This window comes from Mycobacterium pinniadriaticum, from assembly GCF_026242045.1.
GTDB lineage: Bacteria > Actinomycetota > Actinomycetes > Mycobacteriales > Mycobacteriaceae > Mycobacterium > Mycobacterium pinniadriaticum.
On the sequence record NZ_JAPJDO010000017.1, the window covers coordinates 1 to 57,505 of the forward strand.

At 64.8% G+C, this 57,505-nt stretch carries 52 protein-coding genes and 1 pseudogene (1 of these 53 cut by a window edge); 27 read left to right on the top strand and 26 right to left on the bottom strand.

Going from position 1 to position 57,505, the window contains the following annotated elements; all coding sequences use genetic code 11:
* Positions 1-483, bottom strand: a pseudogene (locus tag ORI27_RS18655) (VOC family protein); the annotation flags it as partial.
* 156 nt (positions 484-639) lie between these two features.
* Between ORI27_RS18655 and ORI27_RS18660 the strand changes: the two are divergent.
* From ORI27_RS18660 to ORI27_RS18680, 5 genes are all read left to right on the top strand, one after another.
* Positions 640-1,896 carry a phytanoyl-CoA dioxygenase family protein gene (locus ORI27_RS18660; protein WP_266074010.1) on the top strand — a complete coding sequence of 419 codons (1,257 nt, stop codon included), beginning with the start codon at positions 640-642 and terminating at the stop codon, positions 1,894-1,896.
* Positions 1,897-1,997: 101 nt separating this feature from the next.
* Positions 1,998-3,167, top strand: coding sequence for an FAD-dependent oxidoreductase (locus ORI27_RS18665; RefSeq protein WP_265998589.1), 1,170 nt, complete (start codon positions 1,998-2,000; stop codon positions 3,165-3,167).
* Between the two features lie 113 nt (positions 3,168-3,280).
* Positions 3,281-4,252: a dihydrodipicolinate synthase family protein gene (locus ORI27_RS18670; protein ID WP_265998588.1), complete on the top strand. Its 972-nt coding sequence runs from the start codon at positions 3,281-3,283 to the stop codon at positions 4,250-4,252.
* Positions 4,253-4,282: 30 nt separating this feature from the next.
* Positions 4,283-4,726 carry a cupin domain-containing protein gene (locus tag ORI27_RS18675; protein ID WP_265998587.1) on the top strand — a complete coding sequence of 148 codons (444 nt, stop codon included), beginning with the start codon at positions 4,283-4,285 and terminating at the stop codon, positions 4,724-4,726.
* Positions 4,727-4,855: 129 nt separating this feature from the next.
* Positions 4,856-5,635 carry a maleate cis-trans isomerase family protein gene (locus tag ORI27_RS18680; RefSeq protein ID WP_456085462.1) on the top strand — a complete coding sequence of 260 codons (780 nt, stop codon included), beginning with the start codon at positions 4,856-4,858 and terminating at the stop codon, positions 5,633-5,635.
* On the opposite strand, the gene ORI27_RS18685 is transcribed toward ORI27_RS18680, so the two are convergent.
* On the bottom strand, positions 5,584-7,416 hold the full coding sequence (locus ORI27_RS18685) for an FAD-binding protein (RefSeq protein ID WP_265998585.1): 1,833 nt from the start codon (positions 7,414-7,416) through the stop codon (positions 5,584-5,586). The two genes, ORI27_RS18680 and ORI27_RS18685, sit on opposite strands and share 52 nt — an antisense overlap.
* Positions 7,417-7,722: 306 nt before the next feature.
* On the opposite strand from ORI27_RS18685, the gene ORI27_RS18690 reads away from it, so the two are divergent.
* Genes ORI27_RS18690 through ORI27_RS18725 form a run of 8 tightly spaced genes read left to right on the top strand, consistent with a single transcriptional unit; the run spans position 7,723 to position 16,980 of the window.
* Positions 7,723-8,490: an MlaE family ABC transporter permease gene (locus ORI27_RS18690; RefSeq protein WP_265998584.1), complete on the top strand. Its 768-nt coding sequence runs from the start codon at positions 7,723-7,725 to the stop codon at positions 8,488-8,490.
* A complete protein-coding gene (locus tag ORI27_RS18695; RefSeq protein ID WP_265998583.1) occupies positions 8,487-9,344 on the top strand; it encodes an ABC transporter permease in 858 nt (285 codons plus the stop codon). Before ORI27_RS18690 ends, ORI27_RS18695 begins: the two co-directional genes overlap by 4 nt.
* 5 nt (positions 9,345-9,349) lie before the next feature.
* Positions 9,350-10,702, top strand: coding sequence for an MCE family protein (locus ORI27_RS18700; RefSeq protein WP_265998582.1), 1,353 nt, complete (start codon positions 9,350-9,352; stop codon positions 10,700-10,702).
* A gap of 25 nt (positions 10,703-10,727) precedes the next feature.
* Positions 10,728-11,756, top strand: coding sequence for an MCE family protein (locus ORI27_RS18705; RefSeq protein ID WP_265998581.1), 1,029 nt, complete (start codon positions 10,728-10,730; stop codon positions 11,754-11,756).
* Positions 11,753-13,126: an MCE family protein gene (locus ORI27_RS18710; RefSeq protein WP_265998580.1), complete on the top strand. Its 1,374-nt coding sequence runs from the start codon at positions 11,753-11,755 to the stop codon at positions 13,124-13,126. Before ORI27_RS18705 ends, ORI27_RS18710 begins: the two co-directional genes overlap by 4 nt.
* A complete protein-coding gene (locus ORI27_RS18715; RefSeq protein ID WP_265998579.1) occupies positions 13,123-14,430 on the top strand; it encodes an MCE family protein in 1,308 nt (435 codons plus the stop codon). Before ORI27_RS18710 ends, ORI27_RS18715 begins: the two co-directional genes overlap by 4 nt.
* Before the next feature lie 5 nt (positions 14,431-14,435).
* The gene (locus tag ORI27_RS18720; RefSeq protein ID WP_265998578.1) at positions 14,436-15,569 is read left to right on the top strand and encodes a virulence factor Mce family protein; all 1,134 of its coding nucleotides are present in this window, start codon (positions 14,436-14,438) and stop codon (positions 15,567-15,569) included.
* Position 15,570: 1 nt separating this feature from the next.
* Entirely contained in the window at positions 15,571-16,980 is a 1,410-nt protein-coding gene (locus ORI27_RS18725; protein WP_265998577.1) for an MCE family protein, read from the top strand.
* Positions 16,981-17,130: 150 nt separating this feature from the next.
* On the opposite strand, the gene ORI27_RS18730 is transcribed toward ORI27_RS18725, so the two are convergent.
* The gene (locus ORI27_RS18730) at positions 17,131-17,973 is read right to left on the bottom strand and encodes an SMP-30/gluconolactonase/LRE family protein (RefSeq protein ID WP_265998576.1); all 843 of its coding nucleotides are present in this window, start codon (positions 17,971-17,973) and stop codon (positions 17,131-17,133) included.
* Positions 17,974-18,249: 276 nt separating this feature from the next.
* Here ORI27_RS18730 and ORI27_RS18735 point away from each other — a divergent pair, with 276 nt between their 5' ends.
* On the top strand, positions 18,250-19,407 hold the full coding sequence (locus tag ORI27_RS18735) for an acyl-CoA dehydrogenase family protein (protein WP_265998597.1): 1,158 nt from the start codon (positions 18,250-18,252) through the stop codon (positions 19,405-19,407).
* Positions 19,408-19,514: 107 nt separating this feature from the next.
* Here ORI27_RS18735 and ORI27_RS18740 read toward each other — a convergent pair whose 3' ends face one another.
* Both ORI27_RS18740 and ORI27_RS18745 read right to left on the bottom strand, forming a co-directional pair.
* Positions 19,515-20,342, bottom strand: coding sequence for an ANTAR domain-containing response regulator (locus ORI27_RS18740; RefSeq protein ID WP_265998575.1), 828 nt, complete (start codon positions 20,340-20,342; stop codon positions 19,515-19,517).
* 27 nt (positions 20,343-20,369) lie between these two features.
* Positions 20,370-21,761, bottom strand: a complete 1,392-nt coding sequence (locus ORI27_RS18745) for a DUF4185 domain-containing protein (protein WP_265998574.1) — start codon at positions 21,759-21,761, stop codon at positions 20,370-20,372.
* 190 nt (positions 21,762-21,951) lie between these two features.
* Here ORI27_RS18745 and ORI27_RS18750 point away from each other — a divergent pair, with 190 nt between their 5' ends.
* Positions 21,952-22,428, top strand: a complete 477-nt coding sequence (locus ORI27_RS18750) for a hypothetical protein (RefSeq protein ID WP_265998573.1) — start codon at positions 21,952-21,954, stop codon at positions 22,426-22,428.
* A gap of 173 nt (positions 22,429-22,601) precedes the next feature.
* Here ORI27_RS18750 and ORI27_RS18755 read toward each other — a convergent pair whose 3' ends face one another.
* Together ORI27_RS18755 and ORI27_RS18760 are read right to left on the bottom strand one after the other, a co-directional pair.
* The gene (locus ORI27_RS18755) at positions 22,602-23,936 is read right to left on the bottom strand and encodes a reverse transcriptase family protein (RefSeq protein WP_265998572.1); all 1,335 of its coding nucleotides are present in this window, start codon (positions 23,934-23,936) and stop codon (positions 22,602-22,604) included.
* Positions 23,929-26,025, bottom strand: a complete 2,097-nt coding sequence (locus tag ORI27_RS18760) for a hypothetical protein (protein WP_265998571.1) — start codon at positions 26,023-26,025, stop codon at positions 23,929-23,931. Before ORI27_RS18760 ends, ORI27_RS18755 begins: the two co-directional genes overlap by 8 nt.
* 54 nt (positions 26,026-26,079) lie before the next feature.
* On the opposite strand from ORI27_RS18760, the gene ORI27_RS18765 reads away from it, so the two are divergent.
* Together ORI27_RS18765 and ORI27_RS18770 are read left to right on the top strand one after the other, a co-directional pair.
* Positions 26,080-26,844 (top strand): ribonuclease T2 family protein, encoded by a 765-nt coding sequence (locus ORI27_RS18765; protein WP_265998570.1) that lies wholly within the window; start codon positions 26,080-26,082, stop codon positions 26,842-26,844.
* Between the two features lie 68 nt (positions 26,845-26,912).
* The gene (locus ORI27_RS18770) at positions 26,913-27,776 is read left to right on the top strand and encodes an extracellular catalytic domain type 1 short-chain-length polyhydroxyalkanoate depolymerase (RefSeq protein ID WP_407666363.1); all 864 of its coding nucleotides are present in this window, start codon (positions 26,913-26,915) and stop codon (positions 27,774-27,776) included.
* Between the two features lies 1 nt (position 27,777).
* Here the strand turns inward: ORI27_RS18770 and ORI27_RS18775 are convergent, their stop codons facing one another.
* The 7 genes from ORI27_RS18775 to ORI27_RS18805 all read right to left on the bottom strand — a co-directional run bounded on the left by ORI27_RS18775 (position 27,778) and on the right by ORI27_RS18805 (position 37,211).
* Entirely contained in the window at positions 27,778-28,818 is a 1,041-nt protein-coding gene (locus ORI27_RS18775) for an LLM class F420-dependent oxidoreductase (protein WP_265998568.1), read from the bottom strand.
* A gap of 7 nt (positions 28,819-28,825) precedes the next feature.
* Positions 28,826-29,962 carry an acyl-CoA dehydrogenase family protein gene (locus ORI27_RS18780; protein ID WP_265998567.1) on the bottom strand — a complete coding sequence of 379 codons (1,137 nt, stop codon included), beginning with the start codon at positions 29,960-29,962 and terminating at the stop codon, positions 28,826-28,828.
* A complete protein-coding gene (locus ORI27_RS18785) occupies positions 29,962-31,725 on the bottom strand; it encodes an acyclic terpene utilization AtuA family protein (protein WP_265998566.1) in 1,764 nt (587 codons plus the stop codon). The genes ORI27_RS18780 and ORI27_RS18785 overlap by 1 nt, the downstream gene beginning before the upstream one ends.
* Positions 31,722-32,507, bottom strand: coding sequence for a TIGR03084 family metal-binding protein (locus tag ORI27_RS18790; protein WP_265998565.1), 786 nt, complete (start codon positions 32,505-32,507; stop codon positions 31,722-31,724). The genes ORI27_RS18785 and ORI27_RS18790 overlap by 4 nt, the downstream gene beginning before the upstream one ends.
* Positions 32,508-32,526: 19 nt before the next feature.
* Positions 32,527-34,515, bottom strand: coding sequence for an ATP-binding protein (locus tag ORI27_RS18795; RefSeq protein WP_265998564.1), 1,989 nt, complete (start codon positions 34,513-34,515; stop codon positions 32,527-32,529).
* Positions 34,516-34,520: 5 nt separating this feature from the next.
* Complete coding sequence (locus tag ORI27_RS18800) at positions 34,521-36,122, bottom strand: acyl-CoA carboxylase subunit beta (RefSeq protein WP_407666362.1); 1,602 nt, start codon at positions 36,120-36,122, stop codon at positions 34,521-34,523.
* Between the two features lie 165 nt (positions 36,123-36,287).
* Complete coding sequence (locus ORI27_RS18805) at positions 36,288-37,211, bottom strand: NAD(P)H-dependent flavin oxidoreductase (RefSeq protein WP_265998562.1); 924 nt, start codon at positions 37,209-37,211, stop codon at positions 36,288-36,290.
* Positions 37,212-37,486: 275 nt separating this feature from the next.
* Here ORI27_RS18805 and ORI27_RS18810 point away from each other — a divergent pair, with 275 nt between their 5' ends.
* Positions 37,487-38,440, top strand: coding sequence for a helix-turn-helix transcriptional regulator (locus tag ORI27_RS18810; RefSeq protein ID WP_265998561.1), 954 nt, complete (start codon positions 37,487-37,489; stop codon positions 38,438-38,440).
* Positions 38,437-39,606: a helix-turn-helix transcriptional regulator gene (locus tag ORI27_RS18815; protein WP_265998560.1), complete on the top strand. Its 1,170-nt coding sequence runs from the start codon at positions 38,437-38,439 to the stop codon at positions 39,604-39,606. The genes ORI27_RS18810 and ORI27_RS18815 overlap by 4 nt, the downstream gene beginning before the upstream one ends.
* Before the next feature lie 2 nt (positions 39,607-39,608).
* Here ORI27_RS18815 and ORI27_RS18820 read toward each other — a convergent pair whose 3' ends face one another.
* From ORI27_RS18820 to ORI27_RS18845, 6 genes are read right to left on the bottom strand one after another with little or no spacing between them, the layout of a single operon-like run.
* A complete protein-coding gene (locus tag ORI27_RS18820) occupies positions 39,609-40,106 on the bottom strand; it encodes a flavin reductase family protein (protein ID WP_265998559.1) in 498 nt (165 codons plus the stop codon).
* Positions 40,103-40,558: a hypothetical protein gene (locus ORI27_RS18825; protein ID WP_265998558.1), complete on the bottom strand. Its 456-nt coding sequence runs from the start codon at positions 40,556-40,558 to the stop codon at positions 40,103-40,105. The genes ORI27_RS18820 and ORI27_RS18825 overlap by 4 nt, the downstream gene beginning before the upstream one ends.
* A 10-nt stretch (positions 40,559-40,568) precedes the next feature.
* A complete protein-coding gene (locus ORI27_RS18830) occupies positions 40,569-42,071 on the bottom strand; it encodes an aldehyde dehydrogenase family protein (protein ID WP_265998557.1) in 1,503 nt (500 codons plus the stop codon).
* Between the two features lie 15 nt (positions 42,072-42,086).
* Positions 42,087-43,658: an acyl-CoA synthetase gene (locus ORI27_RS18835; protein WP_265998596.1), complete on the bottom strand. Its 1,572-nt coding sequence runs from the start codon at positions 43,656-43,658 to the stop codon at positions 42,087-42,089.
* Positions 43,659-43,675: 17 nt separating this feature from the next.
* Entirely contained in the window at positions 43,676-44,179 is a 504-nt protein-coding gene (locus tag ORI27_RS18840; RefSeq protein ID WP_265998556.1) for a ketosteroid isomerase-related protein, read from the bottom strand.
* Positions 44,180-44,191: 12 nt separating this feature from the next.
* On the bottom strand, positions 44,192-44,644 hold the full coding sequence (locus ORI27_RS18845) for a nuclear transport factor 2 family protein (protein ID WP_265998555.1): 453 nt from the start codon (positions 44,642-44,644) through the stop codon (positions 44,192-44,194).
* Positions 44,645-44,852: 208 nt separating this feature from the next.
* On the opposite strand from ORI27_RS18845, the gene ORI27_RS18850 reads away from it, so the two are divergent.
* Positions 44,853-46,103 carry an acyl-CoA dehydrogenase family protein gene (locus tag ORI27_RS18850; protein ID WP_265998554.1) on the top strand — a complete coding sequence of 417 codons (1,251 nt, stop codon included), beginning with the start codon at positions 44,853-44,855 and terminating at the stop codon, positions 46,101-46,103.
* On the opposite strand, the gene ORI27_RS18855 is transcribed toward ORI27_RS18850, so the two are convergent.
* Positions 46,100-47,137 carry an LLM class F420-dependent oxidoreductase gene (locus tag ORI27_RS18855; protein WP_265998553.1) on the bottom strand — a complete coding sequence of 346 codons (1,038 nt, stop codon included), beginning with the start codon at positions 47,135-47,137 and terminating at the stop codon, positions 46,100-46,102. The two genes, ORI27_RS18850 and ORI27_RS18855, sit on opposite strands and share 4 nt — an antisense overlap.
* Before the next feature lie 113 nt (positions 47,138-47,250).
* Here ORI27_RS18855 and ORI27_RS18860 point away from each other — a divergent pair, with 113 nt between their 5' ends.
* Positions 47,251-48,105, top strand: a complete 855-nt coding sequence (locus tag ORI27_RS18860) for a hypothetical protein (RefSeq protein ID WP_265998552.1) — start codon at positions 47,251-47,253, stop codon at positions 48,103-48,105.
* 10 nt (positions 48,106-48,115) lie between these two features.
* On the opposite strand, the gene ORI27_RS18865 is transcribed toward ORI27_RS18860, so the two are convergent.
* Complete coding sequence (locus tag ORI27_RS18865) at positions 48,116-48,649, bottom strand: TetR/AcrR family transcriptional regulator (RefSeq protein WP_265998595.1); 534 nt, start codon at positions 48,647-48,649, stop codon at positions 48,116-48,118.
* Between the two features lie 188 nt (positions 48,650-48,837).
* Entirely contained in the window at positions 48,838-50,088 is a 1,251-nt protein-coding gene (locus tag ORI27_RS18870) for a cytochrome P450 (protein WP_265998551.1), read from the bottom strand.
* 148 nt (positions 50,089-50,236) lie between these two features.
* On the opposite strand from ORI27_RS18870, the gene ORI27_RS18875 reads away from it, so the two are divergent.
* From ORI27_RS18875 to ORI27_RS18890, 4 genes are all read left to right on the top strand, one after another.
* Positions 50,237-51,349: a LuxR C-terminal-related transcriptional regulator gene (locus ORI27_RS18875; protein WP_265998550.1), complete on the top strand. Its 1,113-nt coding sequence runs from the start codon at positions 50,237-50,239 to the stop codon at positions 51,347-51,349.
* A gap of 102 nt (positions 51,350-51,451) precedes the next feature.
* On the top strand, positions 51,452-52,045 hold the full coding sequence (locus ORI27_RS18880; protein WP_265998549.1) for a cytochrome c oxidase subunit 3 family protein: 594 nt from the start codon (positions 51,452-51,454) through the stop codon (positions 52,043-52,045).
* The gene (locus tag ORI27_RS18885; protein WP_265998594.1) at positions 52,045-52,311 is read left to right on the top strand and encodes a cytochrome C oxidase subunit IV family protein; all 267 of its coding nucleotides are present in this window, start codon (positions 52,045-52,047) and stop codon (positions 52,309-52,311) included. The genes ORI27_RS18880 and ORI27_RS18885 overlap by 1 nt, the downstream gene beginning before the upstream one ends.
* Positions 52,312-52,344: 33 nt before the next feature.
* A complete protein-coding gene (locus tag ORI27_RS18890) occupies positions 52,345-53,073 on the top strand; it encodes a hypothetical protein (protein WP_265998548.1) in 729 nt (242 codons plus the stop codon).
* Between the two features lie 15 nt (positions 53,074-53,088).
* Here ORI27_RS18890 and ORI27_RS18895 read toward each other — a convergent pair whose 3' ends face one another.
* The 3 genes from ORI27_RS18895 to ORI27_RS18905 form a co-directional block, all read right to left on the bottom strand.
* Entirely contained in the window at positions 53,089-54,360 is a 1,272-nt protein-coding gene (locus tag ORI27_RS18895) for a cytochrome P450 (RefSeq protein WP_265998547.1), read from the bottom strand.
* A 98-nt stretch (positions 54,361-54,458) separates the two neighbouring features.
* Positions 54,459-55,283, bottom strand: coding sequence for a response regulator transcription factor (locus tag ORI27_RS18900; protein ID WP_265998546.1), 825 nt, complete (start codon positions 55,281-55,283; stop codon positions 54,459-54,461).
* 193 nt (positions 55,284-55,476) lie between these two features.
* Positions 55,477-55,689: a ferredoxin gene (locus ORI27_RS18905; RefSeq protein ID WP_265998545.1), complete on the bottom strand. Its 213-nt coding sequence runs from the start codon at positions 55,687-55,689 to the stop codon at positions 55,477-55,479.
* A 131-nt stretch (positions 55,690-55,820) separates the two neighbouring features.
* Between ORI27_RS18905 and ORI27_RS18910 the strand changes: the two genes are divergently transcribed.
* Positions 55,821-56,735, top strand: coding sequence for a 1,4-dihydroxy-2-naphthoyl-CoA synthase (locus ORI27_RS18910; RefSeq protein ID WP_265998544.1), 915 nt, complete (start codon positions 55,821-55,823; stop codon positions 56,733-56,735).
* Between the two features lie 97 nt (positions 56,736-56,832).
* Positions 56,833-57,505 carry the 5' portion of an NDMA-dependent alcohol dehydrogenase gene (locus ORI27_RS18915; RefSeq protein ID WP_265998543.1) on the top strand. It continues 434 nt past the right edge of the window, so 673 of the gene's 1,107 nt are visible here — the first part of the coding sequence; it begins with the start codon at positions 56,833-56,835; its stop codon lies beyond the right edge, outside the window.

Sequence of the window (57,505 nt, forward strand, 5' to 3'; positions counted from 1 at the left end):
GGCCTGCACATCGGGCACATAGGTGACGAAATGACCCAGCCCCTGCTCACCGGTGACGAACCCCGAGATCGGCCGCCCCGGCCGGTAGGCCGGCGCATAGGTCAGCTGTGGACCGTAGGACACCTCCATGCGCACCCGCGAATGCGGATCGGTGAAGTGCACGAACCCCAGCACCCGGCGCACCGCGGCCTCCTCGGGCGTGCCCGCGATAACCGCGACCCCCGCGGCATCGAGCTGACCGGCAATCACATCCATCGCCGCGGCATCACGCACCTGCCACCCCACAAATGACACATCCTCGGGCTCACCGCCCGCCGGATGCACGATGAACCGATGATGCCGCTCATCCATCCGCAGATACAGATGGTGACCATCACTATCGGCAGCCACCTCAAGGCCCAACACCTGCTCGGCATACCCCGACCACGCATCGAGATCCTTCGCACCAACCCCGATATACGACAACTCATCAACCTTCTGCACAGGTGGCCCTTCCTATGGACGCGTGTGGGTGCTGGTGCTGGCAATTCGGAGTGCTGTAGCCGACCGCTTGTTTAGTATATAGAATATAGTAGGTGAAGCTAGCGGGTTGCCTGCGAAAGAATGCGGACGACCGATGGGGTCGAGAGGATGTTGACGTTGAGGTCTGGAGCCGTGGACGCGGGCGGGGCGTGGGCAGCGAAGATCGCCGGATCGTTCGAGCCGTACTCGTTTGTGGAATTTCACCGACAGCTGCTCCCTGCGCTCGTCGAGCAGCGTGGTCATCTGGTCGCCGGCGATCTTGTCGGCGCTCCGCCTCTTGGTTTTCGTTGCGGAGAAACGACATTCACGTGGATCGGCTCCGAGCAAGGCGTCGTGGTTCGTGAAGGTGATGTAGATGCGGTGACACTGATCGAACTGTCAGAGCAGGCGTTCTCGGACTTTCTCCACGAGCTGCTGACTGTCCGAGGGGCCGACAGCACTGGGCGGGCGCGCGTGGTCCGAGGTGACCTGGCTGGTTGGCAGCGTTGGGAACCGGCGATCCAGTCGTTGTGCTCGGGTCGCGAAATCTATGGCCCCGGGGTGCGGCAGACACTCGTGGACAGCACTGGCGCGCCGTTGGATCTGCACCGCGGGTTCTTGCTCGATGACGATCTCGACGAGATGCGCCACTTCTTCGACCGCGCCGGCTACCTGCACCTGAAGGGTGTATTCAGCCCGCAGGAGGTCGCGCAGTACGGGGCCGCGATCGAGTCTGCGCGGCAACGCACGACGCGGGACGACCCAACGACATGGTGGTCGGTCACTGCCGACGGCGAGGACGTCGTGACCAGAATGAACTACCTTGGTCGGCACTCGTCGTTGCTCGCCGCCCTTGCTCACGACCCGAGGCTGGAACGCTGCGCTCAGATAGCGGGACGGGAACTGCGGGTCTGTGACGATCGCCTTGACGGACCCATGGTCTTCATCAAGAACTCGAATGTGGTCAAAGGCAATGGAAACCTCGGCTGGCATATCGATCCTGCGCTGGGTGGGGGACCGGTCATCTGTCCGTTCATCCAGGTCGGGATCCAGCTCGATCACGCCAATCCGGTCAACGGTCAGCTACTGGTTCTCGCCGGGTCGCACCGGTACACCAAGCATGCTTTGGGTTGGGGTGACGAGAAGGATCTGCCGGCTGTGGCCCTGGTGACGGACCCGGGTGACATCACGATCCACGACGCCTACGCGTTGCACACCACTCCGCCGCCAACGGGTGACGCTGCCGGCCGGAGGGTCCTTTACTACAAATTCGCCGAACAGAAGACCTTCAACTGGATCCCCGCGGGCTATCACTACAACGACGGGCTCTTCCAGACCGGAGCTCAGTATCAGGCAGTCACCGATGCCTACACGCCCGAGGATGCGTCGACTTGACGGCGACTGTCTGCGCATGAATATATTATTTATTACATAGCCGATATGTTGTGGCCGCGCGGAACTCGAGGTTGGAACCTGACGGCTCGGTGAGGATTGGGATGCACGATCACGAATGCGATGTCGCTGTCATCGGCGGAGGCTTGGCCGGTGCCGCTGCAGCTGTCGCGTTCGTTCGTCAGGGGTGCTCGGTGCGGCTCTTCGAGCGGCGCGACCTCGCGCGCGATCCGAACCGTGGCGATATTTTGCACGCGCCGACTGTCGACGTGATAAGGCAGCAGTTGGGCCTTCTTCCGCTCCTCGAACAGCGGGGGGCGGGCAGATTCCGCGGTCTGGAATTCGAGGACTTCGCCGGAAAGCTATTGGCCGGCTCGCAGATCCGAGAGTCCTGGTTGCTCAACCATGCCGAGATGGAATTGGTGTTTCTCGAGGGGGCCGAGGACGCCGGTGTGGTCGTCGAACCGGATCGGATACGAGAGCTGGAGCGCGACGGAGGAGCAGGGGGCGGATGGCTACTCAACACCGGCAAGCAGGTGACGAGTGCTCGCTTGGTGGTAGGTGCCGACGGTGTTGAGTCGTTGACCCGGAAATCGCTCGACATCGCACTGGAAGATCTTCACGAGTACGAGAATTGGATTGTCGTGCTGCACAGTCCTACTCCGTCGTGGCTGAAACCGGACTGCGGCTGGACCCTTTTGCATCCCGAGGGCACGGTCTGGATGCTTCCCACCACGCCGGTCGGACACCACCGGGTGGTGCTCAGTGTGCGACGGGACGAAGCCAGAGACTGGATGGCGATGAGCGAGACTCAACTCGGTGAGCGGCTTGCACGACGCCATCCCGGCTTGCGTGAGTTGGAACTCAACAAGCGCGGGGGTTCACACGTGTACCGCATCAGACGAACGCATGCGGCCAGCTACTCGGGTCCCCGAGCCGCCCTGACCGGCGACGCTGTCCATACGACTCATCCGGCCGGTGGCCAGGGCCTGAACATCGCGATCCAAGATTCGGCCAAGCTCGCGGAACTGGTCGGGCCCGTCCTGCTCGACGACGCAGCGTCGGAGAAAGCCTTCGTGGACGCGCTCACCGAGTACGAAGCGATTCGGCGCCCGATCAACACCGCCACGCTCCAAGTGGCGCACATGTGCTCACTGATCGCTGGGCCAGGTCAAGGAGATTACGAGGAGGCGGTCGCGTTCTATGGCAAGGCGGCGACCGATCCGAGTTGGGTGTGGGATTACATGGCGAACTTCGGCGGCCGGGCCAGTTGATGTGAATCCCAACGCCATGCAGGTCGATGCAGCAGAACTGCCGCCGATCAACGAACCGAACGCCGCGCAGGCGTGAAGAAGACAACCACAGTGTTACCGAATGAGGAGAACTAATGCTGACCGCGCAGGACTTCAAGGGCGTTTACGGGATCGTGCCGACACCGGCCAAGGAGGGGGCGGACCGATGGGACGCCACCGACACGGTCGATCTCGACGAAACCGCGCGGCTGACCGAGAAGTTGATCGCCGATGGGTGCAGTGGGCTGCTCGCACTGGGGACTACGGGGGAGTGCGCCACCCTTACCCAGTCTGAGTTCGAGGCCTTCAGTGACTGCTTCCTGTCCACCGTCGGCAAGCGGGTGCCGGCCCTTGTGGGCGCCACCACGCTCGGCACCCATGAGACTGTGCAGCGAATGCAGTTTCTTCGTGACCGCGGAGCCGATGGCACGATGTTGGGCTTGCCGATGTGGCAACCGTGCAGCGAGGCCCAGGCGGTCAAGTTCTATGCGTCTATCTCCGAGGCGTTCCCGGGCATGGCGATCATGGTGTACGCCAACGAGCAAGCGTTTCGTTTCTCGTTTCCGCCGTCGTTCTGGAGCGCGGTGGTGGACGCAGCGCCAACGGTCACAAGCGCGAAGGTCGGCACTCCGTTGTCCTACCTCGAACGGTTGGCAGCATCGAAAAACCGGGTCAACTTCATGCCGATCGACATGATGGCCTTGGCGTTCGCCGAGCAGTCTCCGGAAAACATGACGGCGATGTGGGCCACTGCCGCGTCGATGGGGCCGCAACCGTGCGTGGCGTTGATGGACGCGATAACCGCCAAAGATCTCGACCGGGCCGGCGAGATCGCCAAGGATCTGTTGTGGGCCAACGAGACCTTCATCCCGGACAACTCGTTCGAAGAGTTCAACAAGTACAACTTGCAACTCGAGAAAATTCGCTTCAACGAGGCCGGCTACTGCAACGCCGGCCCCATCCGTCCGCCCTACGACGTCGTGCCTGAGCGGTATGTAGAGGACGCGCGTGAGTGCGGACGCCGCTGGGCCGAACTCGTGAAGAAATATTCGTCCGACGCCAGCTGACTCGAAAACCAGCCAACGAGAGGGAAACCCATGACTGCCATGCCGGAAATACCCAAGCTGCCCGACGACGAGAATTTCGTTCTCGATTTCATGGGCACTATCGACGCGAACAACCTTGACAGCTTGGTGTTCTCATTGTCGAAGCTTCAACACTTCGACGACAAGCTACCGACAGTGGTACCGGGGTATGTCGGCCAGATCAGCGTGGTCGTATGGAATCTCGAACCGGGTCAGGCGAACGACTACCACCAGCACCCGACCTCCGAACACCTACACATCATCATCGACGGTGAGTGCGAATACACACTGGGAGACCGGCCTCCCGTCATCACCCGGGCCGGGGACGCCGTGATGGTGCCGGCCGGGATAGCCCACGGCATCCGCAATGTCGGTGACAAACGTGCCTCCTATGTAGCAGTCACGAGTCCCGGTCCCTACGAGAAAGTGCGTGTCGAGCGGTCAACGCAAGGTTGATCTGGACACGGCGGCGAACCGTCGACGGCTCGCCGCCGGTTTCAGAACGACCCGCTCCGGCGGGAATGAGGTCGACGCGCGCCGACTGCGTGGCCGACAACGCTGTCCATCAATCCGAGAGAAATTCGCATGATGCCAACCCGGTTGGGCTTGATCGTCCCGAGCTCGAACACGACAATGGAGACCGAGGTCCCCGAGATGTTCGCGCGCCGTGCGACTCTCGTTCCAGACGAGCGGTTCACTTTCCATTCCAGTCGCATGCGGATGCAGCATGTCACCGCAGAAGCACTTTTGGAGATGGATCGCGACAGCAACCGCTGCGCCGTCGAGCTCGCTGACGCCGAATGCGACGCAATGGCTTACGCGTGCCTTGTGGCGATCATGTCGCAGGGCCCGGGTGCACATGGAGCCGCAGAGCGGCGGTTGGCAGGGGTTGCGCGCGAGCAAGGCTGTGCCGCTGCCGTGCTGTCGAGCGCCGGCGCGCTCATCCGAAGTCTGCACGCTATCGGTGCGCGACGAGTCTCGATGGTGACCCCCTACGTCCCGGCCCTGACTCAGAAGGTGGTCGAGTATGTCGAGGATGCCGGCGTGCAGGTCGTGGATGCAATCAGTCTCGGCGTTGCCGACAATTGCTCTGTCGGGCGGCTCGACCCAGGCAACCTTCCGGAGATCGCCGGCCGGCTGAACCGGGTCGGCTGCGATGCGATTGTCCTGTCGGCGTGCGTGCAGATGCCTTCGCTAGCCGCGATCCCGGAAGTCGAGGCCCGTCTCGGCCTGCCGGTGCTGTCCGCGGCGACCGCTACGACCTACGAGCTGTTGCGGACACTCGGTCGTTCGGCTGTGGTTCCCGATTCCGGCTACCTTCTCAGCGAAGAATTCGCCGCAGTCCGCTCTGTATCGCCTGACTGACGCAGACCATGTTCGCGCCGTAACTCGGTCTCGAGCATGTCGATGCACTCCCGCCAATCGCCGACGATGCCCACGTCGGCGTGGTCCCACACCGGTGCCGTCGGGTCGGAGTTGATCGCGAATACCGTTCCAGCCGATCGCACACCCACCATGTGATTGAATTTGCCGCTCGTTCCGACTGCCACATACACGCGCGGCGAGATCGACCGCCCGGTGATTCCGATTTGGCTCGAGTGCGGCATCCAGCCGCCATCGGTGACCTTCCGGGTGCAGCCGAGCTCAGCGCCCAGCACCTCACACAGCCCGCCGAAGCGGGACAGCTCCTCGGGCGCGACGCCGGCTCCGATACCGACAACGGCGTCGGCCTCGCCGAGACGCTCGAGCGAATCCTCTTGACGCCGCAGCCGAATCCGTATCCGATCGCGGCGAGATCCGGTGATCGATTCGACGTCCGCGGTGTGCACGCGGGGCCGTGGTCGGGTGAGGACGCCCGGGCGGACGCTGGCCATTTGCACCGGCGACCTGGCAGTAATCGCAGCGGCCAGCGAACCGCCGAAGGCGGGCTTCCAAGCCACCAGCCGTCCGTCGACGACTTCGAGGTCAACAGTGTCGCCGGTGAGTCCCGCGCCGATCGAGACGGCTACTCGGGCGGCGATCTCGCGTCCAAACGAGGTGGAACCGGCCAAGATTGCCCACGGCTGCCGCGCGCGGGCCCATTGCGCCACCGCGCCCGCAATCTCCTCTTCCACCGCCGATCCGGTGATGATCACCAGCCGGTCGGCCCCCCAGGAGCCCGCCGTGGCGGCGCTGAGTTCGTGGGCTGCGAGCAGAACGGTCGAGCCGTGTAGGGACTCGGCCAATCGGGCTGCGGCGCCACACAATTCCTGCGTAAGCAGGTCGCGATCGGGTTCGGCAAGGACTGCGACGAGGGGTCCGGGCCCGTTCGTAGCGCCCAGGGCGGGTCGTTCGGCGTTCGCATCGCCATCGAGAGCGCCGCTGTCTCGCAGTATCCGGACGGCGGTACTCACCTGGTCAGCAAGCGGCGCGTCGGCATCGATCTGTCGTGACCGCTGGACGAGCAGATTCCGGGTTTCGCCGACATCCGTCAGGCTGGCTGCCCCACCCCAGGGCCCGGGGCCCAGCTCCATGGTGGACAGGGTGGTGATCATCTGGGCGGGCACGGCTGCACGACCCTCGTGCGAAACCTTGGCCGGCTCGCATAGCCGTTCGGCGCACGACAGCACCGCGGGCAGCATCACCTCGGCGTCGAGCCATCCATCGTCGTGTTCGCAGCCGACCGAGGCGATCTGCTCGTGGAGCGCGAGTACCTTGACCCCAGCCGCGAACGGCAGATCGAGGAGTTCGGCCAGCTGTGGAGGAACTTGCCCGGTGTCGCCGTCGAGTGAGTTCTTACCGGCAAGAACGAGGTCGAACGGTCCTTCCCGATTGATCGCCGCCGCGAGCAGGCGCGCCGTGGCGATCGTGTCACTGCCCGCAAAGTCGGGATCGGTTATCAGGACGCCCCGGATGTCGACGCCGCGGTCGAGTCCCCATGCAATCGCTTCTCGGAGGGCGTCCTCGGCCGCGCTGGGACCGAGGGTGAAGACGACGATCGAGGAGTCGGGGTCATCGGCTGCGAACTCGACCGCCTTGCTCACGGCTCGCCGGCAGTAAGCACTCATCTCCAGGGCTGTGTGGTCGCGCACCAGTCGGCCCGCAGGACCGAGCATCATCTGCTCGAATGCAGGGATCTGTTTGACAAGCACCGCGAATCGAGTCACTCAAGACCTCGTTTTCTGAGTGGCACGGCACCGGCCGGAGGGGTCGGCGACGGGCCGACTGCCGGACCCGACACCGGAGTCATTGCAGATACTTTATATCATAGCGGTTCTCCGCCTGGGTCCGCTTCTCGTCGGCTCGGTCGAGGGCCTGCCAGTGACCTCACAGCAAACCTCGTTGGAGCGCCGGGCGTAGCGGGTCGGGGTCGGAAATCGCTCTAGACCGCACCGAAATCAGATATATAGTATCGATACGGTGTGGGCCGAGCGGCCAGCGCCAAGGCTCGGACACGCAGGAAGGGGTCGACGATGATCGCCACCGACGGCATCTCGAAACCCGTACGTGCGGTGGGCGGGTTCTTCGCGATGGCTCTCGACACCTTGTTCATGTTGCCTCGGCGTCCCTTCGCATGGCGGGAGTTCCTGCTTCAAACGTGGTTCGTCGCCCGGGTTTCGATCCTGCCGACACTCATGCTGTCCATCCCGTTCACCGTGCTCACCGTGTTCACGCTGAACATCCTGTTGGTCGAACTCGGCGCGGGCGACTTCTCGGGAACCGGCGCGGCACTCGGCGCAGTCACCCAGATCGGGCCCGTTGTGACGGTGCTGGTGGTCGCCGGCGCAGGTGCTACAGCGATGTGCGCTGATCTCGGTGCACGCACGATCCGAGAAGAACTCGACGCACTAAGAGTGATGGGCATCAACCCGATTCAGGCGTTGGTTGTTCCGCGGGTCTTGGCCGCCACCTTGGTGGCGTTGGCGCTGTCGTCCTCGGTGACGGTCGTCGGTTTGACCGGTAGCTTCTTCTTCGCGGTGTTCATCCAGCACGTCACCCCTGGTGCCTTCGCAGCGAGTCTGACGCTGCTCGTCGGACTGCCCGAAGTGGTCATCGCCTTGATCAAGGCAGCCTTGTTCGGCCTGGCCGCCAGCCTGATCGCCTGCTACAAAGGGATTTCGGTCGGCGGCGGCCCCGCCGGCGTCGGCAATGCCGTCAACGAGACAGTCGTCTATGCGTTCGTGGCGTTGTTCATGATCAACGTCGTCGCCACCGCCGTCGGAGTCAAGGCGACGATGTGAGTCAAGCCGCCACCCCCAGCTCGCTGTATCCCCGGCTCAGACGCCAGCTTCGGCGATTCGTCGTTGCTTGGAACCGCGTCGGACGGCAGACGCAGTTCTACAGCGACACTCTCACCTCGTCAGGTATCGCCATTCGGCACTACAGCGCTGAGCTGACCCGCCTGATCGCCCAGATGGGTTTGGGGACCGGAGCCTTGGCGGTCATCGGGGGAACCGTTGCGATCGTCGGGTTCCTGACGCTGTCATCCGGTGCCGTCATCGCGGTCCAGGGCTACAACTCGCTGGCGGGCATAGGTGTCGAAGCCCTCACCGGCTTCATCTCCGCCTACGTCAACGTTCGGCTCATCGCGCCGCTGGTCGCCGGAATCGGTCTGGCCGCCACCATCGGCGCAGGGTCGACAGCGCAGCTAGGCGCCATGCGCATCAACGAAGAGATCGATGCGCTTGAGGTGATGGGTATCCGATCGATTCCCTACCTGGTATCGACGCGGGTAGTCGCCGGGATCATCGTGGTGATTCCCTTGTACTGCGTAGCGGTGTTGATGTCTTTCACGGCAACGCGGTTCGGTACTACGGCCGTCTACGGCCAGTCGACAGGCGTCTACGACCACTACTTCAATACCTTCCTGAATCCGACCGACCTGATTTGGTCGTTCTTGCAGACGGTGGTGATCGCGACGGTGGTCATGCTGGTGCACACCTACTACGGTTACACCGCATCCGGGGGGCCGGCGGGTGTGGGGGAAGCCGTCGGCCGGGCGGTCCGCGCCTCGCTCATCTCCGCGGTCTTGGTGACCCTGTTCGTTTCGCTGGCCATCTACGGGCAGTCCGGCAACTTGAACTTCTCCGGGTAGCGACGATGGCGGCCAGGATAGGTGAGACCGGCTTCCGGCACCCGGCGTGGTGGACGCTGATGTTGATCGTGTCGGTGGTCGGTTTCGTGGCGCTCAGTTCGGCGTTGTTCAGCGGGACCTTCACCAGCCACGTGCCGGTCACTCTGACGTCCGACCGCGCGGGTCTGGTGATGGAGTCCGGCGCGAAAGTCAGGCTGCGTGGAATTCCGGTAGGCCGGGTCTCGGGTGTGGCGGGCGGGGGGCGCCAGGTGAGCCTGCAACTGGAGATCGACCCTGACCAGATTCAATACATTCCGGCGAATGTAGAGGCAGAAATCAAGGCCACCACGGCTTTTGGCGCCAAATACGTCGATCTGATCTATCCGGACAACCCCAGCTCCAAGCGGCTGACCGCGGGCGAGGTGTTGCGGTCCCGCAATGTCAGCACCGAGGTCAACACTGTGTTCGAGAACCTGGTCGGGATGCTGCACCAGATCGACCCGGCCAAGCTCAACGCGGTGCTCGGGGCGATCGCCGAGGGCGTCGGCGGCCAGGGCGAACGCATGGGCCAGGCCACCACTGACGCCAACCAGGTGCTGTTGGCCATCAACCCTCGAATGGACGCGGTAAGGCGCGACATCGTCGCGTTCAAGGGATTCAGCGACACGTACGGAGCCGCGGCGCTGGACATCCTGACCGTGCTGAATGCCGCGAGCACCACCAGCGCGACGATCACCGACCATGCGTCGGATCTGGACGCTCTGCTGCTGAGCACTATCGGGTTCGCGAACAGCGGCGTCACGCTGGTTGCGCCCAACAAGGACAACCTGATTCGTTCGGTCAACCTCCTCGAGCCGACGACGAACCTCTTGATGACGTACAACCCGGCGTACACCTGCCTGCTCGTGGGCGGTAAGAAATTCCTCGACGACGGTGGTTACGCAGCAACCGGTGGCGCAAACGGCTATTCGACCATCCTCGATGCCGGCGTTCTGTGGGGTAACGACCAGTACCGCTATCCGGACAACCTTCCAGTCATCGCCGCAAAGGGCGGCCCGGGCGGCAAGCCTGGCTGCGGAGCCCTGCCGGACGTGAGCAAGAACTACCCGTTGCGGTACCTCGTGACCAATACCGGCTGGGGCACCGGGCTCGACGTGCGGCCCAACCCCGGAATCGGTCACCCGTGGTGGGTCGATTACTTCCCGGTCACGAGGGCGGTGCCCGAGCCGCCGAGCACCCGGGGTATGGGGCCGCCGGCGATCGGCCCGATTCCCTATCCCGGTGCACCGCCCTACGGTGCACCCCTGTACGGGCCGGGTGGGATTCCGCTCTATCCGGGCGTTCCACCGCCGAATCCAGCACCATCGCCAACTCCGTGATCGCTGACCATCGAGGACCAAGACAGTGAAAGACAACCTCAGAGGTGTCATCTGGCGCATCGCCTTGTTCATGGCTGCGTGTGCACTGGGCACCTTTGCGTTGCTGGCCGTCTTCGCCCAACTGCGGTTCCAGGAGGGCAAGACCTACCGGGCGGAATTCGCCAATGTTTCCGGATTGGCTGAGGGCAACTTCGTTCGCATTGCCGGCGTCGAGGTCGGCAAGGTCGAGCACATCTCGATCAAAGACAACAACGTCGCGATCGTCGAGTTCTCCGCCGACGACTCGGTCCTGCTCACGCAGGGCACCCGGGCGGCGATTCGCTACGAGAACCTGATCGGCGGTCGGTATCTTGCCTTGGAGGAAGGCACGGGCGGGGTCGGAAGAATTGACCCCGGGCAGACCATTCCGCTTTCGCAAACCGAACCGGCGTTAGACCTCGACGCATTGATCGGCGGGTTCCGTCCGTTGTTTCGCGCATTGGATCCCGACCAGGTCAATGCGTTGAGCGGTCAATTGATCCAGGCGTTTCAGGGCCAGGGCGCGACCATCGGCTCGTTTCTCTCTCAAGTGTCTTCGCTGACCAACACGCTGGCCGACCGCGATCAGTTGATCGGCGAGGTCATCACCAACCTGAATGTGGTGCTGGGGTCCCTCGGCGATCAGAGCGACCAGTTCGGCAAGGGCGTCACTGCCATATCCGAATTGGTCAAGGTACTTGCCGAACGCAAGACCGACATCAGTACCGGTGTGGCTTACGCCAATGAGGCGGCCGGTACATTCGCCGACCTCCTGTCGCAGGCCCGGCCACCGCTGCAGAAGGTGGTCCACGAGACCGACCGCGCCGCGGCAATCGCTGTCGCAGATGCGGATTATCTGAACCACTTGCTCGACGATCTGCCCGAGAAGTACCGAATCCTCAACCGGCAGGGCCTCTTCGGCGATTTCTTCAGCTTCTACATCTGCGATGTGGTGTTGAAGGTCAACGGCAAAGGAGGCCAGCCGGTGTATGTCAAAGTGGCGGGGCAGAGCACGGGGCGGTGTACCCCGAAATGAAGTCTTTCGCTGAACGCAGTCCTCTGGTGATCGGCTCCATCGGGATAGCCACGGTGTCATTAATCGTGCTCGCGGCGCTGCAGTACGACAAGTTGCCATTCTTCAGCGGGGGCAACGACTATCGGGCGTACTTTGCCGAGGCTGGAGGATTGCGGACCGGTGATCCGGTCCAGGTCTCCGGCTTCCGGGTGGGTCAAGTCTCCAGCATCGGGCTCGACGGCAACAAGGTGCTGATCATCTTCGATGTCAACAAAGACATCCGCCTAGGTGACCGCACCGAGGCGGCCATCAAGACCGGTACGGTGCTTGGTGCGAAGACTCTCGAGGTCACGCCGCGTGGGGACGGCCTACTGGATGGACCGATTCCTATCGATCGCACCACGCCGGCGTACCAATTGCCCGATGCGCTTGGGGACCTGACCGCCACAATCAGCGGTCTGGACACGTCCCAGTTGTCGGACGCGCTGACGACACTGGCCCATACCTTCCAGGACACGCCGCCCGCACTGCACACAGCGGTGCAGGGCGTGGCACGCTTCTCGGAGACACTCAACGAACGCGACGCCCAATTACGTTCTCTGCTGGCGAACGCGAACAAGGTGACCAAGGTGCTCTCGCAGCGGGCCGATCAGGTGGTGAGTCTGATCGCCGACACCAATGCACTGCTCGTGCAGTTGCAGACCGAAAGCAGTGCACTCGACCACCTTTCGCAGAACGTCTCGGCGTTGGCACGGCAATTGTCGGGATTCGTCGCCGACAACCGAGACCAATTAAGGCCGGCGCTGGACAAGCTGAACGGTGTGTTGACGATTCTGGACAACCACAAGGCGCAGATCCAGAAGGTGCTCAAAGGCGCTCACCAATACATGATGGCGCTCGGCGGAACGGTGGCGTCCGGACCCTTCTTCAAAGCGTACTTGGGCAATCTGCTGCCCGGACAATTCATCCAGCCGTTCGTGGACGCGGCATTCTCCGACCTGGGTCTGGACCCCAATGTCTTGTTGCCGTCCGAGCGGACCGAACCGCCGGTCGGTCAACCGGGCACTCCGGCGCTCCCCGTTCCCTACCCGCGAACCGGGCAAGGCGGCGATCCGAATCTGACGCTGCCCGATGCGATTACAGGAAACCCCGGTGATCCTCGGTATCCCTACCGGCCGCCGGCTCCGGCCCCGCCACCCGGCGGTCCGCCGCCCGGACCACCGGCCGGATACACATCGACTCCGGTTCCGAGCGCGCCGGTGACAGCCGGACCCGCAGCGCCCGGACCGGCCGGTGTGACCACGGTGCCGCTGCCGTCACCGGGAGGGCCGCCGACGCTTGATGGTTCCGCGCCTCCTGCCGGACCGGCTTCCGCGGAGGACCCCCAATGAATCGATTGCGCAACAACAGGAGTGCTCTCGCGGTCGTCTTGATTGTGACGCTGGGTGCAGGACTCGCCGTCACGTTGGGTCCAGTGCGGGAAAGCGCCCGGACGAGGGTCACGGTGTACTTCGCCAACACCAATGGGCTCTATCCCGGCGACGAGGTGCGCATCCTGGGTGTGCCTGTCGGCAAGGTCGATTCGATCCAACCGCAACCCGAACACGTCAAGGTCGAATTCTCCTTCGACGCCAAATACCGAGTGCCGGCCGACGCCGACGCCGTCATCCTGTCACCGTCGCTGGTTACCGCCCGCGCCATCCAGTTGACGCCCGCCTATACCAGCGGGCCGACGATGGACGACAACGCCGTCATCCCACAGAGCCGCACCGCCGTACCGGTCGAATGGGACGACTTTCGCGTCCAGCTCGAGAAGCTGGCCAAGGAGCTGCAGCCGACCGAACCGGGCGGCGTCAGCCCACTGGGTGCGTTCGTGGACACCACAGCCGACAATCTGCGTGGACAGGGCGCAAATATCCGCGACGCCATCATCAAACTGTCGCAGACCTTCTCGGCGCTCGGCGACCATCACGCGGACATTTTCGGCACCGTGAAGAACTTGTCGCTCCTGGTATCGGCGTTGCAGTCGAGCACCGACCTGATGGGGCAGCTGAATACGAACTTTGCCGGCATAACCGCGCTGCTGTCCAACAATCCGAATGAGGTCGCCACCGCGGTCCGGGATCTGAACACCACCGTCGACGACGTGCGAAGTTTTCTGGCCGAGAATCGCGACTCGATCGCAACGACTTCGGAGAAGGTAACCGCGGTAACGGGGGCTCTGGTCGAGAGCCTCGACGACATCAAGCAACTCCTGCACATCGGACCCAACGGATTTCAAGACTTCACCAACGTCTATCAACCGGCCCAGGGATCCGTCACCGGGATCCCAGTTATCAACAACTTCGCTGACCCGATCTCGTTCATCTGCGGCGCCATTCAGGCAGCCTCGCGCCTCGGCGCAGAGCAATCGGCGAAGCTGTGCGTGCAATACCTGGCACCCATCGTCAAGAACCGGCAATACAATTTCCCGCCACTGGGGGAGAACCTCATCGTGGGTCCCCAGGCACGTCCGAACGAGATCACCTACAGCGAGGATTCGCTGCGTCCTGACCACGTTCCGGTGTCACCATCACCGCCGTCCGGCCAGACCGTGCCGGGGGAGAACCCGCCGCCGCTGCCCGCTGAAGCGGTGGCAACCAATCCCGCAGAAGGTCTGCCCGGGATGATGGCCCCGCCCACTGGGGGATCGTGATGACGATGCTGCGAAGGCGCCGGTATCGGATGGTCGCCGCGATGCTGATCTGGGCGGCCGCCGTTTCCGGGTGCGGTTGGCGTGGTGTGAACTCGCTTCCGCTTCCCGGGACAGAGGGAAATGGCCCAGGCTCCTATGAGATTCAGGCACAACTGCCAGACGTGACGAACATCCAGGAGAATTCCCGCGTCCGGGTCGGTGACGTGACGGTAGGCCACGTCACCCGGATCCAGCGGCAGGGCTGGCATGCGTTGGTGTCTATGCGTCTGGACGGCACTGTCGACCTGCCCGCCAACGCCACGGCCAAAGTCGGTCAGACAAGCCTGCTCGGCTCCTTGCACATCGAACTGGCGCCGCCGGCCGATGGTGTTCCCGAGGGCAAGCTGCATGAGGGATCGCTCATCCCGCTGTTCTCGGGATCGGCCTATCCAACCACTGAGCAGACCCTCGCGGCGTTGTCAGCGCTGCTCAACGGCGGGGGACTGGGCCAGGTTCAGGAGATCACCAAGGCGTTCAGCACCGCCTTCGCCGGCCGAGAAGACGACCTGCGCAGCTTGATCACGCAGATCGACCAGTTCATCGACCGACTCAACGATCAAAAGGGCGACATCATCGAGGCCAACGAAAGCCTCAATCGGCTCGCCGGCCAGTTCGCCGATCAGAAACCGGTGATGGACAAGGCACTTCGGACGATCCCTGATGCGTTGAACGTGCTCAAGGACGAGCGTAACAACCTCGCCGAGGCCCTCGATCGGCTCGGGGAATTCTCGGCGGTAACCGCCGACTCGGCCAACCAGACCAAAGACGCACTCGTGCAAGAACTCCGGGACATCGGTCCGGTACTGGAGTCGTTGGCCAACGCCGGGCCCGCGCTGACCCGCTCGCTGAGCTTCTTCGGTACGTTCCCGTGGCCGAACGAGACGCTGGACAAGTGGTTTCGCGGGGACTATGCCAACGTCAGCGTAGTTCTCGATCTCACCTTGAGCCGTCTGGATTCAGGCCTGTTCACCGGCACCCGCTGGGAGGGCGACTTGACCGCACTGGAGCTGCAATGGGGTCGCACCATCGGACAGATGCCCAGTCCGTACACCGCCGGCAACCCACTCATCGTGCCGTATCACCTCGACCAGGGGCCGTAGCATGAGGACTCGGCAAATCAAGGTCCAGCTGGTGCTGTTCATTGTCATCTCGCTCGTGGCCGCCGGTTTCATGGTTTTCGGCTACATGAAGGTGCCGGCGATGCTCGGTGTCGGCCGCTATACCGTCGTCGTGGAGATGCCGAGATCGGGCGGCCTTTACGAGCGGGCCAACGTGACCTACCGGGGAAGCGAGGTCGGCAGAGTGCAGAGTGTCCGGCTCACCGCCACCGGCGTGCAGGCCGCCCTCTCGCTTCGTGCCGGCGTCGAGATCCCGTCCGACGTCGATGTCCAAGTGCACAGTGAGAATGCGCTCGGCGAGCAATTCGTGGAATTGGTGCCACGACAGGGGCCGTCTCGATCGCTGCGCAACGGTGATGTCATTGCGCGTGACCGGGTTTCGATACCGCCCGACATCAACTATCTGCTGGATTCGGTGAACCAGGGCATTCAGGCGATACCCCGCGAGAATCTGAAGACGGCGGTGGACGAGGCCTACACCGCGGTGGGCGGTCTCGGCCCCGAAATCCTGCGCCTGGTCAAGGGTTCCACCGCACTGGCTATCGACGCACGCCAGAACCTGGACCCGCTGACTACGCTCATCGATCAGTCCGAGCCCGTGCTGGACTCCCAGGTGCAGAGCTCAGACGCCGTTGCGGCCTGGGCAGCACACCTCGCGGACATCACCACGCAACTGCAGACCGAGAACAGCGCGGTGGTCGGCGTGCTGGATCACGGTGGAAAGGCCGCCGACGAAGCCCGTCGGCTGTTCGACCAACTGCAACCAACGGTGCCGATCCTGCTCGCCAATCTGGTCAGCCTTGGCGAGGTGGGAATCACCTATCGCAACGACATCGAACAGTTGCTGGTCCTGCTGCCACAAGCCACTGGGCTGATGCAGGCGGTGATGGTCCCCGACCAGAACACCAACCTGCCCTATAAGGGTCCCTTCCTGAGCTTCAACCTCAATGTCAACCTGCCCCCGGCGTGCACCACCGGGTATCTTCCTGCCCAGCAACGGCGACCCCCGAGCATGGTGGATTACCCGGAACGACCTGACGGTGCGCTGTACTGCCGGATCCCGCAGGACTCGATCAACAATGTGCGTGGCGCGCGCAACATCCCATGCGAAACGCGCCCCGGTAAGCGGGCAGCGACGGTGAAGGAGTGCGAGAGCGACCAGGAGTACGTTCCGCTCAACGACGGGCTGAACTGGAAGGGCGACCCGAACGCCACGATGTCCGGTCAAGACGTTCCTGAGCTGCCGCCCCCGGTCGCGGTCGCACCGTACGATCCCGCCACGGGCACCTATATCGGTCCCGACGGGAAGGTGTATCGGCAATCCGATTTGGCCCAGACCGCTCCCGGGGAAAAGACATGGCAGAACATGCTGGTCCCGCCGACGGGCAACTGAACGATTTGCCCGTCGCTCATGGAACAATGCTGCCGGTCGCGAAGGGCCCCGACGCCGCCTCGATGCCCGGGGTGCAGGAGCTAACGGCAGCGTGGCTGTCGTATCTGGCGGGACGCGCAGCACCACCCGCGCCGATCAGGAGAGGGCGATCTACCGCCTAGGCACGCCCGGAATGTCCACGACCACAGTATCGATGCGACACGAATTCCGTCCCGCCGCGATCGAGCAGGAGCAGTCGGGGGTCGAAAGCATGAACAGCGTGCGCCCGCTCGGGCCGCCCAATGTGCATCCGATCGCGCTGCGATCACCCATGTCGATGCGGTCGGTAACGGCGCCGCCGGCCACCACCCGCTGAAACTGGTGCGCCAGCGTCGTCGCAGTCCAAATTCCTCCGTGGGCGTCGATGGAGATGCCGCCTGGAGGACCGCTGAGCCCCTCGGCGAAGGGTCGGCGGCCCGACAGCGAACCGTCCGGTGCGATGCTGAAGGCGGTCAACCGTCGGCCAAGCGACTCGGCGACGATCAATGTCCTGCCGTCCAAAGTGACGACGATTCCTACGGGATCATCGAGACCGGCGGCGGAGATTGTCACATTGTTGCCGCGGTCTATCTGGACGAGGACGCCGTCTTCAGTTGCGGGACAGAGGATATAGGTGCGGCCAGCCCTGTCGACGACCATATCGCCAAGGGGTCCCGGCGCCGTGTCACTGAGATCGACGAAGGTGGTGACGACTTCGCCGTCGTAACGCAGGATCCGTCGTTTGTTACTCGATGCAATCAGCAGGGAACCATCCGGGCGAAAGGCGAGTCCAGTCGGGCGATGGCCGGGAAGGGGCAATGTGGTCATCGACCCACGTATGTCTACGGTGTGTACCGCTTCCTCGAGTGAGGAAGGGAACCACAACAGTCCCTCGAACCAGCGAAGGCTTTGAGCGGCGGATAAGCCGTCGGCCAGCGGCGTCAGAACCCAAGGATGTGCGATCGACCCACGCATAAATATAATATACATACTTGCGAGAGGGTTGTCTGGTTCATTCCACACGCGCGCGGACAGCCCACCTCCGGGCAAAACGTCAAGGTTGGCCAGATGATCGGCGCGACGGTGGTCGCACTATCGACCACAAGGGTCCCCAGGAGCGATCCGGCGCAATCGGGATATAGTATATAATGTCTGTGATGGGTGACTCCGCCCCCCGCGGGTCATTACCTGGAGCCGCCGGGGTGCGATGACGATTCGGAGTGGGCGTTGACTGAATTCGGCGAGCCAGATCTGCATACCGACATTCGGGAGGCCGTTCGGCGTATCTGCCGCGAGTTCCCGGACAGCTACTGGCGGGACATGGACGCCAGGCACGAGTTCCCCTGGGAACTCTACAAAGCTCTGGCAGAAGGCGGCTGGATCGGAATAGCCATCCCGGAGGTGTACGGCGGAGGCGGCCGCGGTATTGCCGAAGCATCGATCGTGCTCGAGGAGGTCGCGGCCTCCGGAGCCGCCATGAACGGGTGCAGCGCAATTCACACGTCAATCTTCGGCATGAACCCGGTCGTGCGGTTCGGGAGCGAACAGCTGCGCCGGCGGTACCTGCCTGCTGTCGCAGCCGGCGACCTGCACGTCGCGTTCGGTGTCACCGAACCCGACGCGGGGACCGACACCACGAACATCGCCACACGCGCAGTGCGCGATGGGGACAACTACATCGTGCGGGGTCGCAAGGTCTGGATGACCAAGGCCTCGTTGTGTCAGAAGACGCTCCTGCTGGTGCGTACAACACCATTGGAGCAGGTACAGAAGCGCACAGACGGCCTGACCTTGCTGCTCGCCGACCTGGACGCGCCGCACGTGCAGATCAACCCGATCCCGAAGGTCGGCCGTAACGCCGTGGTGTCGTGTGAGGTCACCTTCGATGACCACTTGGTGGCGGTGGACGACCGTGTCGGTGAAGAGGGAGACGGTTTCCACTACTTGCTGCACGGGCTGAATCCGGAGCGGATCCTGGTGGCCTCGGAAGCCATCGGTATCGGACGCGCCGCCGTTCGGCGGGCTGTCGAGTACGCGAATGCCCGCGTTGTGTATGGAGCACCAATCGGATCGAACCAGGGCGTCGCGTTCCCCCTCGCCGAGGCCTATACGCGGCTGCATGCCGCGGGATTAGTGGTGCGCGAAGCCGCGTGGCTCTACGACCGCGGGTTCGACTGCGGCGAACAGGCGAATATGGCGAAATGGCTGGCCGCCGACGCCGCGTTCGCCGCCGCCGACCAGGCCGTACAAACCCATGGCGGGTTCGGTTACGCCGACGAATACGACGTCGCCCGCTATTGGCGGGAGGCGAGGCTGATGAGGCTGGCGCCGATCCCACAGGAAATGATCCTCAACTACCTGGCCGAGCACGTACTCGGGTTGCCGCGGTCCTATGGCGTGCGCGAGTGATGCTGGGCTCATCGCCGTGGGGTCCGGGCGTCGGTCGGGCCTCACGGTCGCCGGAGCGGTCCCCGCGGTGAACGTCGCTGAGACGTTGCCCGCTCGGAAAGCCCCGTTCAGGCGCTTTGTTCGCCGTCGCTGCCGGTGACCTTGTCCAGGAAGTCCACCGCGATCACCCGAACGGGCACGTTCGTCTGCTGACTCTGCACGCGGAGCACGTCGAAGGCCTCGTCGGCATCGATGCCGCGCAGAGCCATCAGTACACCCTTGGCCTGTTCGATCGGGGCGCGGGTCTGCAACACCCGTTGGATTGACTCCGCGGTGTCGTGGGCGGACTTGAAGCGTGCGAAGTCGCCGATGGCCCGGGACACCGCGGTGGTCAACAGGTCGAGGATCTCGGCGTCGAGGCTGTCGAAGGCGTGACGATCCCGCCCGTACAGATTGAACGATCCGAGCGTCTGCTCCTTGGTGAACAGTGGTGCGGCCAGGAAGCTGTGGACGCCTTCCTCGCGGGCGGCGGCGGCGAAGCGCGGCCACCGAGCCATCGCCTCGTCGGAGTCCAGCAGCACGGTGGTGCGGTTGCGCGCGGCGTGCAGGCACGGGCCGTCACCGGCCTCGTACTGCTCGCTGTCGATGCGTAGGGTGCGCTCGTCGGTGTGCACCGCGGTGTAGGTGCGGCCGCTGAGATCGATGGTGATTCCCGTGTAGTCGGCTCCGTCGACGGCCTCGTGCGCGATCCCGGCGACCCGTTGCAGCAACGTCAGCAGGTCATCCTCGTCGGCGACGCTGCGCCCGGCGTCGACCAGCATCCGGCCCAGCTCCGCCGGCGAGATGGTGTTGCGCACGGCGGCGTCGACGACGATCTCGGCCGCCTGCTCGGTGTCGGTTCCGTCGAGCACCTCGGTCGGGATGGAGTCGTCGACACGCGGGTCGCTGTGGTCCATGTCGCTGAGTGTCCCACTCTTGGGACGTCAGGGGAGCACAGTGTGCATCAACATCACGTTGTAGGCCGACCACAACGACAGGTTGTAGTACAGCTCTCGGCCCGTCGACCACGGATGCAGGAACGGGGCGTAGATGCCGCCGGGGATCTGCATCGACGACACCAGCATCTGTTCCGGACCCCACGGGCCCTGCGGCGCCGGCGCGGTCCGCATCACCACGTCGTTGTTGCCGTTGCAGTACAGCACCAGGTACTGCTTGAGGTAGTTGTTGAACTGGGCCGACATCTCGCCGACCGGCCCCGGGATCACCGGTGTCGCCGCCACCGGGCTACCCGGCACCCACGAGTTGCTGTCGGAGCTCCAGTACTCGTATTTGGTCAGGTCCGGGACAAGCGCGGGGGACACCCGTGCTACGTACGCCGATCCACTTCGCCCGTTGGGGGTTCCGAACGAGTACAGATACGGATCACCCGGGCCGGGCTTGAGGAACGCGCCCATCTGGAACTTCTCGTTGCCGTTGGTGGGCTGACGGACGGTGCCGGGGTAGACACCCCAGGTCTCGCCGTTGTCGGTCGATGTCGCGATCGCCGAGTAGTTCGTGGTCCACGCGCCGTAGTTGTCCCAGCTCTTGATGGACATGAAGTTGAGGAACTGGTTCTGCCCGACGGCGACGCCGGAGGTGGGGATGATGCCCGTCTCTTGCGGCGCACCGTTGATGCTGTTGATGACCTGCTTGGCGATTCCCGGGCGCCACACCGGCGATCCGGAGTACTTGTTGCCGACGACACCGTCGGGCACCGCGACGGTGTTGGCCAGCGACCCGTCGGTGCTGCGCATCAGCACGTTGTAGCGCCACTGCTTGCCGGGGATCTGGCAGAAGCCGTTGGTGTCGCCGAAGGCCATCAGGACCTGGCGGTGGGTGGGATCGCCGTTGTCCCACATGATTCCGAGGTCGGTCCCGGTGACGGCGAACTTCTGGATGGTCTGGTTCGGACTCTCCGGTCCGGTCACCCAGCCGACGACCGAGGTGCCCGGTGGCGCGGTGGACGGTGCCGGCTGGGCCGCGGCCGGAGCGGGCTGCGGCTGCGCGGGCGCCGGTTTGGGCGACGGCGCGACCGCGGCCTGTTTCTGTACCTGTGCCGCGTTGGGCATGAACGCGTTGATGAGGAGCTTGCCCAATGACGGAAGGGGCGCTTGATCATTCGCGCCGGCGGGTTTGTGCCCGATGGGCCGGTCGAAGGGGGCGATCGCCGAGGGTTGCGGAATCTGGAAGGCCTGGTTCGCGGCGGGTTGCGCCGCGGCTGAGGCGCCTTCGCATGGTTCGGCGTTGGCCGGCGGTGCGACACCGGTCGACGCGCACAGTCCGACGACAAGTGCCGACGCCAGCGACAACGAGGGGATCCTGGGGCGCGGCGACACGACACACCTTTCGGGGCGGGACGTCGCTGTGACGTCTGTTGGCCATTGTGACGATAGGGATTTGTGTGACTCTTGTGACCGGCCCTGTGTCGATAGGTATCCATTCGTGACCGTGTCGCAACCTGGCATTCCGGCCGACCGGACCGCGCCCGCCGGCTGGGCTACTGTGCGCTAGACGAGAGGACCAACGATGAGACATGGTGTGTGTGTTGCGGCGGCGGTGGCGTTGGTCGTCGGCGTATCGGGGACGGCGTGCGGTGGCCCCGACTCGGGCACGGCCCCAGAAGCGACGAGCCCGTCGTCGGCGACGGTAGCGGTGCTCGACGACAGCCTGCTGCCGTCGCTGGTGCCCACTCCGGCGAACAGTCAGGGGACACAGGGGCCGGACGGCATCGCCGACAACGGGATTCACCTGCACTTCGTCGTGAACGGTTCCCCCGGCGACGTGATGGCCTCGTACAGGGCCGCGCTGCAGGACAAGGGCTGGGAGGTGACCACCATCGTCACCTCGGGCGGCGAAGGCGGCGGCGGCGCCACCTACACCGGAACCAACGGCGCCGCCTACGGGGTGTTCGACGGCGGCGGGTTCAACACCACGACCTACATCGACGTCTGCGCGTGGCCCACCAAGCCCGCGGAGCCGAACTGCACCCGTGGCGACCGGTAGCCGTCGACCAGAGCGCAAGCGAGGGCGCGGGGAAAAACGAAAAAGTGAAGGACCGAAAGCCACAGCCTCTGTGGTCCCTCGATAAAGCCGCACCAGGCGGGGTCCGCGCCCTCGGAAAGAATTGAACCGCACATCCGGCGATCACGGCAAGGCCGGGCAATGTCGGTCCGGGGCTACCGCTGGTTACGCAGATACACCAGCGACACCAATCCCATCTCCGCGCGGAGCATGGCCGGCGGGACAACCCGGAAGCCGCGCACTCCCGGGCGCCCGGTGGCGGCCTGCACGATCTTGCGGGCGATGCGATAGTCCAAGTCCTTCAACGTCCCCCGGTCCGTCGTGGTGTCGAGCAGCGAGGACAATCCGGCAACGGCAAACGGATTCGTCAGATCCAGCATCACGTTCGTGGCGACCACGAGTTGGCGTGCCCGCTCCTTGGCCGGCAGCCGACCGAGTCCGGCCGCCACTCCGTCGATACGCGCGGCAACCCGCGCGATGAACCGCCGCAGCCGATGTGGCGCGACCGACACGGTGCCCGCGTGACTGACCGACAGGCCGAGCGAAGTGACGCGCCCGCGCCCGCGGTAGGCGGGATCGCTCGGGCATGGCCGACCCGTCGGGCTCAAGGCGGTTCGAAGTTCCTTGCCGAGTTTGCGTTTGACACCCAACTCGTCCAGCAGCGCGTCGATCCGCGCGTCCGCCTCGTGCATGGCGCTCAGGTCGTGGTGCGCGAACAGAAAATCGTCGTTGTAGCGGGCGTAGAAGATGCCGTCGATATCCAGGATCGCCTTGTCCATCGGCACGACGGCCAGGTCGGCCAGGATCGGGACCAGCGGAGTTCCCATGGCCACCCCGTGAACGCGAGTGAAATGTGCACCCTCCTGATCGCGCACGATGGGACGGGCGAGTCGGGTGATGAGATCCCAAACATGCTGTGGAACAACACCATTGCGGCTTCCGAGTGCGACCACCTCGCGCAGGATGGGCCACAGCGCGGCATCGGGGCCGACCGGGAGATTGTCGCCGTAGTGCTCGAAGTCGGATTGCAGGACGTACAACGGCGGCCCTTTGTCCCCCGTCCGCGCACGGTGAGCGCGGACATAGTCGGCGAGGGCCCGCATCGCGGTCACATTGGTCTTGCCCGGCAGGTAGGAGTAGACGCCGGGAAGGCCGTAGCAACAGGCATTATGTGAGATGAGCTGAAAGAGAGCCGATCCCACGACGTGGTCGGTGAAGACCGGCATATGCGCGGCGCGCCGCTTCCCGTTGGTGTCGAGGATCCAGAGATCCACCGGCTGAGGCTGGAATCGGCCGTCGGCCACGCTGCGGGCGATCACCCGTGCCAGTGTTCGCCGGTTGGTGACCGTGTCGAAGTAGGTCACCCCGTCGTCGGCGACCTCGCTGAACGTCATGCCACGCTGTCGCTTCTTGGTGAAGATCCGAAGGATGGTGGCCTCATAGGTTTTCGGGTCGGCCAACTGCCGTTCGATATCGACGGGATCAGGCATCGCCGACCCACTTTGCGGCCCCGCTGATCTGCCAGGCTCGAACGGCCGTGGCGAGGTCTTTCGAACGAGCGGTATCGGGGTCGGGTGGGGAGATCAGAAGCAAGCGAAGCGCTCCGTGCTGATAGATCGGGGTGAGCCTGCGTTCGGACAGCACAACGGTGGTGACGCCGTCTTCCAGGCTCCGCGTCACCGCGGGTACCGCCCGCACCAGCAGGTCAGGGTCGAGATCGCGCATCTCCCGGGCGCCGGCGAGGTTTTCCAGATCGAAGACGATGCCGTCGGGAAACAGGGAACGGAACTCGGCTACCAGAGCCGGCAGATCGACAGGGGCGGTGACCACACCATCCTGGGGAACCCATTGCCGGAAGGCGTCCCGCCCATTGGTGATCGGGGTGGTCGAGGACGTGCCGCGGTTGACCGCTCCGCCGCTGAGGGTTTGCAGCAGCAGATGAGGCGGCGCCGCGGGCGAATCCTCGGTCGTGCGTTCGTAGTAGGTGAGCTTTCTGGGCGACTGGAACGCCACGTGCCCGTTACCGTCGAACGTGTGACGCATCAGCCGCACCGCGGCCGATCTCTGCTTGGTGGTGGCTGATTCGGGGATCGCGATGTCGCCGACCCGAACCGGTCCGGGCTCACGGGCCAGCCGGTGCAGCCAGTCGCCCAGGCTGAGCAGTGTGGGCGGTGGCGGGTATCGGCGGTCTTGCAGATGCTGCACGTTGATGAGAAGGATCAGCTGCAGGATCATCGCGGCGGTGATCTGGATGAGGTCGGAGGCCGGGTTGGGTTTGATCCAGATCAGCCACAGCAACACGACCAGGAACAGCATCGTGGCGAGGTGGGTGCCCGACCGTCCTTCGGCGAACAGCCGGATCTGGTAGATGCCGATCACGCTGCGCACCAGGAAGAGTGGGATCAGCGCAAGCAGGAACGTCAGCGGAATATCGTGCAGGAAGAACATTCCGAGCGCGGCCGCCAATGCCCAGAAGTATAGGGACGTCACCGGGGCAGCGCACAGAAGTCGGTGAAAGAACGTGCGGCGCAACTCGTATAGCGCCGAATCGCTGCGCAGCCGGACGAAGTCGAAGTAGAAAATCCCCGCAGATTCGTAGGAGCCTCGAAACAGTGGCAGTACCAGGTAAAAGAACCGGAAGGTGTCGACGTGCCGCCATTCTGCGACGGCGGCGGTCAGGTCGAAGGATCGGGTGTTGGTGCCGTAGATACCGACGATCGCGAGCACGAATACCCCGTCGAGTCGCAGCCCGAGTCCGGAAACGGTGTCCTTGAGGCCCTGCCACGGTGGGATTTTCGGAAACTGCCGCCAGAACCGGCGCCAATGCGCTCGCAGCCTCGGCGCCAGCCCGATCAAGCGATACGTCTCCAGTGAGTAGTGGATCGTGATGGCGATGGCGATGGCATTGGACACGATGATCGCGATGACGATGGCGACCGTCGGGTAGTAGTAGAACCCGATGCTCAGCACCGCGAGTTGAACGACCGGGGCCAGGAAGATCGACCAGCGCGGTCGATAGACGCGCCGGGTCGCGTAGACGCCGGAATGCACCACCCGAACCGGAAAGTTGATTGCGAACTCGACGATGATCAGGAATGCGTACAGATGCGCGACCGGGTCGTCGCCCGACGGGTGCAGCATCACCAGGGCAACGGCGCCGCCCACGGTGGTGGTCACCGTCAAGGTCACGGCCAGGACCAGCCAGCTGCCGATCTCGTAGCCGGCCGCGTCCCGCTCGCCGGACCGGGAGAAGCCGCGAAGCCGGTCGCGCATGATTTCGAGAAGTCCCCACCAGGCCCCGCCGATGACCAGACTGCCCACCCGCAGCATCATCACGGTGAACGCCGCCACGCCGCCCAGGCTGGACAGGATCACGAAGAACTCCGCGACGTGGACCCCGAACTGCACCGTGGCGAGCACCAGCGGGTAGCGCAGGCGATAGGCCAGGTAGGTGAAGACTCGACCGGTCAGCAGGCTGGCGAACAGCGACGGCACCCGGTTGCGTCCTCGGGCGGTGCGCTCGAACCAGCGATCGACGTCGTTCACCGGGGGGCCGAACTTCGGCAGCGGCACCTGCATGTGACCTTCCGCAATCCAACAACGCTGACGCGTGGTCGTGACAAGCTGTACCGCATGCGGCGAGGTGACGTGGCCGTATTGTCGATATCGGCGGCTTTGGGGGCGGTGGTTGTCGCAGCGGTCGCCTTCAGTGTTCTGGTGGTGGACCGTCCGCGCGAGTTGAGCCGGACCGAGGCCGCCGGCGACAGCAGTTCCAGCCTGCTCGTGGTGACCTGGGGACCGAGTCTGTGCAAGGTCGACCCGGCCAACCCCGGCTGCCGCAGTGGCCATGTCGGCTCGCTGGGGCCGGCGTTGATCATGCACGGACTGTGGCCGCAGCCGCCTACTGAGCAGTTCTGTGGAGTGTCCAAGGACGCTCAACCTCCCGGCCTGTCGACGCTGCAGCTGCCCGAAGCGGTGCAGACCAATCTCCAGTCGATGATGTCGGACGCCTCCGTGATGGCACCCCACGAGTGGTCCGCCCACGGCACCTGCTCGGGGCTGCCGCCGTCGGAATACTTCGGTATCGCCACGACCTTGACCGCCGAAGTAACCGCCGTCCTCGACCCGGTGTTCAAGAGTGCCGAGGGCGGTCACGTCTCCCTGAGCGCGGTGCGCGACAAGTTGGACACCAAATTCGGATCCGACGCCGGACAGCGGGCGGGCATGACGTGCAAAGAGGTCGACGGCGAAGGCATGGTCGCCTACGAGGTGCACATCTCGCTTCCGCCGGTCACCGAATTGAAGGCCGATTCCGACAACCTCTCGCTGGGCGGCCTGCTCACCAAGGCGCCGACGGTGTTCGCCGGCTGCCGGCGCGGGCTGGTACCGGGGTCATGACAGGTCGGTGACCGGCCGGCGTCGACGTGGGGATCGCCCTGCGCCCCACGGAGACCGCGGGGCACACTATCGGGGTGAGCTTGCGCGTGACGGTGCTTGTGGCCGCCCTTCTGGTCGTCTTCACGATCGCCCCTGCGCGCGCCCCTGCGACCGGGGATCTGCCCGCTGCGTTGACATTCGGTGGTCTGCAGCGCACCTATCTGCTGCATGTTCCGGCCGGCTCCGAGCGTCCGAAAGCGCTGGTGCTCAACCTGCACGGTGGTGGGCAGACCGGACGAAAGCAGGCCACGCAGACCCGCTACGACGCGGTCGCCGACCAATACGGTTTCCTGGTGGCCTATCCCGACGGTATCGACCTCAGTTGGGCCGACGGGCGGGGCGCGTCGACCCCGGACCGCCGGGGCGTCGACGACGTCGGTTTCCTGTCGTCGCTCATCGCACAGCTATCCCGCGAATACGGCATCGCACCCGGCCGGGTCTTTGTCACCGGGATGTCGGCCGGCGGGTTTATGGCGAACCGGCTGGCGTGCGAGCGGGCCGACCTCGTCGCGGCCATCGCGCCCGTCTCGAGCACGCTGGGTACCGGCGTGCCCTGCAATCCATCCCAACCCGTTTCGGTGCTGGCGATCCACGGCACCGGTGATCGGGTGGTGCCGTACACCGGCGGCCGGATGGTCGGCCGCGGCGGGGCCAGCGTCGTCGTGGCCGCACCCACGATGGCGGCGCGATGGCTCGCTTTCGACCACTGCCCGCCGGCGGTGCAGACCCCGATCGCCGGTGGAAAGCGCCTGGCCGCCAACGGTTGTGCCGACGGCACCGAAGTCGCATTCGTCACCATCGACGGGTGGGGTCACACCTGGCCGTCACAGGCCCGTGCCGGGTTCGACGCCTCCCAGGCCATCGGACAGTTCTTCGCCGCCCATCTCAGCTGAGCTACAGAAGGTCGGCGGCTTCGCGGATCTGCTCGGGGCTGCGGGCACCGATGACCATCATGGTGACCCCGGCGGCTTCCCAGGCCACGATCTGTTTGCGCACATAGTCGATGTCGCCGACGATCGCGGAGTCGTCGACGAGCTCGTCAGGAACCGCCTTCGCGGCTCGGTCTTTGCCATCCTTATGGTCGCTGCGGAACAGCCGGGTGACCTCGTCGACGACCTCGGAGTAGCCCATCCGCCGATAGACGTCGGCATGGAAATTGGTGTCCTCAGCACCCATTCCGCCCATGTAAAGCGCCAGGTGCGGCTTGATCAGGTCCATGATCGAGGCCCGGTCGTCGGTGATCACCACCTGCGCGGTCGCGCAGATCTCGAAGTCCTCCCGGGACCGACGCGCCCCCGGACGGGCGAAGCCTTCATCGAGCCATTCGTTGTACATCGGCGCCAGTCGTGGGGAGTAGAAGATCGGCAGCCAGCCGTCACAGATCTCGGCGGCCAGCGCGACGTTCTTGGGTCCTTCGGCGCCGAGCATGATCGGGATGTCGGCGCGCAGCGGATGCACGATCGGCTTGAGCGGCTTGCCCAGCCCGGTGGTGCCCTCACCGGCCAGCGGCAACGGGTAGTGCGGCCCGGCGCTGGTGACGGGGGCCTGTCGGGCCCAGACCTGGCGGATGATGTCGATGTACTCGCGGGTGCGGGCCAACGGCTTGGGGAATTTCTGCCCGTACCAACCCTCGACCACCTGAGGTCCGGACACCCCCAGACCCAGGATATGCCGGCCCCCGGAAAGGTGATCGAGGGTCAGTGAGGCCATCGCGCATGCCGTCGGGGTGCGAGCCGAGAGCTGGACCACCGAAGTGCCCAGCCGCATGCGGGTGGTTTCACGGCCCCACCAGGCCAGCGGGGTGAACGCATCCGAACCCCACGCCTCGGCGGTGAACACCGTGTCGAAACCGGCTTCCTCGGCCACAGCCACCAACTCCGCATGGTTGACCGGAGGCTTTTCGCTCCAATAGCCAAGTTGTAGACCAAGTCTCATGCCGTCCTCAATACGATCGGGGTAGCGCCAGGGTGTGTTGAGCCACGTAGTTCAGGATCATTTCGCGACTCACCGGTGCGATCCGCAGCAAGCGGGCCAGCCCCCACTGCGGCAGCAGGCCGTACTCCGTCGACAGGCCGTTGCCGCCGTGCACCTGGATTGCGTGGTCGGCCGCTGCCACCGCGGCCTCGGCAGCCGCGTACTTCGCCATGTTGGACGCTTCTCCGGCGGGCAGTCCCTGGTCGAACAGCCAGGCGGCTTTGGCAGTCATCATCGCGGCGAGATCCACGGCGATCCTGGCTTCGGCCAGCGGATGGGCAATGGCCTGATAGGAGCCGATCGGCGGCCCCCACACGGTTCGGCTGCGCGCATACTCCGCGCCCCGTTCCACCGCGTGTCGCCCGACGCCCACGCACACCGCGGCACCGGTGATCCGTTCCGGGTTCAAGCCGTCGAATACCTGACGGAACCCATTGTGTTCGGTGCCGATCAGGCTCGAGGCCGGCACCCGCACACTGTCGAAGTACAACGTGAATTGCTTTTCAGGAACGGTGATTCCAACCGGGAGAAGATGTTTGACCAAGCCGGGCGCGTCGGTGGGTACCAGGAACAACGACAATTGTTCTGCTGCCGATCGCGCGACGACGATCAACGCATCAGCCTCGTCCACCCCGGAGATGTAGTACTTGGTTCCGTTCAGCACGTAGTCGTCGCCGTCACGCACGGCGCTGGTGCTGATCTGGCGGGTGTTGGACCCGGCATCGGGTTCGGTGATCGCGAAGACGACCTTGGTCTCGCCGGATGCCATCCGCGGCAGCCACTCCCGGCGTTGCGTATCGCTGCCATAGCGGCTCAGCAGCTCGCCGGAGATGGCGCTGGAGACCAGCAACAGCAACAGTGGACAACCGTGTGCTGCGGTCTCCTCGCACACGATCGCGAGCTCGGCCATCCCGGCGCCACCGCCCCCGTGCTCCTCGGGGAAGTTGATCCCGATGAAACCGTGCCGGCCCAGATCTCGCCACAACTCGGTAGTCGGCTCTCCGGCGACGGCTCGTTCCGCGAAATAGTGCGAACCGTACCGGTCAGTGACTGATGCAACGGCTTTGCGTAGGTCGTGATGTTCGGGAGATTCAGTGAAGTCCATCAGTTCACCAGTTTGTCGGGGATGTCGGTGTGCAGGGCACGCAGATACTCGCCGAGCGCCTTGGCTTGCGCGTCCGGCCTCGTGCAGGAAGCCACTCCCTCGCCGAGAAACCCGACGATGACGAAGTTGAGTGCCTTCAGATTGGCGAACTCATACCGGAGTACTTGCAGACCTTGTGTTTCGGTGACAAGGTCCCGAAATCGGTCGACCGTCAAGTGGGCGTGTAACCACTCCCACCTATCGTCGGTGTCGGTCCATACCCCGACATTGGCGTTCCCGCCCTTGTCGCCGGATCTGGCTGCCGCGACGGTGCCGAGCGGGAGTCGGCTCGTCGGGCCGAAGTCGATCGGAGCGGTCGGAGCCACCGGAACGGCCGAACCGTCGCGACGGTCGGCGGTTTGACCGCTGTGCGGAATCGCCTGTCTCGACCCGTCCGCATGTACGACGACGTGCTCGACCAGGCTTGCCGGCACCAGGGTGGGCCAGTAGACGCCGAATTCGCTGGCTGAAGACGGCGGGGTGGTGGTGTGAAAGCCCGGATAGCCGGCGACGTAGAGCTCTACGACGGCATTGGAGAAGGCGCGATCGACCTTCGTCCGGTCACGGTCCTTGACGGTCACGCGCAGGTGCGCGGTCGCCTCACTCATCGCCCGCGGGTCAGGTTTGTCGTAGCGCAGGAGTTGAATGTCGACATCGTCGAATGAGCTTCTGCCGCCCAGGATGTCGAACAGCTCGTCGACGGCCCACGCGGCTTTGTCCTCGATGTCGAGACCGGTCAGCACCATCGTCATGGTGTTCCGGTAGCCGCCGACGTAGTTCATCGCCACCTTCAGGGTCGGGGGTGGCGGCGAGCCGGTGGCCCCGGCGACGCGTACCCGGTCCGGGCCGTCTTGGCGGACGGTCAAGGTGTCGAAGTGTGCCACCACATCCGGGTTCGTGTACCTGGGGGAGGCGACCTCGTAGAGCAGCTGGGCGATGACGGTCCCGGGCGAGACCAGACCGCCCGTGCCGACGGGTTTGGTGATGACAAAGCTTCCATCACAAGCTAATTCGGCGATCGGGGAGCCCGGATATCGACGATCGCTGATTTCGCGCAACTGCGAATAGTTGCCCCCGGTAGCCTGCGGACCGCATTCGATGATGTGTCCGGCTGCCACCGCGCCCGCCAGTGCGTCGTAGTCGGTGCGCTCCCAGCCGTGCCACCACGCCCCGACTCCGACGACCAGCGCGGCGTCGGTGACCCGACCGGTGATGACGACGTCGGCACCGGCGGACAGCGCTGCGGCGATGCCCCAGCCGCCCAGATATGCGTTCGCCGAAACCGGCTGTACCCCGGCATCGTTCAGAAGCCGCCCAGTATCGAGATGGGCGAAGGGCACGCCGTCCGCCCGGAACCGGTCAAGGCTGGGCATCAAGTCGTCGCCTTCGACATGTGCCACGCTGAGGGTGGCGCCGGACCGAGCCACCAGAGTTCGGACGGCGTCGGCCATACCCGCGGGATTGAGTCCGCCGGCGTTGACGACGATCTTGACGCCGCGTTGGGCGCACGCCACCACCACCTGCTCGAATTGGGTGAGAAACGTGCGCGCGTAGCCCGTCTGTGGGTCCTTCTGGCGGGCTTTCCACAGGATCAGCATGGTCAGCTCGGCGAGATAGTCGCCGGTGATCACATCGATATCGGCTTGTTCTACCAGGTCGCGCATGGCGCTGAGCCGGTCGCCATAGAAAGCCGACACGTTGCCGATCCGGACAGGTCGGGTCACTTCGTCACCGTTCGCCGGCTGGGGGCGCCTGCGAAGACCTGGGCGATGTCCAGCCAGCCCAAGGCTATCGGGCCTTCCGCGTTGAGCGCGGTCTCGGTCCAGTGTCTGCGCTGAGTCACCGTCAGCACGAAATCTTGGGCTGGACCCTGGATCCGGTTGACCGCGTTGGTCGGCCCCCACGCCCATGTTTGGCCGTCGGGCGAGCGAAGCTCGACCCGCACCGGTTCTTCGGGGACCTGCCTCCCGTTGAGGTGGTAGGCGAAAGCAAAGGTCGCCACCCCGAGATGGGCGATGCTGCGCAACCCGGTGCTCGGCGGATGGGCAACGCCGACAGTGTCGTAGATGTCCTGGCCGTGTGCCCATGTCTCCATCAGCCGCGCGGTCGCCGACGACGCCACACTCATGTCCGGACCGAACCAGGGCAGCCTGCGTTTGGGATCGTCGCCCTCGAAGGCGGCGAGCATGCTGGTGCGCGCGTTGACGAACCACTCCAAGATCCGCTCGGGGGCCAAGGCGCGGTACTCGGCGGCGATCCGGTCGGGGAAATCCATGCCACCGGCCATCAGTTCGTCGGCGTGGGTTCGGAACCGGATCGGATCCGTCAGGGCCTGCCAAGTGGCGTCGTCGAAATAGGCCAGGTGAGACATCTGATCCTGGATGCTCCACCCCGCCGCTGGGGTGGGGAGTTGCCAGTCGCCGACGTCGAGGTCCCTCAGCACGGTGACGAGATGATCGGTCTCCGCTCGCAGGTCGGCGAGCAGACCGGGGTAGTCGAGGCCCATCATCGTGTCCTTCGGATCATCATGCCGGCTCGTCCGCACTGACCACAGCCAGCACCTGGCCGGATTCGACCTGATCCCCGGCCGTCACCGAGATGGTTGCCACCACACCGTCCGCCGGGGCCCGGATGGTGTGTTCCATCTTCATCGCCTCCAGCACGACGATGGGCGTGCCGGCCTGAACGCGGCTGCCCTGGATGACTTCGATGCGCACCACTGCGCCCGGCATCGGGGCCACCAGAGATCCGGTCTCGTTGAGCGACGCCGGATCCGGGAATCGGTCGACCTCCCGCAGGCTGGTCGAGCCCAGTGCGCTGTCCACGTAGTGGTCCAGTCCGTCCCGCTTCACCCGGTATCGGCGACGAACTCCGTCGATTTCGGCATCCACCAGATCGGGTGAGGCTTCGATCAGGCGCACCGCAAGTTCTTGACCCGCCACGAACGCCGTGAGCGCGTTGCGGCCGAATCGGTAAGCGACGTCCAATGTCTCGCCGTTGACGGTGAAAGTCACCCGCTGATCAGCGCTGGGCAATGTGCGCCAGCCGGAGGGCAGCCCGGGCAACACCGCCGTGGTGGCGCGGCGTTGCGCCTGATCGGCCAGGGCGGCGATCAGAGCGTGGATCGTCGGACCGTTCACATCGGCCGTCGTCGTCATCAGTGCCGCTGGGTCGTGACGGTCCAGGTAGCCGGTATCGATGGCACCGGAGAGGAATTCAGGCTCCCGCAGGATTCCGATCAGCAGATCGCGATTGGTGGCCACCCCATGGACTCGAGTCTCGGTCAGCGCGCGCGCGACCCGTGCGCAGGCGTCGTCGCGAGTCGTGCCGTAGCCGATGACCTTGGCCAGCATCGGATCGTAGAACGTGCTGATCACCGATCCGGACTCGAATCCGGCGTCCACTCGGATGCCCGACAGGTCGGGGAATTCCAGCGCGGTGAGCGGTCCTGCGACCGGAATGAATCCGGCTGCAACGTCTTCGGCATACAGGCGAACCTCGACGGCGTGGCCGGTGGCGGAGGCGGTCCGCATTTCCGGCGGCAGTGGTTGGCCGGCGGCCACCTGAAGCTGGGCGCGTACCAGGTCGATACCGGTGACCATTTCGGTGACCGGATGCTCGACCTGCAGTCTGGTGTTGACCTCGAGGAAGTAAAACGACCCGTCGGGGGCCATCACGAACTCGACGGTGCCCGCGCCCTGGTAGGCCAGTGCTTCGCCAGCTGCGACGGCCGCCCGACCGAGTTCCTCCCGCAACACCGGATCGACGGCGGTCGAGGGCGCTTCTTCGATGATTTTCTGGTAGCGCCGCTGGATTGAGCATTCCCGCTCGCCGAGGTGAACGACCGTGCGCTGGCTGTCGCCGAAGATCTGCACCTCGATGTGGCGGGGCGATTCCACGAATTTCTCCAGGAACACGGTGCCGTCGCCGAACGCCGATGCCGCCTCTCGGCGCGCACTCTGCACCGCTTCGATCAGGGACTCGGCGTCGGTGACGATGCGCATGCCCCTCCCGCCGCCACCGAACGCGGCTTTGACGAGGATGGGGTAACCGATTCCGTCGGCCGCCTTGTCGAGGGCATCGGCGTCGATGTCGACGCCGCTTTCCACGGTGGCCCCGGGCAGCACCGGCACGCCGGCCGCCGCCATCAGTTCCTTGGCCGCGATCTTCGATCCCATCGCGGTGATCGCGGCCGGGCTGGGCCCGACGAACACCACGCCGGCGTCCGCACAAGCGGCGGCGAAATCTGCATTCTCGGAGAGGAAGCCGTAGCCGGGATGTACGGCCTGGGCTCCGGTCCGCCTAGCCGCCGCGAGTATCAGATCGGCGCGCAGGTAGGTGTCGGCGGGTGCGGAGCCGGGCAGATGCACCGACTCGTCGGCAAGTCGGACATACGGGGCGTCCCGGTCGGCGTCGGAGAAGACAGCGACGGTGGCGATGTCCATCTCGCGGGCGGTACGGATGATCCGTGCGGCGATCTCGCCGCGGTTGGCGATGAGCAGCTTGCTGAACACGGTCCTCACATCCTGAAGACGCCGAAACCGCGGCGCCCCTCGACGACATTGGAATGAGCGGCCGACAACGCCATGCCGAGCACCGATCGGGTGTCACGGGGATCGATCACGCCGTCGTCGTAGATCCGGGCCGATACGTAGAAGGCGTGTGACTCCCGTTCGATCTGTGCCTCGATCTCGGTGGTGCGTTGGGCGTCGGCGTCCTCGTCGAAGTCGCGGCCGGCGGCCGCGGCGGCAGCCTTGCCCACGATGGACAGGACGCCCGCGAGCTGCTGGGCCCCCATGACCGCGAGCTTGGCGTTGGGCCAACTGAACATGAATCGCGGATCGTAGGCGCGCCCCGACATGCCGTAGTTGCCGGCGCCGAACGAACCGCCCATGTTGACGGTGATGTGTGGGACGGTGCTGTTGGTGACCGCGTTGATCATCTTGGCGCCATCCTTGATGATCCCGCCCTGCTCGTACTCGGTGCCGACCATGTAGCCGGTGACGTTCTGCAGAAAAATCAGCGGAGTGTCGGTCTGGTTGGCCAACAGGATGAATTCGGTTGCTTTCTTGGACTCTTCGGAGAACAACACACCGCGGGTGTTGGCCAGGATCCCTACTCCGAAGCCGTGGATGGAGGCCCAGCCGGTGGCGATGCTGGTGCCCCATCGCGGCTTGTATTCGGAGAAGCGCGACCCGTCGACGATGCGGGCGATCACCTCGCGCGGGTCAAACGGCATCTTGGGATCGCCGGATGCGATTCCCAGCAGCTCCTCGCAATCGAACAGCGGATCGTCGGCGGGAAGGGTCGGGCCGGGTCCGTGTTTGTGCCAATTCAGATGGGTCACAATGTCTCGGCCGATGCGGATGGCGTCGACTTCGTCTACGGCGAAGTAGTCGCCGAGCCCGGAGACTCTGGTGTGCATGTCGGCGCCGCCGAGTGCCTCGTCATCGGCGTCTTCGCCGGTCGCCATCTTCACCAGGGGAGGACCGCCGAGAAAGACTTTTGCCTGCTGGTCGACCAGCACCGCATAGTCACACATGCCCGGCACGTATGCGCCGCCGGCGGTGGAGTTGCCGAACACCAGGGCGATGCTGGGTATACCCATCGCCGACAATTCGGTCAGTTCGTGAAAGATCCGGCCCGCGGGGACGAACAACTCGGCCTGGGTCGGCAGGTCGGCACCGCCCGACTCGACGAGGTAGACCACCGGCAGCCGGTTGACCCGGGCAATCTCCAGCGCCCGCAGGTTCTTTCGAAGCGTGTACGGGTTCATCGTGCCGCCCCGGACCGTGGGGTCGTGGGCGATGATCATGCACTCGGTGCCCGACACCACGCCGATTCCGGTGACGATCGCGGCGCCGACGTTGAATTCGGTACCCCAGGCGGCGAGTGCGGACAGTTCCATGAACGGCGCGTCGCGGTCGACGAGGAGTTCGATGCGTTCCCGGACCAGCAGTCGGCCGCGATCGTGATGTCGCTGGACGTACCGCACGCCACCACCGGCGGCCACGAGTTCAAGCTGTTCGTTGAGCGCGGCGACGGCGGCCCGCTGGACGTCCAGATTGGCCAGATAGCTGGGTGAGGCGGTGTCGACCTCCGTGCGTAGAGCCGGCATCAGAATCCCTTGTCGCGGCGGCAGCGCACATGCGGCCGCACCCGGATAGTGAACGATGAAACACTAAATGAGAAGGCGGAGAATGGAAATGGAAAGCCGATAGTCACCTCTATCTGGTGATATAGACGATCCGCTAGGGGTAGGCCTATGTGTCGGCGGGCGGTCAAGCTAGTTGCCCATCACTAATTGCGCGAGGTCGCGGCGGGCGGCGCCGTACTGTTCGATCAGCGTCGCGATCAGGGTGGCGGCCGAGGTCACCGCCGAGACGCCCGAGACGCTGTGGCCGGCGCTCCAGGCGGTTCGATTGGACAGCAGTCGCTCCTGATCGAAGCCCCCGCCCTGCTCGGCCGACTGCTCGGCCGCGTCCAGCCAGCATGCGAGCAGGCTTGCGGGAATGCCGCCTACCCGGGCGGACAAGCGCACGTCATCAAGTGTCGATGTGACCAACGCCTGCCGATAGCCAGGCTCTGCCCGGCTCTCGCATGTCGCGATGAATCGGGTGCCCAGATAAACCAGATCCGCGCCGAGAACCTCGGCCGCCAGGACCGAACGGCCGTCGGTGATACCGCCGGCGAGCACCACGGGGCCCGAGTAGAACGCGCGAACGGCACGGACGAAGGCAAGCGGGTTTGCCCACCCGGTTTGGCCGCCCGCGCCGGCGGTCAACAAGACGAGCCCGTCGACGCCGGCGGTCAGCGAGCGGTGGGCGTGTTCCAGGGTCGCCACATCGGCATAGACCTGCGCTCCGGCTTCGTGCAGCGGGGCGACGACCGCCTTCGGTGATCCGACGCTGGTGATGACGAGTTCGACCCCGTGGCGCTGCAGACAGTCGAGGTCCGCGGCTAACCGGCGGTTGCTGCGGTGAACCACCAGGTTTGCGGCCATCGGCGCGGACGCCGGGGACAGATGGGCTGCGATATCGGTCAGCCAGTCGTCCAGTTCACCGGGACTGTGCGCGTTGTGCGTGGGGAATGCGCCGATCACGCCTGCGCGACACGCTGCGATGACCAGCTCGGGACCCGAGACGGCGGTCATCGGAGCGGCGATCGCGGGCAGTGCGAGTCGGTCCGGCCACAGTGGTGAGATGGGCAATGATCAACCTTGAATCAAGCGGCTCGGTTAGTGAATCAAGAATAACTAACTGTGGGTCGCATCTGTCAACCGGCATCGCTCCGCCGAAATGCTGAGCATGCAGTTCAGCAGCTTGTCAAAGCTATCCCAGGGCTGGTTGACAAAGTGATGCAGGTCACGAATGATGGGGCAACTAGTTAACCGCGGACCGCATCCGTGATGGCGGTGAAAGGAGCAGCAGCATCGGTACCGGCGTCCCACCCGACACGCTCGACCTGGCGCAGATCGCAGATGCGTTGACCCAGGCCAGCGCCGCGCACCTGCGGGATGTGCAGGGCGCCGACGACCGCTGCGCGCGCGCGCTGGGCGCCGTGCTGGACGCTCTCGCACACACGCGCACCGAAACCACCACGGACGGCGTGATCGCTGCAGCGCCTCGGCAGCTGTGCGCCAGTGGCGTTTTCGACCGGGTGATGCTTTCGAGCGTTCGTGGTTCACTGTGGTCACCCCAGGTCCTTTATTGCCGCGGACTCGATGGGCAGGTGAGCCTCGAAATCGATGCCTTCCTCGAGGGCGCCGACATACCCCTGTCGTCCCCGCTGGTTGAGGCCGAGGTGGTGCGCAGGCGGCTGCCGGCACTGGTGAACGATGCTCTGGGTGAACCGCGCGCATACGCACCCCTGGTCCGCCGGATGAACTGCCGTGACTACGTCGTGGCGCCGCTGGTGGCGATGTCGACGGTGGTGGGCCTGCTGCACGCGGATCGAATGGTCGGGGCGCCACCGGTGGCCGCGATGGACAGGGATCTGCTCCGGCTGTTCGCCGAAGGAGTCGGGGTGGCCTATGAGCGGGCGGTCCTGTCGCAACGATCTGAGCAACAGCGCCACGCTGTCGCCGAGGTCTGCGCCGATGCAATTCGCGCCCTGACCGATCCGGCGGAGACGCCGTCCTTGGCGGCCGACTTCCCGTTGGCTGTGGCGACGAAACGTGCTGCACCGCAACCGATGTGCGGTGGTGACGTACGCGAGTCGGGGCGCATGTCGCGGCTGACCGGCCGTGAGCGTGAGGTCCTGGCCCTATTGGCCAGCGGAGCAACCAATTCCCAACTCGCCGATCGGCTGACGGTGGCTGAGAGCACGGTGAAGTCGCACGTCAAACACATCCTGCACAAACTGGCTGTCGGTAACCGGGCCGCGGCCATCGCGTGCTACCTGCGCGAGACCCGATACGACGAACGGTGGTCGCGATGAGCGTTTCCCTGGCCGGTGACGGCACTCGGTCCAGCACCGCACGGTCCAGGACAGAGTGGTGGTCCCGGGAGATCGAGCTGGTCGATCGTCTGCAAGCTGCGAGTGATCGGACCCAAGCGGAACTCGGTGCGACGCTGAACCTTCCTGCCGTCGAGTGGGACGTGCCGTGGCGCGCTGCCGAAATGACCTCCGCACTGACGCACGCGTGCATCGATCGCTTGCGCCGCACTCCGGCCGGCGATGTCGCAGAAGCGCAGAAGTTGTGCGATCTGATCCTGGACCTCCAGCATCTCGCGATGGATTGGTACTTGCATGACACCGCGATGCGTAGTCAGCGGCTGGCGGACTGCGCGGCCGGATTGGCCCGCCTTCGTAGCCTGCCCACTTCGTCGGCCCTCGTGGACAGCGCGTGCGAAGAACTCGTCTTGCGCTGCGGATTCCACCGAGCCGTCCTGTCGAAGGTCGAGAGCCGCAGCTGGAAGCCGCTGATATTGCATGACCGTGGTGACAGCACAGCGACGTCATGGTTCAGTGCGTGGATCAATCAGCGGGTCCCGCTCACCGACACCGCCCCAGAGGCTGAGATGCTCTCCCGGCGACGCCCTTCGCTGGTCTACGACACCTCGGACGCCCCGGTCTATCGCCCGTTGATTGTCGCGGCCGGCCAGTCCCGCTCCTACGTCGTGGCGCCCTTGCTGCTCGGTGACGAGGTGATCGGATTCCTGCATACCGACCACCACCCGTTACCCCGCCGGGTCGACGAGTCCGACCGAGATGTGTTGTGGGCCTTCGCCGATGGCTTCAGCCACATCTACGAGCGAGCGATGCTGCTCGAACGGCTGCGTACGCAACGCGACAACGTGCGGGAATTGTTCTTCGGTGCGGTCGAGCGAATCGACGCGTTGTGCGAGGCGGGCATGGAATCTGCCAGGTCTGCCGCCGACCGGGAGACCGAACCCGGCGAAACTGGTTCCGATACGGTGCAACTCACCGAGCGCGAGGCCGAGGTTCTCGACCTCATGGTAACCGGTGCGACCAACCACGCCATCGCCGATCAGTTGGTGATCACCGAAGGTACGGTCAAGTCGCACGTCAAGCACATCCTGCGCAAGTACGGTGCGGTCAACCGCGCGCAGGCGATCGCCTGGGCACTCCGGGACCGCTGACCTCAGTTCTCCAGTGCCCCGGGCCGCGAGTACGAGCCGTTGTGGTAGAGCAGGGGCGCCGGTGTGCCATCTGCCGGTTCGCGGTGGATGCGGGTCACCGCGGCGATCACCAAGGTCGAGTCGCCGGCCGGGATCAGCTGGTGGATGTCGGCGCACATCCAGGTGGGCGTGCCGATCAGCAGCGGTTCACCGGTGTCCAGCGTGGTCCACAGCGCGGGATCGGCGAATCGCTGCTCGGCGCTCGCCGAGAACCGCCGGGCCAGTCCGATTTGGTTTTCGCTGAGCAGGTGCACCGCGATGGAGCGCGCCGCGCGTAACGCGGCGATGCTGGATGAGGTGTGGGTGATGTTGAAACACACCAAAGGTGGGTCCACGGACAGTGAGGCAAACGAGGTGGCGGTGAAGCCGACCGGTCCGGTGTGCGACATCAACGTGATGACGACGACGCCGGCGGGGTGGCAGCGCAGCGCTGCGCGGTAGCCGTCGGCGGTGACCATCATGCTGGACGTGCCTGCGGCCCGAAGTCCGGCAGTACCGTCATGGTCTGCAAAACCGGCAGCACCGCCTCACGGATGAGCTCGGCCACCCCGGCTCCCCGCGGAATCAACACCGCGCCGTCGGCGATGCCCAAGGCGTGGATGTCGGCGACCAGGCCGGCCAGCCCGGTCGGGGTGCCGACGTAAAGCATTGTCCGTTCCCGGGTCCCGGAGGAATCGGCGTCTGTCATCGCTCGTGCCGCCCACGCTTCCGCCGCGATGACGACGTCGATGTCGGCCACCACGTCGACATCGGGCTGGTCGCGACGTACGCGGGCGGACTTGCGCGCGAGGTCACCGAGGTCGACGCCGCGCACGCGCACCACCGGCACCCGGTCATCCCAGACGAGGTCGCCGTCGGCCACCGCGAGACGCAGCGGGCGGTTGTGCTCGATGACGATGTCGGCCTCAGACATGGTGCGGCAGTCAGTTCTGGGCGGGGTCGATGACGATCGCGAACGCCTTAGTCTCGATTCCGCCGGACCGGTCCAAGGCGATGAACTTTTCTTCGACGTACTCGTCGATCGAATGCGGACCGCCCTCGCGGCCAAGGCCGCTCTCCTTGTAGCCACCGAACGGGTAGGCCGGATGGATGATGTGCCAGTTGTTCACCCACACCGATCCGGCTGCCAGGCGGCGTGCGACGTCCAGAGCGCGCTCGTCGCTGCCCCACACACCGGCCGACAGGCCGTAGTTGGTGTCGTTGGCGATCTTGACGGCCTCGTCGTCCGAGTCGTAGGTCAATACCACCAGCACCGGCCCGAAGACCTCCTCCCGGGCCACCCGCATGTCATTGGTGACGTCGATGAAGATGGTCGGCTCGATCCAGTACCCCTTCTCGAATTCCGGGCCCGACGGTGCCTGTCCACCGAGAGCGACGGTGGCCCCTTCGTTTTCGGCGATCCGGAAGTAGTCGAGGATCCGGTCCCGCTGGCTGGCCGAGATGATCGGTCCGACATGGGTGGTCACCTCGAGGGGGTCGCCGAGTTTGAGCGTGGCCGCCCGCTCTACCAGCTTTCCGACGATCTCGTCGCGACGGGCCGACGGGATCAGCAGGCGGGTTCCCGCTTCGCAGGCCTCGCCGTTATTGGCCATACAGGCGAACAGCGAGCCGTCGACGGCCATGTCGATGTCGGCGTCGTCAAGGATGATGTTGGCGCCCTTACCGCCGAGTTCGAGTGTCACCCGCCGGACGGTGTCCGCGGACTGGCGCAGGATGCTCTTGCCGACCGCGGTTGACCCGGTGAAGGCGACCTTCCGGACGCCGGGATGTCCGGACAGATGGGCGCCGACGGGTTCGCCGTCACCGGTGACCACGTTCAGCACTCCGGGCGGCAGGCCGGCGGCCTCGAATTCGCGGGCCAGTTCCAGCGGCAGCAGAGGCGCGTGTTCATCGGGCTTGAGTACTACCGAGTTGCCGGCGGCGAGCGCGGGACCCACCTTCCAGACCGTGGTCAGCAGCGGGATGTTCCACGGGACGATGGCGGCGACGACACCCATCGGCTCACGCACGACGATGCCTGCGGCGGGTATCGGCTCGATCGCAGGACCGGTTGTTTCCCACTCGTACTGCTGGGCGATCGCCGCCAGATATTGCAGCTGACCGACCGACAGACCGACGTGCAGGGCGCCGGTGATGCGGACGGTGGCGCCGTTCTCGCGGGACTGCAGCGCGGCGAGTTCATCGGTGCGGGCGGCCAGCCGCTCGGCCACGGTGTTGATCAGCGCGGCCCGCTCGGCGGGCGGGGTCCGCCGCCAGGTGCCCTCATCGAACGCGCCCTGGGCCGCTGTCACCGCCGCATCGACGTGCTCGGTGGTGCCCTTCGAGACCGTCGCGACAAGCTCTTCGGTTGCGGGGCTGCGGATCTCGTAATTCTCCTCGGCGTCGATCCATTTGCCGTCGATGTACATGGAGTAGTGGTTGGTCATGACAGCTCCTTCGTGTCAACCGATTTGGCGGGTCCGGCCCTGCCAGTAGGGCTTGCGGATAGCTTTCTTGTCGACTTTTCCGGCCGGGTTGAGTGGCAGTTCGTCGGTGAACAGCACCGACTTCGGGGCCGGGACCGAACCGAGTGCGGCCTTGACGTGGTTGATCAGTTCGGTTTCCAACGCGGGGCCGGTGATCTCGCCTGTTCGTGCGACAACGACGGCCAGCACCGACTCGCCCCACTTGGGGTGTGGCACTCCGATCACCGCACTCTGGGCCACCGCGGGGTGGCCGGACAGCACGTCCTCGACCTGGCGGGGGAACACGTTGAAACCACCGCTGACGACCATGTCCTTCTTGCGGTCCACGATGTACAGGAACCCGCGCTCGTCGAGATGGCCGATGTCGCCGGTGTGCACCCAGCCGTCACGCACGGTCTCGGCGTTTCGGGCCGGGTCCAGGTAGCCCAGCATCTGTCCGAGCTGGCGCGAGCAGATTTCGCCGGTCTGTCCGGCTGGCAGCGGCCGGTCCTGGTCGTCCTGGATGCTGATCTGGACGGCAAACATCGGCCTGCCGGCGGAGGCCAGTCGGGCGGTCCACTTCTCGTCGTCGATCCGATGTTCGTTCTTGCGCAGGCAGGAGACGTAGCCCTGTTCGGTGCCGGCATAGGTCTGGATGAAGATCGGGCCGAAGGCTTCCAGCGCTTCACGCAGGCGCTCGGGCGCGATCGGAGCACCGGCGTAGATCACCGTCCGCAGTGAACTGAGGTCGAAATCGGCGCGGCGGGGATGGTCGAGCAGCAGATAGATGATGGTAGGCACCAGTGCGGTGGCGGTGATCCGGTGGCGCTCGATGCTCGGCAGCAGGCCCTCGACCTCCAGTCCGGGCAGCATCACGTTGGTTCCGCCGCGGATGAAGGTCGGCATCACGAAAATCTGCGAGAAATGAGTCAGCGGCGCGCCGTGGGCGAACACCTCGCCAAAGGCGATATCACCGATCTCCAGTCCGGCCGAGATACTGTAGTAACTCCAGGTGAAGTGCGAATTCACCACACCCTTGGGTTCGCCGGTACTGCCGGAGGTGAACAGGACGTAGGCTTCGTCATGCTCGTCGATCGCGACAGCAGGGCGAGTGTCGGGTTGGCGCTCGACCACGTCGGCGAAGTCGAGCGCATCGACCTCGACGTGCTCGGGGGTTCCCATCCTGATCACGGTTTGAAGCTTCGGCAGTTCGGCGCGGATCGCCGCGACCGCGCTTTCGAACTTGGCGTGATAGATCAGTGTGGTGGCGTCGGTCTGCGCCAGATTGGCGCGAAACCCGTCGGGGGCGGCGCGAGTGGGCATCTGGACCAACACCGCGCCGGCGGCCCAGATGCCGTGCTGACTCGGGATGAACTCCAGACAGTTGGGCATCAAGAGACCGACGCGCTCACCCTTCTGCACCCCCGAAGCGATGAGCGCGTGGGCGATCTTGTTGCGCCACTCGCGTAATTCGCGGTAGGTGAGGGTGCGCTCGCCATCGACGATGGCGGCCTGATCGGCGTAGTAGGTGCAGGCCCGATCCAGAACATCGGGCAGCACCCCCCACATGCCGCGTTGCTGCCGGCTCACTGTGACGCCAGCGCCGCCGGATCGAACCCCTCCACCCAGTACTCCGGAGTGATGATCGGCAGGCCCAGTTCCTGCAGTACCGGGGTGTCGTTCCAATAGGTCGTCTCACGCGCGATCTTGCCGTCGGCGTCGAGTTGGTGCCAGGTGATCCCACGGGTGTGCAGGGTCTTGCCTCCGGTCGGCACCCCGCGGTAGGTCGCGAGTCCCTCGCCGGTCCAATCCCACAGGATCACTACCGCCGGGTTGCCGTTGACCCCGGCCAGCTCGAACGCTTCGGTGGCGGTGAAGCGGTGAGTCCCAACGCCATTGCCGGCGTCGGTGTTGGCGAACGGGACCAGCCGCGGCTCGAGTTCGGCCTTGGTGATGGCGGTGTCGATCATATGGTCGGAATCGGCGTGGTCGTCATACACCATGTCATCGGCGTAGAGCGCAACCGCGGCCGCGGTATCGGACGTCAGGGCGGTCACCCACCGGTCGGCATGTTCAGTAGCCAGGCTCATATGAAGTTCCTCTCAGACCAGGGCCGGTGTCTTGGCGACGGCGGTGGGGTCGACGGGCAGTCCGAGGTCGCGCACGGCGGTGGCGCAGTCCCAGAAGCTCTCTTCGCGCTTGATCCGCCCGTCGGCGTCGTAGATGTGGAAGGTGATGCCGCGCGCGCCCGGGACCTTGCCGTTGGTAGGCACACCGACGAACGCGGTGGCGGTGGGGGCATGCCAGGTCCAGCGATAGATCGCAGCCCTCTCGTCACCGACCACCTCGTCGATGCGGAAGTTGTTGATGCCGATGCCGTTCTCGGTGTCTTTGTTCGCGTAGGGCGCGAAGACCCGCAGCAGTTCCTCCTTGGAGGTGATCGTTTGGCCGAGGATCGGGTCCTCGAAGAGGAAATCGTCGGCGTAGAGCGCGACGACTGCTTCGGCGCTTTCGCGGAACGCCTTCAGCCATTTGACGGCGAAAGTGTGGCTCATGAAGGTTCTCCTTGCTGGGGAAGGGACGATCCCGACGCTATTGCGCCGCACCGACCAGGGGCGACTTCCCCCGGGAGGAAACCGACTGCCCCAAGGGGGGAGGGGATCCCCCGAGGTTGGACCGAGTTCCCCCCTGTGAGAGGTGTGCTCATCCGCCGAGGAGAGCACCATCGGCCTCAGTCAGCGCAAACGTGAGATGGAGAGATCAATGCTGAACCAGGACATGACGGACGAAGAGTTCGCCCCCTACTTCGCCAAGGCGCAGGAAGTCTCGCAGGTCTTCCGCGAGATCGGCCCGAAGTACGACCAGGAGAACACCTTCGCCTATCCGTCGATCGACGTGTTCAAGAAATCTGGTCTGGGTGCGCTGCCGGTGCCCAAGGCGTTCGGCGGGCCGGGCGGCAACATCCTGCACGTGTCGAAGGTTGTCTCCGAGATGTCACGCGGTGACTCGGCGATCACGCTGGCCTACAACATGCACTACATCATGGTGGGGATCGCCGGAAACCTGATGACCGAGGAGCAGAACAAGTATTGGATGGGGCGGGTCGCCGATGGTGACCTGATGTTCGGCCCGTTCTCCGAGAAGCGGGCCGGGTTCTCCGGCCTGGCCGACATGCGTGCCGTGCCACAGCCCGATGGCGGGTGGAAGCTCTACGGCAAGAAGACCTGGGGGACCCTCAGCGAGGCTGCCGACATCATCACCACCAACGCCACCGAAACCGACGCCGACGGCAACCTGCCGGACACCTTCGAAGGCCGAGTCGCCGCCGAAAAGCTGTTCATCGGTGACTTCAAAGTCGACGAGAACGGCGTCGGTGACGGGGTGCGCATCGAGAAGACCTGGAATGCGCTCGGCATGCACGCCACCGGCACCCAGGTCATCCATTTCGACGGCTTCTTCATTCCGGAGGACGGCTTTGTATCACCCTGGCGCGCAGGGGCATTCGGTGTACTGGAATGGGCATCGCTGATGTTCGCCAGCATCTATCTCGGCATGCAATACCGCATTCTGGAGGAGTCGGTCGCCAAACTCTCCAAGAAGCACCTCGGTGCCACCTTCGGGGCGATCGTCGCGGCAGATACCGAGGTCAAGAACGTCGGTCACATCATCGACGGCATCGGTGACATGGCCAGCAGGGTCGAGCTGTCCAAACGGGTTGTCTACCAGACCTGCGAGGACCTGATCAACGGGCGCGACAAGGATTGGCAACCCGAACTGCGGTTCCCCTACCTTGGTATCGCCAAGACCTTCACCTCCGAGAACGTCATGCACATGTCCAGGCGGGCGATGAGCATGGTCGGCGGTGAGTCCTTCCGCAAGGGCACCATCTTCGAGCGGCTCTACCGCGACTCGGCGGCGTCGATGTTCCAGCCGCTCAACGCCGACCAGACTCAGACCTACATCGGCGAGTTCCTGCTGAACACGGCCGCGGCCGACGCGGCGGCGAAGGCCTAGCCGGCTGCCTTGACCCCCTCGACGACGGCTGCGCGGGCCGCCTCGTCGAGGGGGTACGGCGTATACAGGGTGAACCGGTCGACCATACCGCCGAAGCGCCGGACAATTTCGGCACCAACCTCTTTGGGCTCGCCAGTGACGGCGAAGGTGGACAACACCTCGTCGTCGACCAGGGTCGTCATGGTGGACCAGTCGCCGGCCTTGGACAGCCGGTGCAGTTCAGTGTGCAGATCGTCCCAGCCGTGCAGCTCCAGCACGCCTCGATATGCCGGAGTGGCGCCGTAGAAGGCGATCTGTCTGCGCACCTGGTGCGTCGCCTCCAGATACGTGTGCTCGTCGTCGGCTGTGACGACGAGTCCGGGGTAGCTGATGGTGAAGTCGCCTCGGCTGCGCCCGCTGATCCGCATGCCGTGCTCGACTATCGGCATCGTCACGTCCCGCAGGTACCGGGCCGTGGTGAACCCGTGTACCAGCAGTCCGTCGGCGGCTTCCGCGGCCACCGCGGTCATCTTGGGCCCGACCGCCGCAACCATGACTTTCGGGGAGCCGAACGGATTGGGCTGCGGGCTGAACATGGGCGTCATCAAGGTGTGCCGGTAGTGCTGACCGCGGAAGTCCAGCTTTGCGCCCGACTGCCAGCTTGCCCAGATCGCGTGCAGGGCATGAATGTATTCCCGCATCCGGTCGGCGGGGGCCGACCAGGGCATGCTGAACCGCCGCTCGATGTGCGCCTGGATCTGAGAGCCCAGCCCGAGTACGAATCGCCCGCGGCTGAGCGTGTTGAGGTCGTTGGCCACCATCGCTGTGGTCATCGGGTTACGGGCGAAGGCGACCGCGACTGCGGTGCCCAGCTGCATGGTGCGCGATCTGTCCGCGGCAAGCAGCAAGGGGAGGAACGGATCCCGGCTCACCTCAGTCGACCAGATGCCGTCGAACCCGACCCGTTCGGCGGCCGTGATCTGTTCGTCGAGAATTGCGAGATCGGCCCCGCCGGTTCCATCGATGCTGCCGCCGATGTTGCTGTCCACATACACGCCTGCAGCCTGGCACGACGGCCGCACAAGTGGCGCCCGGACTACCCCGTGGGGGGAGGTAAATCCCCCTGAGTGATGCAGTGAAGGTGTGGGCCCGGTCATAGATTCGTCATATGGGTCGCATGTCTGACGCGGTGATGCAGCATCCGCTGAATTTGCTCTGGCAGAACATCTTCATGTGGGCGAGCTGGTTGATCGTCCTGGTGATGCTCGTCATCGCCGTGTTGATGGGGCTGCGGCAACGAACGCCGTTCTATGTCATCGCCATTTCGGCAGCCGGCGTCGCGGCTTTCGCCGAGCCGCTGTACGATGTCGCGTTCGACCTGTGGTTCTACGACGCCCATGCTGACGGAACACCGGGTGCGGCGTTCAGCCACTTTTCCGCATTCGGTGTGGTGCAACCTATTTGGACGCACAGTGGCTACGTCATCCTGTACGCCGCCGCATCGCTGTACGCCGGCCGACTCATCTATGACGGACGGTTGAGTCGCGCAGGCCTGTTCCTCGTCTGGGGTGCGGAGATCGTGATGTCGACCGTGTTCGAAGTCATCGGGACCGGAACCGATGTCTACACCTACTACGGACCGTACGTCGGACGGATCTGGAACTACCCCGCCGTCATCGGTGTGTTGGAGGGGACGCAGACCCTGCTGTTCACAGTGGTGGCGGTGTTGGTGTGGCGGAAGGTCTCGACGAGTTGGGGCCTGTTGGGCGTCTTCGTGGTGTTCCCGATCACCTTCTTCGGCGCGAACTTTGGTATCGGCGCGCCGGTGATCATCGCGTTACACCTGGACGGCGAGCTGCCGACCGATGGGCTCGTGGCGGCCGCGACTACCCTGTCCATCGCACTGTGCGCCGTCGTGGTGTACGGGCTGAGCAGGTTCCTGCCGGCTGCCCCAGCGGATGAGGCACTGGGTTCTGGCCGCGGCGATGTCAGCGCGCGCGAGGTTTCGCCGGCTGTTCGCTGACTTCGAGGACTCAGCCGGCGACGCCCAGCACCGCGCGGGCCGCCTCGGTGAGCAGTAGTCGCAGGCGATCCTCGGCTAGCCCCACGCCGTGGAAGAGCGTCGACTGGATCGCCCCGATCGCGGCATGTACGACGGTGCGTGCCTCGGCATCGTTGAGGTCGTCGCGCAGCTCGTCAACCAGGTGCACCCACTCCTCGAGATAGAGGCGTTGCTTGCGGCGCAACCGGCGCTGGTCCTCTTCGGGAAGATTGTTGATCTCGTTGTGGTAGACCTGCGCCAATTCCCGATCTGCGACCACGAATTCGACCTGGCCGGCGATCAGTTCGCCGAGGGCTCGGCGCAGGTCGGTGGTCGCGTCGAGGATCTCCTGCTCTTCGCGTAGCAGGTCGTCGATGACGCGGTCGAACAACGCGACGAGGACCGCCGACTTGCTCTCGAAATGCCGATACACCCCGGAACCGGTGATGCCAGCGGCCGCACCGATCTCGGCGATCGACACCGCGTGGTACCCCTTGCGTGCAACGAGATCCGCGGCCGCCGCCATGATGCGGGCCTTGCGTTCGGGGTCTCGGGTACGCACCTGGGTTCGCACCCCACCGCTCGGGTCAGCGCCGATGATCCCCACCTCCGAAGTTTCTCGGGGTTTATTATGCATCGTCGGCGAACTGAAGATATCCGTTGGTACTAGTGAATCGCCGTGCGCGAGCGGCCACGCCACCGTCAGGGCGACGATTATTCCAGCGTGATGCGGATCGGGAGACGTTTGAGGCCCCCGACGAAGAGTGTCGAGATGAACTCCGGTTCACCGGACAACTCGACGGACTGGATCCGCGGGATCAGCTCGGTGAAGAAGCTGTTCATCTCCATACGGGCCAATGACGCACCCAGGCAGAAGTGCACGCCGTAACCGAACGACAAATGTTTGTTCGGGTCGCGCCCGACGTCGAAGCGATTCGGGTCGGCGAAGACGTCCTCGTCGCGGTTGGCCGAGACGTAGCTCAGCAACACCGACTCACCCTTGCTGATCGGCACCCCGCGAATCTCGGTGTCGGCCTGGGCAGTGCGCATGAACTCCTTGACCGGCACAACCCAGCGGATCATCTCCTCCACCGCGGTGCCCATCAATGACGGATTCTGCTGCAGCCGGGCCAGCTGGTCCGGGTTCTGAATCAACGCCAGCAGTCCGCCGGCAATGCCCGCGCTGGTGGTGTCATGACCGGCGCTGGCGACGATCGCGTAGTAGGAGAGGGTGTCCATATCCGACATCGGCATGCCGTTGATCGTCGCGTTGGCGATCGCCGAGGCCAGATCGTCGGTCGGGTGTTCGCGGCGCGCGACGGTCAACGCGGTGAAGTAGGCGAACATGTCCATGATCACGGCCATGAACGCGTCCGGGTTCTGGTCGCGCTGCATCTCCTCATCGTTCTGGCCGAACAATTCTTGAGTGAGTTTGAGCATGAAGCCGAAGTCGGACTCCGGCATGCCCAGCAGCGTCAGGATCAGGTAGAGCGGATAGTTGACCGCGATGTCGCGGGCGAAGTCGAGTTCGGGACCCGTCTCGGCCATCCTGTCGACCCAGATCTTGGCCAGTTCGTCGCAACGGATCTTCAACGCCTTCAGGGCCGAGGGTTTGAACCAGTCGGCGCCGATCTTGCGCAGGTCGCGGTGGTGCGGGTCATCGGTGTGGATCAGGGTCCGCAGACCGACCCCGGCCTCGCGCTCGGCGCGCTGCTTCTCGTCGAACTCGGCGACCTCGAGGAACGGGCGCGGGTCGTTGGTGAACAGATCGTTCTGCCGCTCGATGTCCATGATGTCGTCATGTTTGGTGATAGCCCAGAATGGTGCGTACGGCGGCACGTCCACCCAGGACACCGGGGCGTGCGCACGCAGATGGGCCAGCGCCTCCAACAGTCGCGATTCGTCGGAATAGGCCCTGGGCTCGGCCAGTACGCGTGCGGCCGGGTCCATGATCGGTACTGTCATGTGGCGCTCCTGTCGTCTGTGGCACCCAGCACTAATCCAACATGCGGGCAAATCGCGGGGTGAATACCGCCCACGGAATGTTTTCCTGACCCGATCGGGATATTCGGAGCCGCCGATCAGCCGGGCTGTGCCGACGTACCATGGCGCGATGCAGGGAAGGGACGCTCGCACCGGGAAGGCCGGGGACGAGGAGGGCCTGCGCGCGGTACTGGACGGATTGCGTTCGGTCGCCGACACGTCCGATCCGCGGTGGCGGCTGAATCCGGCCGATGCGCGGGCTATCGTCGACGGTGCCTGGGCTGCGCTGGCCGACCTTCTCGACGACAAGTCGCAAGCCGGAACGGTGCTGCAACTGCTGCGCCGACTGACCCTCGCCGATGACGCCCTGGTGCGCTCTGCCCGCGCACCCCGAATGCTGGGGGAGGCGCTGAAACGTCTGGAGTCCGCGCCTTCGACCGTTGCGGAACTGGTCAACCTCGGACCCCGGCTGATCGGTCACCTCGGATTCGATCGCGGAATCTTTTCCCGGATCGTCGACGGAGTGTGGACGTCGGAGGCCGCCTACGTCGTCGACGATGTGACCTGGGCTGAGGAGATCAACCGCGTCGGTCAGGAACGGCCGCAGCCGCTGGTGCCAGGCTTGCCGGAGACCGAGATGGTACGTCGCCGGGAGTCGATGATCGTGACGGACGTACAACGAGATCCACGAGTGCACCGGCCGATCGCCGAGGCCTCCCGATCGAATTCCTATGTTGCGGCGCCGATCATCTCGGGTAACCGGGTCGTCGGCCTGTTACATGGTGACTGCTACATCCAGGGTCGGGATCCGGACTCGGCGGATCGGGAAGCGTTGTCCACATACGCAACAGCTCTCCAGCTTGCGCTCGGCCGAGCACGTGTTGCTGAACAACTTCGCGCCGTAGGCGACGAGCTTCGCAACGTCGCCAATGGGTGCCTCGACGGTGGTGCCAGCGCGCGCGAATTCACCCTTGGGCAGCCGTCTTCTGAGCACCGCACCGACTTTCCCCGCGCCACACGGGTCACGATGCAGGCGACGTCTTCGGTTCGCGGCCTACTGACCGCCCGCGAAGGACAGATTCTCGAGCTCATGGCCGACGGTCTGACCAACTCCAAAATCGCTGAGCAACTCGTGATCTCGGAGGGCACCGTCAAGCAGCACGTGAAGCACGTGCTGCGTAAGCTGCGTGCCGGCAACCGGGTCGAAGCGGTTTCGATGTTGTATCAGTCCGACCGAGCGTGACGGCGATGTGGCGTAGCGCCTAGGGGCGTGTCTCTCGGAAGGGATAGCGATGCTGTCCCTTGGGGCGTTGTGACCTGTGCCCGGCCGGGCGACGATCCGAAGGTGACTCAGCTGGCCGCCCTGTCGGACCGCACGCGCAGGCTGACCGGCCTCGACGGCATCTGGGTTCTGATCGGGGCCGACTCGGTCGTCTTCGCGATCCTGTTCGCAAGCTTCATGGCCGAGCGCCGCCACGACCCCGGGATATTCGAAGCGTCCCGGCAGACCCTGAACGCGGACCTCGGTGGTGTCGACACCCTCATCCTGTTGACGAGTTCCTGGCTTGTCGCCATGGCGATCCAGGCCCTCAAACAGGATCAGACCGAACGCGTGTCGAGGTTCCTGCTCGCCGGTGCGTTGACCGGGGTGCTGTTTGTGGCCTCCAAGGCGGTCGAGTACGCCGGCACGATCGCTCACGGCATCACACCGGCCACCAACTCCTTCTACATGTGGTACTTCACCCTCACTGGAATCCACCTGCTGCATGTGGTTATGGGCATAGCGTTGCTGAGCTTCGTCTGGCTCCGCTCGCGCCGCGGACTGTACGGCCGCGACAACGCCGAGTTGCCCGAATCCGTGGCCGTCTTTTGGCATTTGGTGGACTACGTGTGGATCGTGTTGTTCCCGCTGCTGTACCTGATGAAGGCGGCCACGTGATGTGGATGCTGCGGGAGCGCGTCACCGCGGTGTGGCTTGGGCTGATGGCGCTTACTGTTCTGACGACATGGATCCTGTCCAAGGATGTCGTCGCCCCCGCCGCCGCAGTCACCGGCATCTTCCTGATGGCCGCGACGAAGGTCCGGTTCGTGATGCTGGACTTCATGGAGTTGCGAGACGCCCCGGTTCTCGTCCGGGCGGTCTTCGAAGCGTGGATTGTCGTCCTCACCGGGCTGATTCTCGGCTTCTGGTTTCTCACCACCTGAATCGGTCAGCACCTCTGAAAGAAAGGCATGTTCATGGCGACCATCGAAAGGCAGAGCTCACTCAAATTCGGGCTGTGGTGCAACTGGATATTCGTCGCATTGACGGCGATCGGCTGGCTCGGTATTGCTCACTTCATCATGCCCGCGCGCGCCGACCTCGGATTGGACGCCACCAAGGTGTGGTTCACCGAGAGTCACCGGTGGGGAGTGATCGTGGGCTGCACTCTGTTCTACATCGCGGCGGGGCTACTGACGCCCGGCTCGATCGCCTTCGGCATCCTGCTCTCCAGGATCGAGGGCCGTCATCCGCTGTGGTCCTACACCACCGCGGTCTGCGGTGTGTTCATCTCGTTGATCGTCTTCTTCAACTGCTGTGCGTGGATTGTCGCCGCCTACCGGCCCGAATTCGGCGCCGATGTCGTCCAATCCTGGTATGACTGGGCGTGGTTCGCGTTCCTGCTGGGCTGGATTTACCTGTCCATCGAGATGGCCGCCACCGGCATCGTCGAGTTGATCGATGACCGGCCGCAGCCGATGATCCCGCGCTGGTTCACCTGGCTGACCCTGGCCGGCGCGCTGTCGATCTTCACCGCCGCGGGGCCGGCCTTCTTCAAGAGCGGGCCGTTCGCCTACCACGGACTGCTGGCGTTCTACATGCCTGTGGCGGTCTGGGGTGCCTATCTCTGCGGCACGACCTGGTTCATGGTGCAAGAACTCAAGCGTTCGCCGAACCAGACGCAGCCCGTCGAATCGACGGCGTGATCGCGAGCCGAACGGTCAGGACGGTTTCTTCTTCTCCGGAGTCCAGGTTGCGGGCAGCCGCTTGGTGCCGTTCATGAAGTTCGACAGCAGCAGGTCGGGCTCGCCGACCTCCAGATTCGGCATCCGGTGATAGATCTCGCGCATCTGCGCTTTGAGCACTTCGCGGCCGAGGATGTGGCCCAGGCAGTAGTGCGGGCCGCCGGCGCCGAAGGACTGATGCGGGTTGTGCTTCTCGTCGCGGCTGATGTCCATCGTCATCGAATTCTCGAAGACGTCCTCGTCGCGGTTGCTCGCGATGTACCACATGACGACCTTGTCGCCCGCCTTGAAAGTGATATCGCCGAGTTGATAGTCGCGGGTGGCGGTGCGCCGGAAGTGCATCAGCGGCGGCTCCATGCGCAGCACCTCGTTAACTGCGTCGTCCACCCGGCCGTCGAAATCCGCCATCAGATATGCCAATTGGTCAGGGTGGCGCTGGAAGAGGTCCAGAGCGCTGGCCATGGCGTGGCGAGTGGTGTCATTGGCTCCGGCCGCCAGTAGAGCGAAGAAAACCCCGACCTCGTCTTGGGACAGCTTGTTTCCCTCATACTGTGCCTGGGCGACCCAGCTGAGAAGATCGTCGCCAGGATTCTTCATCCGCTCGGGAACGAGTTCGTTGGCCAGGGTCGCGAGCTTCATCGAGGCGTCGGCGAAGACCATCAGCGGCGATCCGATGTGAGCGTATTCCGGATCGTTCCAGCAGGCGAACTGCTCGGCGGCGTCCATCGTGTATTGGATCTGGTCCTTGTCGATGATACCCAGCATGGAGCAGAAGACCTGCCCGGGAACCTCTTTGGTGATCAGCTCGCACAGGTCGCCCTCGCCAAGCGGTGCGGCGTTGTCGACGATGCCCCGGACGATACCGGCGATCTTGTCCGTCATCTTGCGGATGTTGCGGGGGGTGAACGCGACGGTGACGATATTGCGCATCTCGGTATGCCGGGGCGGGTCGGTCACGATGAACGACAGCATGGTTTCGAGCTGGGGGAAATCGTCGATGAACACGCCCTCAGCGGAGCTGAACACCTCGACGTTGCGGGAGACTTCACGCAGGTGCGCATGCTTGACGATCGACCAGAACCCCTTGGCATTCTGGAGGTTGGGATCCAGGGAGTCGGGCGGTTCGCTCCAGCTGATCGGCTTGTTGTCGCGCAGCCACTTGAACGCCTCGTGACGGTAGGTCCGCGGCTTGGCCCAGAACTCCAGGGAGTTCAGACGGGTGTCCATTTCCTCAGTCGACGCGGTCATTTCGGTTCCTCAACTCTGTGGTGCCCCCCGGGGTCGGCCGGGCATTCGTCGAACCGAGGCTACGAACGATGTGACTGTCGCCACATCGGCTTATGGGGTCAAGTTTCTGTGCCAGAGGGGGGATGACCCTGGGTCCGTTCACGGTAAAGCGCGACGGCTTCGGTGCGGTTGGCCGCCCCCAACTTCTCCATGATGTGTCTCATGTGGGACTTGACCGTCCCCTCGGAGATGAACAGCCGCGCCCCGATCTCTGCGTTCGTCTTCCCGGCGGCCAGCAGGTTGAGTACCTGAACCTCTCGGCGCGTCAATAGCGCAGCGATGTCTTCGGCATCCGGGGACTCGAACGGCGAAGGATCGGGCACTCCGGCTGTCGCGGGCGCATCAGGAATCTCAGCGAGCAGGTTGGTGATCGAATCGAGAAGCCGGAGGTGCGTCTTGGCGCCGTTGTGGAATGCCTGTACCCGCTCGAGGGCGATGTTGCGTTCCATGATCGCTCCGAGGCCCTCGGCGAACACACCCAGAACGTCTCGATCCCCCGGCCCGACGTCACCGATGTCGGTAGTCACATCCGCGTGCAGCAGAGCCACCGGAGTCTCCCAGATATGCACTGCTGCAGCGACATACGCGTGGGACTGGACGACGTCGACCAGTCGGGTGTTCACCCGGGGATCGGAGAGGGGATGGTCGACCAGGATGGGCTCTTTGGTGAGCAGCATCGCACTCTCGGGCAGCGGGCGGCATAACCGGCGCGGGTGCGCTCGTCCGACTTCGAGCAGTCTCGCCGCCAATTGGGTGTCGTCGGTGGTGTGCGCAGACCGTACCAGCCAGGTGTTTCGCCGAATCAGGGAGAAGAGCACCCGGCCGAAACCGGCTTCGCACAGCTCCACGGGGATGCGGTCGGCCAGGTCGCTATTGCTGGTCACGGTTCGCAACCGCGCCAGCGCCTCTTTGGTGGCAGTGGCTCGAGATGCCCGGGGCACCCCGACCCTCGGGTCGGGGTGGGCCGGCTCCGCTCGGCGGGGGGCTACCACGGCATCAACGCTAGGCGCCTCCTGTGCTAGGCGCATCTCCCGACAGGGGTAACTCCTGTGCTACCCAGCCGAGGCGCGTGGGCCTTCAGAGATCGACGAGGGTTATCGACGCGGTGGGACAACTCGACGCGGCATGCTCCACCATCTCGCGGTGCTCGGCATCCACCGTCAGGGTCCGCGGGGTCATGAGTCCATCACCGTGGTCGGCGATCTCGAAGTAGTCCGGGGCATGCATCTCGCACAGACCGATGCCCGAGCAGGTGCTCCGGTTGAAGACGATTCGACATCCTTGGGCCACGTCCACTCCTTCGTCGGGCCAGTCCGCCACCCATAGCACAGCACTGGTGGAAACCGGACGCCAGACGTCGAAAGAGTGGTCTTTGCATACCGGAAGGGGCAGCTGCGGCGCATGGATTTACCATGACGCGCATGCCCGACAACCCATTTGACCCGTCCCTGTGGCAGCCCGTCGACGGCTTCGAGGACCTCACCGACATCACTTACCACCGTCACGTCCGCGACGGCGTACCTCAGCCGACGGTCCGGGTGGCCTTCGACCGGCCCGAGGTGCGCAATGCATTCCGGCCGCACAGTGTCGACGAGCTCTACCGCGCACTTGACCACGCGCGGATGTGGCCGGAGGTTGGAGTCGTGCTGCTCACCGGGAACGGCCCCTCACCGAAAGACGGCGGCTGGGCGTTCTGCTCCGGCGGTGATCAACGCATCCGCGGCCGCAGCGGATATCAGTACGCCGCGGGGGAGACCGCCGACACCGTCGACGTGGCTCGCGCGGGACGGCTGCACATCATGGAAGTCCAGCGACTCATTCGGTTCATGCCCAAGGTGGTGATCTGCTTGGTGAACGGCTGGGCCGCCGGCGGCGGTCACAGCCTGCACGTCACCTGCGATCTGACCCTGGCAAGCCGCGAGCACGCCCGGTTCAAGCAGACCGACGCCGACGTCGGCAGCTTCGACGGCGGCTACGGAAGTGCCTATCTCGCAAAACAGGTGGGCCAGAAGTTCGCCCGTGAGATTTTCTTCCTCGGCGATCCGTACACAGCCGAGGAGATGTACCGGATGGGTGCGGTCAACCGGGTCGTCGACCACACCGACCTGGAGAACGTCGGCCTGCACTGGGCCGAGAAGATCAACGGGAAGTCGCCGCAGGCGCAGCGAATGCTGAAGTTCGCCTTCAATCTGCTCGACGACGGCCTGGTCGGACAGCAGATCTTCGCCAGTGAGGCGACCCGGTTGGCCTATATGACCGACGAGGCCGTCGAGGGCCGCGATGCCTTCCTGGAGAAGCGCGACCCGGACTGGAGCCGATTCCCCCGCTACTTCTGAAGGGATACCTGCGACCCGCAGATTTGACCCCTTTGGAAGATGCGCTGGCGTGGCTTCGGACGTCACGATAAGGGCAGCGATCTAGGAAAGGTGCGCCATGCGGACGAAGGCTGCGGTCCTGTGGGAACTCGGCGGCAAGTGGGAGGTCGACGAGGTCGAACTCGACCCGCCGAACGCGGGCGAGGTGATGGTCAAGCTCACCGCCAGCGGGTTGTGTCATTCCGACTACCATCTGGTCACCGGCGACATCCCGGTCGGATTGCCGTACGTGGGTGGCCACGAGGGGGCCGGAGTGGTCGCCGAAGTCGGGCCCGGGGTCACCGATGTCGCCGTCGGCGATGCGGTGGTGCTCAGTTTCCTTCCCGCCTGCGGCAAGTGCTCGTACTGCGCTCGTGGCATGACGAACCTGTGTGATCTCGGCGCGCACATCATCCAGGGCCCACAACTCGACGGCAGCTACCGCTTCCACGCAAAGGGAAGGGATCTCGGTCAGATGTGTCTGCTGGGCACGTTCTCCGAGTACACCGTGGTCCCGATGGCCTCCGTGGTCAAGGTCGATCCGAACACGAAGTTGGACCGCGCGGCGGTCATCGGCTGCTGTGTTCCCACCGGATTCGGGAGCGTGGTGAAAACCGCCGGTATCCGTCCGGGTGACGCGGTGGCCATCATGGGTATCGGCGGCATCGGCGCCAACGCGCTGCAGGGCGCCAAGAGCGCCGGCGCTCGCCACATCGTGGCGATCGATCCGGTCGAGTACAAACGCGAGCAGG

Excerpts from the sequence above, each read along its gene's own strand:
- ORI27_RS18835 (WP_265998596.1), bottom strand. The coding sequence starts at position 43,658 with ATGTGGGGGGTGCTGCCCGATGTTCTGGATCGGGCCTGCACCTACTAC.
- ORI27_RS18890 (WP_265998548.1), top strand. The coding sequence starts at position 52,345 with ATGGCGACCATCGAAAGGCAGAGCTCACTCAAATTCGGGCTGTGGTGC.
- ORI27_RS18690 (WP_265998584.1), top strand. The coding sequence starts at position 7,723 with ATGATCGCCACCGACGGCATCTCGAAACCCGTACGTGCGGTGGGCGGG.
- ORI27_RS18675 (WP_265998587.1), top strand. The coding sequence starts at position 4,283 with ATGACTGCCATGCCGGAAATACCCAAGCTGCCCGACGACGAGAATTTC.
- ORI27_RS18815 (WP_265998560.1), top strand. The coding sequence starts at position 38,437 with ATGAGCGTTTCCCTGGCCGGTGACGGCACTCGGTCCAGCACCGCACGG.
- ORI27_RS18680 (WP_456085462.1), top strand. The coding sequence starts at position 4,856 with ATGATGCCAACCCGGTTGGGCTTGATCGTCCCGAGCTCGAACACGACA.
- ORI27_RS18875 (WP_265998550.1), top strand. The coding sequence starts at position 50,237 with ATGCAGGGAAGGGACGCTCGCACCGGGAAGGCCGGGGACGAGGAGGGC.
- ORI27_RS18865 (WP_265998595.1), bottom strand. The coding sequence starts at position 48,649 with ATGGCGGCGGCCGCGGATCTCGTTGCACGCAAGGGGTACCACGCGGTG.
- ORI27_RS18870 (WP_265998551.1), bottom strand. The coding sequence starts at position 50,088 with ATGACAGTACCGATCATGGACCCGGCCGCACGCGTACTGGCCGAGCCC.
- ORI27_RS18725 (WP_265998577.1), top strand. The coding sequence starts at position 15,571 with ATGAGGACTCGGCAAATCAAGGTCCAGCTGGTGCTGTTCATTGTCATC.
- ORI27_RS18825 (WP_265998558.1), bottom strand. The coding sequence starts at position 40,558 with ATGTCTGAGGCCGACATCGTCATCGAGCACAACCGCCCGCTGCGTCTC.
- ORI27_RS18860 (WP_265998552.1), top strand. The coding sequence starts at position 47,251 with ATGGGTCGCATGTCTGACGCGGTGATGCAGCATCCGCTGAATTTGCTC.
- ORI27_RS18830 (WP_265998557.1), bottom strand. The coding sequence starts at position 42,071 with ATGACCAACCACTACTCCATGTACATCGACGGCAAATGGATCGACGCC.
- ORI27_RS18780 (WP_265998567.1), bottom strand. The coding sequence starts at position 29,962 with ATGGACTTCACTGAATCTCCCGAACATCACGACCTACGCAAAGCCGTT.
- ORI27_RS18845 (WP_265998555.1), bottom strand. The coding sequence starts at position 44,644 with ATGAGCCACACTTTCGCCGTCAAATGGCTGAAGGCGTTCCGCGAAAGC.
- ORI27_RS18790 (WP_265998565.1), bottom strand. The coding sequence starts at position 32,507 with ATGGGCCTCGACTACCCCGGTCTGCTCGCCGACCTGCGAGCGGAGACC.
- ORI27_RS18765 (WP_265998570.1), top strand. The coding sequence starts at position 26,080 with ATGCGGCGAGGTGACGTGGCCGTATTGTCGATATCGGCGGCTTTGGGG.
- ORI27_RS18730 (WP_265998576.1), bottom strand. The coding sequence starts at position 17,973 with ATGCGTGGGTCGATCGCACATCCTTGGGTTCTGACGCCGCTGGCCGAC.
- ORI27_RS18665 (WP_265998589.1), top strand. The coding sequence starts at position 1,998 with ATGCACGATCACGAATGCGATGTCGCTGTCATCGGCGGAGGCTTGGCC.
- ORI27_RS18760 (WP_265998571.1), bottom strand. The coding sequence starts at position 26,025 with ATGCAGGTGCCGCTGCCGAAGTTCGGCCCCCCGGTGAACGACGTCGAT.
- ORI27_RS18850 (WP_265998554.1), top strand. The coding sequence starts at position 44,853 with ATGCTGAACCAGGACATGACGGACGAAGAGTTCGCCCCCTACTTCGCC.
- ORI27_RS18885 (WP_265998594.1), top strand. The coding sequence starts at position 52,045 with ATGTGGATGCTGCGGGAGCGCGTCACCGCGGTGTGGCTTGGGCTGATG.
- ORI27_RS18910 (WP_265998544.1), top strand. The coding sequence starts at position 55,821 with ATGCCCGACAACCCATTTGACCCGTCCCTGTGGCAGCCCGTCGACGGC.
- ORI27_RS18750 (WP_265998573.1), top strand. The coding sequence starts at position 21,952 with ATGAGACATGGTGTGTGTGTTGCGGCGGCGGTGGCGTTGGTCGTCGGC.
- ORI27_RS18820 (WP_265998559.1), bottom strand. The coding sequence starts at position 40,106 with ATGATGGTCACCGCCGACGGCTACCGCGCAGCGCTGCGCTGCCACCCC.
- ORI27_RS18755 (WP_265998572.1), bottom strand. The coding sequence starts at position 23,936 with ATGCCTGATCCCGTCGATATCGAACGGCAGTTGGCCGACCCGAAAACC.
- ORI27_RS18775 (WP_265998568.1), bottom strand. The coding sequence starts at position 28,818 with ATGAGACTTGGTCTACAACTTGGCTATTGGAGCGAAAAGCCTCCGGTC.
- ORI27_RS18720 (WP_265998578.1), top strand. The coding sequence starts at position 14,436 with ATGCTGCGAAGGCGCCGGTATCGGATGGTCGCCGCGATGCTGATCTGG.
- ORI27_RS18840 (WP_265998556.1), bottom strand. The coding sequence starts at position 44,179 with ATGAGCCTGGCTACTGAACATGCCGACCGGTGGGTGACCGCCCTGACG.
- ORI27_RS18700 (WP_265998582.1), top strand. The coding sequence starts at position 9,350 with ATGGCGGCCAGGATAGGTGAGACCGGCTTCCGGCACCCGGCGTGGTGG.
- ORI27_RS18895 (WP_265998547.1), bottom strand. The coding sequence starts at position 54,360 with ATGACCGCGTCGACTGAGGAAATGGACACCCGTCTGAACTCCCTGGAG.
- ORI27_RS18710 (WP_265998580.1), top strand. The coding sequence starts at position 11,753 with ATGAAGTCTTTCGCTGAACGCAGTCCTCTGGTGATCGGCTCCATCGGG.
- ORI27_RS18715 (WP_265998579.1), top strand. The coding sequence starts at position 13,123 with ATGAATCGATTGCGCAACAACAGGAGTGCTCTCGCGGTCGTCTTGATT.
- ORI27_RS18670 (WP_265998588.1), top strand. The coding sequence starts at position 3,281 with ATGCTGACCGCGCAGGACTTCAAGGGCGTTTACGGGATCGTGCCGACA.
- ORI27_RS18740 (WP_265998575.1), bottom strand. The coding sequence starts at position 20,342 with ATGGACCACAGCGACCCGCGTGTCGACGACTCCATCCCGACCGAGGTG.